Annotated in this window: 55 protein-coding genes, 2 tRNA genes and 1 pseudogene (1 of these 58 only partly in view); 34 read left to right on the top strand and 24 right to left on the bottom strand. The window is 65.1% G+C overall.

The annotated features are described in order from the left end of the window. Positions 1 to 11, top strand: partial view of a hypothetical protein gene (locus tag LPA44_RS10455; RefSeq protein ID WP_230889525.1) — the 3' portion only. The gene continues 160 nt to the left of window position 1, outside the view; 11 of the gene's 171 nt are visible here — the last part of the coding sequence; its start codon lies beyond the left edge, outside the window; it ends in the stop codon at positions 9 to 11. On the opposite strand, the gene pyrF is transcribed toward LPA44_RS10455, so the two are convergent. Then, a complete protein-coding gene (gene pyrF / locus LPA44_RS10450) occupies positions 12 to 815 on the bottom strand; it encodes an orotidine-5'-phosphate decarboxylase (RefSeq protein WP_230889524.1) in 804 nt (267 codons plus the stop codon). Positions 816 to 903: 88 nt separating this feature from the next. Here pyrF and LPA44_RS10445 point away from each other — a divergent pair, with 88 nt between their 5' ends. Then, positions 904 to 1,341: a hypothetical protein gene (locus tag LPA44_RS10445; protein WP_230889523.1), complete on the top strand. Its 438-nt coding sequence runs from the start codon at positions 904 to 906 to the stop codon at positions 1,339 to 1,341. Here LPA44_RS10445 and LPA44_RS10440 read toward each other — a convergent pair. Together LPA44_RS10440 and LPA44_RS10435 are read right to left on the bottom strand one after the other, a co-directional pair. Beyond that, positions 1,338 to 1,715 (bottom strand): hypothetical protein, encoded by a 378-nt coding sequence (locus LPA44_RS10440; protein ID WP_230889522.1) that lies wholly within the window; start codon positions 1,713 to 1,715, stop codon positions 1,338 to 1,340. The genes LPA44_RS10445 and LPA44_RS10440 overlap by 4 nt on opposite strands. Before the next feature lies 1 nt (position 1,716). Further along, positions 1,717 to 2,163, bottom strand: a complete 447-nt coding sequence (locus LPA44_RS10435; RefSeq protein WP_230889521.1) for a DUF2240 family protein — start codon at positions 2,161 to 2,163, stop codon at positions 1,717 to 1,719. Positions 2,164 to 2,690: 527 nt separating this feature from the next. Here LPA44_RS10435 and LPA44_RS10430 point away from each other — a divergent pair. The 3 genes and pseudogenes from LPA44_RS10430 to LPA44_RS10420 form a co-directional block, all read left to right on the top strand. Next, a pseudogene (locus tag LPA44_RS10430) lies at positions 2,691 to 2,954 on the top strand (RNA-guided endonuclease TnpB family protein); the annotation flags it as partial. Between the two features lie 109 nt (positions 2,955 to 3,063). Then, complete coding sequence (locus tag LPA44_RS10425) at positions 3,064 to 3,435, top strand: 30S ribosomal protein S8e (RefSeq protein ID WP_230889520.1); 372 nt, start codon at positions 3,064 to 3,066, stop codon at positions 3,433 to 3,435. A gap of 159 nt (positions 3,436 to 3,594) precedes the next feature. Next, positions 3,595 to 4,524 (top strand): DMT family transporter, encoded by a 930-nt coding sequence (locus tag LPA44_RS10420; RefSeq protein WP_230889519.1) that lies wholly within the window; start codon positions 3,595 to 3,597, stop codon positions 4,522 to 4,524. 479 nt (positions 4,525 to 5,003) lie between these two features. Here LPA44_RS10420 and LPA44_RS10415 read toward each other — a convergent pair whose 3' ends face one another. Together LPA44_RS10415 and LPA44_RS10410 are read right to left on the bottom strand one after the other, a co-directional pair. Then, a complete protein-coding gene (locus LPA44_RS10415; RefSeq protein WP_230889518.1) occupies positions 5,004 to 7,229 on the bottom strand; it encodes a CDC48 family AAA ATPase in 2,226 nt (741 codons plus the stop codon). A 175-nt stretch (positions 7,230 to 7,404) separates the two neighbouring features. Next, positions 7,405 to 8,127: a hypothetical protein gene (locus tag LPA44_RS10410; RefSeq protein ID WP_230889517.1), complete on the bottom strand. Its 723-nt coding sequence runs from the start codon at positions 8,125 to 8,127 to the stop codon at positions 7,405 to 7,407. Positions 8,128 to 8,228: 101 nt separating this feature from the next. Between LPA44_RS10410 and radB the strand changes: the two genes are divergently transcribed. Then, positions 8,229 to 8,936 carry a DNA repair and recombination protein RadB gene (gene radB / locus LPA44_RS10405; RefSeq protein WP_230889599.1) on the top strand — a complete coding sequence of 236 codons (708 nt, stop codon included), beginning with the start codon at positions 8,229 to 8,231 and terminating at the stop codon, positions 8,934 to 8,936. Positions 8,937 to 9,147: 211 nt separating this feature from the next. Here radB and LPA44_RS10400 read toward each other — a convergent pair whose 3' ends face one another. Further along, positions 9,148 to 10,290 carry a CBS domain-containing protein gene (locus tag LPA44_RS10400; protein ID WP_230889516.1) on the bottom strand — a complete coding sequence of 381 codons (1,143 nt, stop codon included), beginning with the start codon at positions 10,288 to 10,290 and terminating at the stop codon, positions 9,148 to 9,150. Between the two features lie 107 nt (positions 10,291 to 10,397). Between LPA44_RS10400 and LPA44_RS10395 the strand changes: the two genes are divergently transcribed. After that, positions 10,398 to 10,715: a lycopene cyclase domain-containing protein gene (locus tag LPA44_RS10395; protein ID WP_230889515.1), complete on the top strand. Its 318-nt coding sequence runs from the start codon at positions 10,398 to 10,400 to the stop codon at positions 10,713 to 10,715. 76 nt (positions 10,716 to 10,791) lie between these two features. Here the strand turns inward: LPA44_RS10395 and LPA44_RS10390 are convergent, their stop codons facing one another. Next, positions 10,792 to 12,048, bottom strand: coding sequence for an RNA-guided endonuclease InsQ/TnpB family protein (locus tag LPA44_RS10390; RefSeq protein WP_230889514.1), 1,257 nt, complete (start codon positions 12,046 to 12,048; stop codon positions 10,792 to 10,794). A gap of 195 nt (positions 12,049 to 12,243) precedes the next feature. On the opposite strand from LPA44_RS10390, the gene LPA44_RS18255 reads away from it, so the two are divergent. Continuing rightward, positions 12,244 to 12,345: a zinc-ribbon domain-containing protein gene (locus tag LPA44_RS18255; RefSeq protein ID WP_330166496.1), complete on the top strand. Its 102-nt coding sequence runs from the start codon at positions 12,244 to 12,246 to the stop codon at positions 12,343 to 12,345. Positions 12,346 to 12,354: 9 nt separating this feature from the next. On the opposite strand, the gene LPA44_RS10385 is transcribed toward LPA44_RS18255, so the two are convergent. After that, positions 12,355 to 12,699 (bottom strand): hypothetical protein, encoded by a 345-nt coding sequence (locus tag LPA44_RS10385; RefSeq protein ID WP_230889513.1) that lies wholly within the window; start codon positions 12,697 to 12,699, stop codon positions 12,355 to 12,357. Positions 12,700 to 12,834: 135 nt separating this feature from the next. Here LPA44_RS10385 and LPA44_RS10380 point away from each other — a divergent pair, with 135 nt between their 5' ends. Beyond that, entirely contained in the window at positions 12,835 to 14,052 is a 1,218-nt protein-coding gene (locus LPA44_RS10380) for a poly-gamma-glutamate biosynthesis protein PgsC/CapC (protein ID WP_230889512.1), read from the top strand. Continuing rightward, positions 14,049 to 15,191 carry a hypothetical protein gene (locus LPA44_RS10375; protein WP_230889511.1) on the top strand — a complete coding sequence of 381 codons (1,143 nt, stop codon included), beginning with the start codon at positions 14,049 to 14,051 and terminating at the stop codon, positions 15,189 to 15,191. The genes LPA44_RS10380 and LPA44_RS10375 overlap by 4 nt, the downstream gene beginning before the upstream one ends. On the opposite strand, the gene LPA44_RS10370 is transcribed toward LPA44_RS10375, so the two are convergent. The 4 genes from LPA44_RS10370 to glpK form a co-directional block, all read right to left on the bottom strand. Then, positions 15,192 to 15,671 (bottom strand): FKBP-type peptidyl-prolyl cis-trans isomerase, encoded by a 480-nt coding sequence (locus LPA44_RS10370; RefSeq protein WP_230889510.1) that lies wholly within the window; start codon positions 15,669 to 15,671, stop codon positions 15,192 to 15,194. It abuts the gene before it with no gap. Positions 15,672 to 15,677: 6 nt separating this feature from the next. Beyond that, on the bottom strand, positions 15,678 to 16,847 hold the full coding sequence (locus LPA44_RS10365; protein ID WP_230889509.1) for a Cdc6/Cdc18 family protein: 1,170 nt from the start codon (positions 16,845 to 16,847) through the stop codon (positions 15,678 to 15,680). 67 nt (positions 16,848 to 16,914) lie between these two features. Further along, positions 16,915 to 17,985, bottom strand: coding sequence for a hypothetical protein (locus tag LPA44_RS10360; RefSeq protein ID WP_230889508.1), 1,071 nt, complete (start codon positions 17,983 to 17,985; stop codon positions 16,915 to 16,917). A gap of 3 nt (positions 17,986 to 17,988) precedes the next feature. Then, positions 17,989 to 19,521, bottom strand: coding sequence for a glycerol kinase GlpK (glpK, locus tag LPA44_RS10355; protein WP_230889507.1), 1,533 nt, complete (start codon positions 19,519 to 19,521; stop codon positions 17,989 to 17,991). A gap of 298 nt (positions 19,522 to 19,819) precedes the next feature. Between glpK and glpA the strand changes: the two genes are divergently transcribed. From glpA to LPA44_RS10340, 3 genes are read left to right on the top strand one after another with little or no spacing between them, the layout of a single operon-like run. After that, positions 19,820 to 21,529 carry an anaerobic glycerol-3-phosphate dehydrogenase subunit GlpA gene (glpA, locus tag LPA44_RS10350; RefSeq protein WP_230889506.1) on the top strand — a complete coding sequence of 570 codons (1,710 nt, stop codon included), beginning with the start codon at positions 19,820 to 19,822 and terminating at the stop codon, positions 21,527 to 21,529. Then, a complete protein-coding gene (gene glpB / locus LPA44_RS10345) occupies positions 21,519 to 22,793 on the top strand; it encodes a glycerol-3-phosphate dehydrogenase subunit GlpB (RefSeq protein ID WP_230889505.1) in 1,275 nt (424 codons plus the stop codon). Before glpA ends, glpB begins: the two co-directional genes overlap by 11 nt. Continuing rightward, on the top strand, positions 22,790 to 24,157 hold the full coding sequence (locus LPA44_RS10340; protein ID WP_230889504.1) for an anaerobic glycerol-3-phosphate dehydrogenase subunit C: 1,368 nt from the start codon (positions 22,790 to 22,792) through the stop codon (positions 24,155 to 24,157). Before glpB ends, LPA44_RS10340 begins: the two co-directional genes overlap by 4 nt. Positions 24,158 to 24,190: 33 nt before the next feature. Here the strand turns inward: LPA44_RS10340 and LPA44_RS10335 are convergent, their stop codons facing one another. Further along, positions 24,191 to 25,681 (bottom strand): aldehyde dehydrogenase family protein, encoded by a 1,491-nt coding sequence (locus tag LPA44_RS10335; protein ID WP_230889503.1) that lies wholly within the window; start codon positions 25,679 to 25,681, stop codon positions 24,191 to 24,193. A 148-nt stretch (positions 25,682 to 25,829) separates the two neighbouring features. On the opposite strand from LPA44_RS10335, the gene LPA44_RS10330 reads away from it, so the two are divergent. Continuing rightward, positions 25,830 to 26,579 (top strand): pirin family protein, encoded by a 750-nt coding sequence (locus LPA44_RS10330; RefSeq protein WP_230889502.1) that lies wholly within the window; start codon positions 25,830 to 25,832, stop codon positions 26,577 to 26,579. A gap of 105 nt (positions 26,580 to 26,684) precedes the next feature. Beyond that, positions 26,685 to 27,248, top strand: coding sequence for an NAD(P)/FAD-dependent oxidoreductase (locus tag LPA44_RS10325; protein WP_230889501.1), 564 nt, complete (start codon positions 26,685 to 26,687; stop codon positions 27,246 to 27,248). A 107-nt stretch (positions 27,249 to 27,355) separates the two neighbouring features. Here LPA44_RS10325 and LPA44_RS10320 read toward each other — a convergent pair whose 3' ends face one another. The 3 genes from LPA44_RS10320 to LPA44_RS10310 form a co-directional block, all read right to left on the bottom strand. Next, a complete protein-coding gene (locus LPA44_RS10320) occupies positions 27,356 to 27,970 on the bottom strand; it encodes a TetR/AcrR family transcriptional regulator (protein ID WP_230889500.1) in 615 nt (204 codons plus the stop codon). Positions 27,971 to 28,027: 57 nt separating this feature from the next. After that, a complete protein-coding gene (locus LPA44_RS10315) occupies positions 28,028 to 28,348 on the bottom strand; it encodes an antibiotic biosynthesis monooxygenase family protein (protein WP_230889499.1) in 321 nt (106 codons plus the stop codon). Positions 28,349 to 28,605: 257 nt separating this feature from the next. Further along, a tRNA-Val gene (locus tag LPA44_RS10310) sits at positions 28,606 to 28,680 on the bottom strand. Between the two features lie 149 nt (positions 28,681 to 28,829). On the opposite strand from LPA44_RS10310, the gene trpD reads away from it, so the two are divergent. Genes trpD through trpG form a run of 4 tightly spaced genes read left to right on the top strand, consistent with a single transcriptional unit; the run spans position 28,830 to position 32,669 of the window. Continuing rightward, positions 28,830 to 29,840 (top strand): anthranilate phosphoribosyltransferase, encoded by a 1,011-nt coding sequence (gene trpD / locus LPA44_RS10305; RefSeq protein ID WP_230889498.1) that lies wholly within the window; start codon positions 28,830 to 28,832, stop codon positions 29,838 to 29,840. After that, on the top strand, positions 29,837 to 30,481 hold the full coding sequence (locus tag LPA44_RS10300; RefSeq protein WP_230889497.1) for a phosphoribosylanthranilate isomerase: 645 nt from the start codon (positions 29,837 to 29,839) through the stop codon (positions 30,479 to 30,481). Before trpD ends, LPA44_RS10300 begins: the two co-directional genes overlap by 4 nt. 26 nt (positions 30,482 to 30,507) lie before the next feature. Then, entirely contained in the window at positions 30,508 to 32,079 is a 1,572-nt protein-coding gene (gene trpE / locus LPA44_RS10295; protein ID WP_230889598.1) for an anthranilate synthase component I, read from the top strand. After that, the gene (gene trpG, locus LPA44_RS10290) at positions 32,076 to 32,669 is read left to right on the top strand and encodes an anthranilate synthase component II (protein ID WP_230889496.1); all 594 of its coding nucleotides are present in this window, start codon (positions 32,076 to 32,078) and stop codon (positions 32,667 to 32,669) included. Before trpE ends, trpG begins: the two co-directional genes overlap by 4 nt. On the opposite strand, the gene LPA44_RS10285 is transcribed toward trpG, so the two are convergent. Next, on the bottom strand, positions 32,666 to 32,857 hold the full coding sequence (locus LPA44_RS10285; RefSeq protein WP_230889495.1) for a hypothetical protein: 192 nt from the start codon (positions 32,855 to 32,857) through the stop codon (positions 32,666 to 32,668). The genes trpG and LPA44_RS10285 overlap by 4 nt on opposite strands. Before the next feature lie 351 nt (positions 32,858 to 33,208). Between LPA44_RS10285 and LPA44_RS10280 the strand changes: the two genes are divergently transcribed. Further along, the gene (locus LPA44_RS10280) at positions 33,209 to 36,349 is read left to right on the top strand and encodes an adenosylcobalamin-dependent ribonucleoside-diphosphate reductase (protein WP_230889494.1); all 3,141 of its coding nucleotides are present in this window, start codon (positions 33,209 to 33,211) and stop codon (positions 36,347 to 36,349) included. A 90-nt stretch (positions 36,350 to 36,439) separates the two neighbouring features. Next, entirely contained in the window at positions 36,440 to 36,580 is a 141-nt protein-coding gene (locus LPA44_RS10275; protein ID WP_230889601.1) for an HVO_2523 family zinc finger protein, read from the top strand. On the opposite strand, the gene LPA44_RS10270 is transcribed toward LPA44_RS10275, so the two are convergent. After that, entirely contained in the window at positions 36,581 to 37,207 is a 627-nt protein-coding gene (locus tag LPA44_RS10270) for a TVP38/TMEM64 family protein (RefSeq protein ID WP_230889493.1), read from the bottom strand. 86 nt (positions 37,208 to 37,293) lie between these two features. On the opposite strand from LPA44_RS10270, the gene LPA44_RS10265 reads away from it, so the two are divergent. Further along, positions 37,294 to 37,671 (top strand): DUF5830 family protein, encoded by a 378-nt coding sequence (locus tag LPA44_RS10265; RefSeq protein ID WP_230889492.1) that lies wholly within the window; start codon positions 37,294 to 37,296, stop codon positions 37,669 to 37,671. Here LPA44_RS10265 and LPA44_RS10260 read toward each other — a convergent pair whose 3' ends face one another. Beyond that, positions 37,672 to 38,754 (bottom strand): DUF7115 domain-containing protein, encoded by a 1,083-nt coding sequence (locus tag LPA44_RS10260; protein ID WP_230889491.1) that lies wholly within the window; start codon positions 38,752 to 38,754, stop codon positions 37,672 to 37,674. Positions 38,755 to 38,847: 93 nt separating this feature from the next. Here LPA44_RS10260 and LPA44_RS10255 point away from each other — a divergent pair. From LPA44_RS10255 to LPA44_RS10245, 3 genes are all read left to right on the top strand, one after another. Then, positions 38,848 to 39,006: transfer RNA gene (locus LPA44_RS10255), tRNA-Met, on the top strand. A gap of 316 nt (positions 39,007 to 39,322) precedes the next feature. Beyond that, the gene (locus LPA44_RS10250) at positions 39,323 to 39,568 is read left to right on the top strand and encodes a hypothetical protein (RefSeq protein ID WP_230889490.1); all 246 of its coding nucleotides are present in this window, start codon (positions 39,323 to 39,325) and stop codon (positions 39,566 to 39,568) included. A 48-nt stretch (positions 39,569 to 39,616) separates the two neighbouring features. Next, positions 39,617 to 40,585 carry an aldo/keto reductase gene (locus LPA44_RS10245; RefSeq protein ID WP_230889489.1) on the top strand — a complete coding sequence of 323 codons (969 nt, stop codon included), beginning with the start codon at positions 39,617 to 39,619 and terminating at the stop codon, positions 40,583 to 40,585. Here the strand turns inward: LPA44_RS10245 and LPA44_RS10240 are convergent, their stop codons facing one another. Continuing rightward, positions 40,586 to 41,503, bottom strand: a complete 918-nt coding sequence (locus LPA44_RS10240; RefSeq protein ID WP_230889488.1) for a DMT family transporter — start codon at positions 41,501 to 41,503, stop codon at positions 40,586 to 40,588. Positions 41,504 to 41,566: 63 nt separating this feature from the next. Further along, the gene (locus tag LPA44_RS10235) at positions 41,567 to 42,058 is read right to left on the bottom strand and encodes a CBS domain-containing protein (RefSeq protein WP_230889487.1); all 492 of its coding nucleotides are present in this window, start codon (positions 42,056 to 42,058) and stop codon (positions 41,567 to 41,569) included. Between the two features lie 90 nt (positions 42,059 to 42,148). Between LPA44_RS10235 and LPA44_RS10230 the strand changes: the two genes are divergently transcribed. Beyond that, on the top strand, positions 42,149 to 42,769 hold the full coding sequence (locus LPA44_RS10230; protein ID WP_230889486.1) for a ribonuclease H: 621 nt from the start codon (positions 42,149 to 42,151) through the stop codon (positions 42,767 to 42,769). A gap of 111 nt (positions 42,770 to 42,880) precedes the next feature. Beyond that, entirely contained in the window at positions 42,881 to 44,149 is a 1,269-nt protein-coding gene (locus LPA44_RS10225) for a hypothetical protein (protein WP_230889485.1), read from the top strand. Positions 44,150 to 44,164: 15 nt separating this feature from the next. Here LPA44_RS10225 and LPA44_RS10220 read toward each other — a convergent pair whose 3' ends face one another. Next, positions 44,165 to 46,414, bottom strand: coding sequence for an NADP-dependent malic enzyme (locus tag LPA44_RS10220; protein WP_230889484.1), 2,250 nt, complete (start codon positions 46,412 to 46,414; stop codon positions 44,165 to 44,167). Positions 46,415 to 46,683: 269 nt separating this feature from the next. On the opposite strand from LPA44_RS10220, the gene LPA44_RS10215 reads away from it, so the two are divergent. Genes LPA44_RS10215 through LPA44_RS10195 form a run of 5 tightly spaced genes read left to right on the top strand, consistent with a single transcriptional unit; the run spans position 46,684 to position 50,799 of the window. Next, positions 46,684 to 47,511 carry a COX15/CtaA family protein gene (locus tag LPA44_RS10215; protein ID WP_230889483.1) on the top strand — a complete coding sequence of 276 codons (828 nt, stop codon included), beginning with the start codon at positions 46,684 to 46,686 and terminating at the stop codon, positions 47,509 to 47,511. 57 nt (positions 47,512 to 47,568) lie between these two features. Continuing rightward, positions 47,569 to 48,420: a transporter substrate-binding domain-containing protein gene (locus LPA44_RS10210; protein WP_230889482.1), complete on the top strand. Its 852-nt coding sequence runs from the start codon at positions 47,569 to 47,571 to the stop codon at positions 48,418 to 48,420. Between the two features lie 5 nt (positions 48,421 to 48,425). Beyond that, the gene (locus LPA44_RS10205) at positions 48,426 to 49,112 is read left to right on the top strand and encodes an amino acid ABC transporter permease (RefSeq protein WP_230889481.1); all 687 of its coding nucleotides are present in this window, start codon (positions 48,426 to 48,428) and stop codon (positions 49,110 to 49,112) included. Continuing rightward, entirely contained in the window at positions 49,112 to 49,858 is a 747-nt protein-coding gene (locus tag LPA44_RS10200; protein ID WP_230889480.1) for an amino acid ABC transporter ATP-binding protein, read from the top strand. Before LPA44_RS10205 ends, LPA44_RS10200 begins: the two co-directional genes overlap by 1 nt. Next, positions 49,855 to 50,799, top strand: coding sequence for an amino acid ABC transporter permease (locus LPA44_RS10195; protein WP_230889479.1), 945 nt, complete (start codon positions 49,855 to 49,857; stop codon positions 50,797 to 50,799). Before LPA44_RS10200 ends, LPA44_RS10195 begins: the two co-directional genes overlap by 4 nt. Here the strand turns inward: LPA44_RS10195 and LPA44_RS10190 are convergent, their stop codons facing one another. After that, entirely contained in the window at positions 50,800 to 52,230 is a 1,431-nt protein-coding gene (locus tag LPA44_RS10190; protein ID WP_230889478.1) for a replication factor C large subunit, read from the bottom strand. Positions 52,231 to 52,692: 462 nt separating this feature from the next. Further along, positions 52,693 to 52,959 carry a winged helix-turn-helix transcriptional regulator gene (locus LPA44_RS10185; RefSeq protein WP_230889477.1) on the bottom strand — a complete coding sequence of 89 codons (267 nt, stop codon included), beginning with the start codon at positions 52,957 to 52,959 and terminating at the stop codon, positions 52,693 to 52,695. Between the two features lie 363 nt (positions 52,960 to 53,322). Here LPA44_RS10185 and LPA44_RS10180 point away from each other — a divergent pair, with 363 nt between their 5' ends. Continuing rightward, positions 53,323 to 53,739, top strand: a complete 417-nt coding sequence (locus tag LPA44_RS10180) for a hypothetical protein (RefSeq protein WP_230889476.1) — start codon at positions 53,323 to 53,325, stop codon at positions 53,737 to 53,739. 265 nt (positions 53,740 to 54,004) lie between these two features. Next, on the top strand, positions 54,005 to 54,835 hold the full coding sequence (locus LPA44_RS10175; protein WP_230889475.1) for a hypothetical protein: 831 nt from the start codon (positions 54,005 to 54,007) through the stop codon (positions 54,833 to 54,835). Positions 54,836 to 55,491: the final 656 nt, after the last annotated feature.

Below are 55,491 nucleotides of genomic sequence, written 5' to 3'. Positions count from 1 at the left end.
GACCGCGCTGACTATCGGTGCTCGTTCAGGCGTTTCTTCAGCCGGCGCGCCGCCTCGCCCGCAGCACGCGCCCACTCGGGCGAGTCTTCGCCGGCGAAGATGATGCCGCGCGTGGAGTTCACGAGCCCGACGCCCTCGTCGTTCAGCCCGTACTGGACCGCGGCCTCCGCGTCGCCGCCCTGCGCGCCCACGCCCGGCACGAGGAACGGGAGTTCGGGCACGCGGTCGCGTAGTTCCTCCAACTCTTCGGGCGCGGTCGCGCCGACGACGAGGCCGATGTTGTCGTACTCGTCGTTCCAGCCCGCGGCGCGCTCGGCGACGTGCTCGTAGAGCCGGCGGTCGTACGCCGCGAGTTCGAGGTGTTGGAAGTCCATCCCGCCCGGGTTCGACGTCCGGCAGAGCACGAACACGCCCGCCTCCTCCTGGGAGAGGAACGGCTGAAGCGCGTCCTCGCCGAGGTAGGGGTTGACCGTGATGGCGTCCGCGTACTCCAGCACGTCGGCGTACTGGCGGGCCGTATTCCCGATGTCAGCGCGCTTGGCGTCCAGCAGCACGGGGACGTCCTTCCCGTGGGCGTACGCGACCGTCTCGCGGAGCGCGCGCCAGCCGTCCGCGTCCTCGTAGAACGCCGCGTTCGGCTTGAACACGGCCGCGTGCTCGTGAGTCGCGTCGATGATGCGGCGGTTGAACGCCCACCGCGGCAGGTCATGGTCGCGCACCTCTTCAGGGAGCCGGTCGAGGTCCGGGTCGAGGCCGACGCTGACCACGGTGTCGGCGTCCTCGATACGCGCCGCGAGGTCGTCGAAGAAGTTCATACGTCGCCGTCCCGGCAGACCGGCAAAAGCGATTCGCTTTCCGGGAATCGTAACAAGACACTTGTCGGACCCCTCACAGGGTCTACGCGTGCCCTCCGCTCGCTCCGTCGTCCGCGTCCTCCTCGCGGTGCTCGGCGTCGCGCTCGTCGCGCTCGGCGTCGCCATCGGCGTGCCGGCGCTCGGCCAAGAGGGGTTCCCGGTCGGCCTCGCCATCGGGCTCGCAGTCCTCCTGTTCGCCATCGGTGGCGCCGCGCTCGGTGCCGCAGCGCTACTCTCCGGGCGCGGCCTCCGGACCGCACAGCGCGCCGGCCTCAAACTCGCGGGCGTGCTCGCCGTGCTCGCGTTCGTCCTGCCCGCGACCGGGATGTTCGTCGTCCCCGAACTCCTCTACGACCAGTTTGGTGTCGCCGCCCCCGCAGCCGCAGTGATGGGCTGGCTGTACCTCTCGCTGGGCGCGCTCGCCGTCGCGGTGCTCGTGGCGCTCTGGCGCGCCGCCGAACTCGCGTACGCCGCGGTGACCGACTAAGTCGCTCCCGCCGCCGCGCCAAGCACGTCCAGCGCGCGCTTGACTTCCGCACCCGTGGTCACGAACACGAGCAGCCGCGGCGGCTGCCCGCCGACCGGCCGCGCCCGCAGGTCGCCGTCCTCGGCCTTCCGCTCGGCGGCTTCGAGCCCATCGTACAACTCCACTCGCGCCCGGTCGGGCTGCACGTAGACGCTCGCCAGCCGCTCGCCGTCGCGTTCGACGTCGTAGGCGCGCACGCCGTCCGTCGTCGGCTCCACGTCCGGGTCCGCGTTCGTCACCGCGAGCGCGTCGTACGGCGCGTTCTCGTGACCGGTCACTTCACTCGACAACAGTTCCGCCAATCGTTTACCGTCAGTCTCGGTGTTCTCGACCATCTTAGCCCTCCAATTCGCTGCGTGCTTTCGCCGCCACGTCGTCCACGTCGACGCCCTGCCGACGCGCGTACACGACCGCCGCCGCGTCCGCCGTCACCCCGAGTTCCTGCTGGAGTTGGTTCACCGCGGCGACCGTCTCCTGTCGATCGTGACCCGCATCGACCACAGCGTCGAGCGCGCGCTCAAACGCCGACCGCTCCTGGAACAGCGATGCATCCGGTGCGAAGTTGTCGGGAATCTCGACGTCCTCGGGGTCAAACTGGGCGACGAGCTCGCCGTCCGCGTGTTTGACGAGGCCCTCGCCGGTCGCGACATCCAGCAGGAGCTTGGCCTGATCGGGACTCATCCAGTCGCGGTCCAGCGACAACGCCACCACGAACGCCTGTTCAGGTATCCTGCGCTTGCCCTTCTGTTTGAACGGCGCGGCGACCGCAACCCGGAGGCTCATGGGAACTGAGACGGCGGCGACGCGGGTAAAACCCGCTATCTTGGTACAACGAGAGAATCCCCGCCGTTTACGGCGGGCGTGAATCGCGTAAGCTCAGGTGAGAAACTACCACGTTACTGCTGGTCTTGAGTCTCCAACGCTTCTAGACCGGTTTCTAACACCTCTGTATAGGCTTCTGAAAGTTCCAGGTCGTTCACTTCTGCGTAATCTTTCAGACGACCGTGCAAGCCGTGCGAAATGTCTATAGCTGGCCTCATTGGTGCTCCCCGTATTTCTCATAACAATTCTCGGCGTGGTGTGGGTTTTCGTCCTCACACCCTGGACAGACGAACAGGTAGCTTTCCGGTTCTGTGTCATGCTTTTCTTTGAAACGTTCACGGGCCGCCTCTTGGTCCTCGAATAATCCAATCATATCAACTGTCATCCAGTCGTCGCTGGTCCGACCACAGATGTAGCAAGTCAATGGCGTTTCAGTCGTCATGTCTAATAAGACTTATTTGACTTACAGACGTAAAAAGAGCTGTGGCATGAAGCGTACCAACACGTTTGCCGTTCGACCGCTCTCTGACGACGGGGAGCAAGTGCTACGGGACCTGTTGGACGCTTCTGCCGCGCTCTGGAACGAGATCAATTACCAGCGCCTCATGCGCTACAACAACGAAGACGGCTTCGACGGCGACGTCTGGGACGCCGATACAGGCCGCCTCGAAGGCAAGTACAAAGGTGTTCTCGGCGCTTCGACCGCCCAAACTGTCCGGCGAACAAACACCGAAGCCTGGCGCGAATTCTTCAATCGGCATAGCCGAGACCCCACCGGGGAAACCGCGCCGTTCACGGCGCGGAGGATGTCATTCCCGTCCAACCGAGCCTTTCAAGTACGTCCTGCGCCACTTCCCGGGTATGCAATACCAAGGCCGCTCCAAGCGCTCGAAGACCGGCGCGCGACTCCGTCCCCAGAGCAAGAAGAAGAAGTCCAAGACCGGCCGCTCGCCCACGGAGACGACCGTCGGCGAACAGCGCTTCCGCACCGTCGACGCGCGCGGCGACAACGAGAAGGTCCGCGCACTCTCCACGAACGTCGCCAACGTCGCCACCGACGACGGTGCCGTCCGCGCCACCATCAAGGACGTCGTCGAGAACGGCGCGAACCCGAACTACGCCCGCCGGAACATCATCACGAAGGGCGCCATCATCGAGACGGACGCCGGCCGCGCCCGCGTCACCTCCCGTCCCGGCCAGGACGGTCAGGTCAACGCGGTCCTCGTCGAATAACGCCCGACTTCTCTCTCCGTCTTCTCGCACCGAGCAGCGGCTGCTGAACGTGACCGGGCCGGCGGCCCCGCGTGCCGTCGTTCCGGTTCAGCCGCACTTATCCTTGGCCGCGTCGTATCACGACCACACTCGAATGTCTGCCGCACGCACTCCGTCGCCATGAACGCCGCTCGCTACCTGCACGCGGGGCTGTTCGTCCTGCTCGCTATCCTGTGGGGGTTCTCGTTCGTCGCCATCAAGACCGGGCTGGACGCGCTCCCGCCGGTGTTCTTCGCCGCGCTCCGGTTCGACGTCGCCGTCCCCCTCCTGTTGGTGTTCATCGCGTGGCGCTACGACACGTGGGTCCCGCAGAGCCGCGCCGACTACGCCGGCATTACCGTCGGCGCGGTCGCGCTCATCGCCGGGAACAACGGCTTCCTCTTCCTCGGCCAGCAGGCGATAACGCCGGCCGCCGCCTCGGTGATGTACGGCCTGAACCCGCTGCTCGCACCCGCGTTCGCGTTCTTCCTCCTCGACCAGCGCCTCGACGCGGTCAGCCTCCTCGGCATCGCCGTCGGACTGGTCGGCGTCGCCATCATCGTCCAGCCGTCCCCGGAGACACTCACATCCGGGTCGACAATCGGCCAGCTGCTCGTGCTCGCCGCGGCGGCCTCGGTCGCGCTCGGCAGCGTGCTTCTGCGGCGCGTGGACGCCACTCTCGACAGCATTCCGCTGACCGCGTGGGCGATGGCGCTCGGCGCGTTCCTCCTCCACGTGGTGAGCGTCGGCATCGGCGAGTCGGCGGCCGCCGCCGTCATCACGACGCCAATCCTCTACGCGGTGCTCGTCTTGGGCGTCCTCTCAACGGCCGTCGCCTACCCCATCTTCTTCATCCTCATCCGGAGAATCGGCCCGGTCCGCACGAATCTTGTCGCGTACGCCGTCCCCATCTTCGCCGCCATCACGGCGTGGATTCTGTTCGGAGAAGGCGTCACCCCCTCGACTGCCGTCGGCTTCCTCGTCGTCGTCACTGGCGTCGCGGTGCTCGAACGACAGGTCGTCAGGGAGGAACTCGGCCGCGTCTACCAGCGGGTCAGCCACGCAGCGTAGCTGTGCCGCAGCTGGTGTGAAGCATACGTGCGGCTTCGCCGCACGTTTCCTTCGCGAGCGAACGAAGTGAGCGCAGGGAGTTTTTATCGTCCTTCCTCGCTCCGCTTGGAAGGGCTCGGGAGAGCTTCGCTTTTTAAGCAGAGGGAGAATCTGTCGGAGTATCAGGCGGATTTGAACGCAGCAGCGAACATAACCAATCGGCTAAATCCGTGGGGAGAGAGCCTGCCCGTGAAATTGGTGGGCGATGACTCGCCGTGGAGCGGGCGCCAGTGGCAGGCCCACGAAGACACGTTATCGAGTGAGGAACTCCCGTCTGAGAAGCGGGCTTCCGATGACAAGGGTTCATCTAGCCCGCCAACGGAGGGGGCGGGGGCGAACCCGGAGACCGGTGACGTGAACACGTCTTGAAACCTCAATCCCAGCCAATCTGGGTATTCCACCCGTGGTGGAAGCCCCGCCCTAAAGGGCGGGCGAGGATGTCACTGGAACCCGATGTGACCACCGCTCTCGCGGCGGGTTTCGGGGTTCTGACTGCCTTTGAATTGTTCTTCGACGCGGTCGTAGTAGTCCATGAGGTCTTCCGTGACGGTGGGGCGGACGTCCTCCATGCCGCGGCGGAAGTGACGCATCTCGACTTCTTCGGCGTCTTCGTCCTCGCGGAGCGCTTCGATGGCGGCTTCGCGGGTGATGTTCGCGAGGTCGCTGCCGACGTAGCCGTCAGTGACCTCGGCGAGTTCGCGGAGGCTGACGTCGGGTGCGAGCGGGATGTCCTGGGTGTGGATTTTCAGAATCTGCTCGCGGCCCTCGACGTCGGGCTGTCCGACTTGGACGAGGCGGTCGAAGCGCCCCGAGCGGATGAGCGCGGGGTCGATGATGTCGGGGCGGTTGGTCGCAGCGATGACCATCACCTCCTCCATCTCTTCGAGGCCGTCCAGTTCCGTGAGCAGTTGGTTGACGACACGCTCGGAGACGTTGTTTCCGACTTCCTGGCCGCGGCCGGGCGCGAGGCTGTCGAGCTCGTCGAAGAAGATGACCGTCGGGGAGACCTGGCGGGCCTTCCGGAACGTCTGTCGGATTGCCTTCTCGGACTCGCCGACCCACTTCGAGAGCAGCTGGGGGCCGCGGACGCTGATGAAGTTGGCGTTGGTCTCGTTGGCGACGGCTTTCGCCATCAGCGTCTTCCCGGTGCCCGGCGGCCCGTAGAGGAGCACGCCGGCGGGCGGGTCGATGCCCATGCGGGTGAACTTCTCGGGCTGGTTGAGCGGCCACTCGACGGCCTCCTTGATGTCGTTTTTCGCTTCGTCGAGGCCGCCGACGTCGTCCCACGAGAGCTTCGGGAGTTCGACGAGGACCTCCCGCATCGCGGAGGGTTCGACCTCGTTGAGCGCGCCCTTGAAGTCGTTGCGCTTGACGATCATGCGGTCGATGAGGCTCGGCGGGATGTCCTCCTCGTCGAGGTCGATTTCGGGGAGGTAGCGCCGGAGCGCGCGCATCGCGGCCTCCTTGGTGAGGCTCTCGATGTCCGCGCCGACGAAGCCGTGAGTGTCGTCGGCCAGCGACGAGAGGTTCACGTCGTCGCTGAGGGGCATGCCGCGGGTGTGAATCTTCAGAATCTCCTCGCGGCCGACCTCGTCGGGGACGCCGATTTCGATTTCGCGGTCGAAGCGGCCGGGGCGGCGGAGCGCGGGGTCGACGGCGTCGACGCGGTTGGTCGCCGCGATGACGATGACTTGGCCGCGGCCTTCGAGGCCGTCCATCATCGTCAGCAGTTGGGCGACGACGCGGCGCTCGACTTCGCCCGTGACGTCCTCGCGCTTGGGCGCGATAGAGTCCAGTTCGTCGATGAAGATAATCGACGGCGAGTCGTCTTTGGCGTCCTCGAATATCTCCCGGAGTTGCTGTTCGGACTCGCCGTAGTACTTGGAGATAATCTCGGGGCCGGCGATGGAGAAGAAACTCGCCGACGTCTCGTTGGCGACGGCCTTCGCGAGCAGCGTCTTCCCGGTGCCCGGCGGCCCGTGAAGCAACACCCCCTGTGGTGGCTCGATGCCGAGCTTCTGGAAAATCTGGGGATGTTTCATCGGGAGTTCGACCATCTCCCGGACGCGCTGAATCTCACTCTCGAGGCCGCCGATGTCTTCGTAGGTGATGCCGCCGCCCGTGCGCTCGAAGCCGCTGATGGGCTCCTCGCGGAGTTCGACGTCCGTGTCCTCTGTGATGAGGCAGACGCCCTCCGGCTCGGTCTCGACGGCGATGAGCGGGATGGCCTGCCCCGGCGAGCGCATGAACGGGTGGTTTGTGCTCGACATCACCGGCACGATGTCGCGGGAGACGACGGGGCGCTTGAGAATCTGGCGTTTGACCATGCCGGCGGCGTCGCTGCCGAACTGGACGCTGGCGTCCTCTGGCGGCGCGAGCACGAGCCGGTCGGCCTTCTGGGCGTCGGCCTTGCGGATCTTCACGCGTTCGCCGATGCCGACGTCGGCGTTCTGCCGAGTGAACCCGTCGATGCGGATGGTGTCGGTGTTCCAGTCCTGCCGGTCGGCGCGCCAGACCTTCGCGGCGGTCGTCTCGGCACCCTCGATCTCGATGATGTCTCCCGGACTGAGCTTCAGGTGCAGGAGCGTGTCGGGGTCGAGGCGAGCGATACCCCTGCCCGAGTCGTTCGGGTAGGCTTTCGCCACCTCAAGTTGGACTTCGTTCATGATTGGAGGCTACGGCGGATGTGTGCGAATCTGGCGTCGGAACGGAAGTACTTTCCGCCACACCCCACCGTGGCTGTCAACTACTAACATACGAGGGCAGAAAGGCGTGCTGTCTCCCGCCCGTTCTGCCGCGACCCCGACACTCGAAAAGCAGAGCCCGCGTCCCACCGGCTGCTCACTCCTCGCGGTGCGCCTCCAGCGCTTCCTCGAGCGTGAGTTTGCCCCGTGCGACCTTCCGTGCGAGTTCCTCCGTGATGGTCCGGTTCTGCTCGCTCTCCTCGCGCGACCGGCTCTTGATGACCTGAATCTCGCCCTCCGTGGGCTCGATGGTCCGTCCCTCGATTTCCTCGCCCGCCATCAGCGCGATGTTCGCCGCCGCGAGCACGTCGCCCATGCCCCGCGCGCCCGACCCGAGGAACGGCGTCGTCCCCGTCTCGTCGACGAGTTCCACGCGCACCTCGTCGAGGCCGTCGATAATGCGTGCGCCCTCCAGTCGCGCGCCGTCCCCCACGCGCACCACGGCGTCGTCCTCCCCGGCAACCTCCTCGCTCGCCACTTCGGCCGCCCGCTCGATTGGCACCTGGAACGCCGAGACGACCATCCCGCCGCGCAACACCGCGATACCGGGACGCGTCCCCGGGTCGACGCCGACGACGGTCCGGCCCTCGCCGCCCCGCAGGTAGACGAGCGCCTCCTCGACGGTCTGTCGGGCGCGCTCGGCGTCCGCGACCACGACCGGAACCGCCGCCTCGATGTCTTCCCCTGCGGTGATGACGACGTCCGTCGTCTCCGGCAGCGGCTCGCCCGGTTCGACCGTCGTGAACGCCACGTCGCGGTCCCGCAGCTCCTCGACGACCTCGTGGTACACTTCGAAGTCCGTCGTCGCGACGACTATCACGACCGCACGTGCGGCCGCCGACAGCAAAACGCTTGCCCGCAACGTGTCCCCGCGCAGCCGACACACCGGGGGTCTTTTGCCCGGGAACAACCAATCGAGGGATAGTGAGCGACGACACCCACATCTCAACGGGCTGTGCCGGCCTTGACGACCTGCTCGGCGGCGGCGTCGAACGCGGCACCGTCACGCAGGTCTACGGGCCCCCGGGTGCGGGCAAGACGAACGTCGCGCTCTCGACCGCCGTCGAAGTCGCCGCCGACGGCGGCACAGCCGTCTACATCGACACCGAGGGACTCTCCGTCGAGCGCTTCGACCAACTGCTGACCGCGCGCGCCGACGACCCCGAGGACGCCTCCAGTCGCATCATCCTCTCCGACGCCCACGACTTCGAAGAGCAGGCCGAAGCCGTCCGGGACGCCGCGGACTTCGCCGAACGCGCGGACCTCATCATTCTCGACTCCGCGACGGGCTTCTACCGCCTCGAACGCGACGCCGACGACGGCGGCGACGCGCTCCGCCGGGTCGCCGACCAGATTACGCACCTGCTCTCGCTGGCGCGCAAACACGACCTCGCCGTCGTCGTCACGAACCAGGTGTTCACGGACGTCGACAGCGACAGCGACCGCGTCCGCCCGCTCGGCGGCCACACGCTCAACCACTGGACGGGCGTCGTGATGCGCGTCGACCGCTTCCGCGGCGGCAACCGCCGCGCCACCCTCGAGAAACACCGCTCGAAGCCCGAGGGCGAGCACACGCGCTTCAAAATCACGGACACGGGCATCGAGGGCGTCGAAAGCGACCAGTACTGACCGTTCGACTTCCCCGTTCAAACGTCCCGTACAAGCATCGGCGAGCGAGCGGTCTGAAAGACCCAAGCGACGCCGTTCACGAGCGTGAACGCAGTGAGCGCTCGGGCCGACGACTGAGCGGAACGAAATGACGCGAAGGAGGAGTGCTTTTTCCGCAATTTTCTGCAAGCGACGGCACGCTACGCGCGCCGAGCGCAGCAAAAAGTGCGTCTCAGAGCTGATTGAGCTTCCGGAGGAGCTGGCCCTTGTACTCCTCGTCACGCTCGACGCCCTTGTGTTCGAGGACGTTGCGCTCGAGGAGGTCCAGCGCCATGTAGAAGGCGTTGTCCGCGCCGTAGCCCTCGCCGGTGCCCGCCATCTGGCCCTTGTTGGTCCGGAGGCGGAGCTGGCACATGATGAGCGGGGTGCCGCGGAGTTTCTCCTTGTGCTTGTGGAGGCGAACGTGCGCGTGGTGGACGTTCATGTCGCTGTACTTGTTCGCGACCTCCTGAATGCGCTCCTGAATCTCCTGGCGGGAGAGCGCGTCCAGCAGTTCGATGTTCGTAATCTGGACGTCCATGCGGTCCTCCTCGGTGTAGGAGAGCGCGCGCAGCACGTCCGTCTTGGTGAGCACGCCGCCGACGACGCGGTCGTCGTCAGCGGGCGTGACGACGAGTCCGGAGTAGTCGTTGTCGAGCATCGTCTCGACGGCGTCCTGGACGGAGTCCTCGACGGAGACCGTCTCGACGGGACTGGACATCACGTCGTAGACCGGGAGGTCGAGCATGCGTTCGACTTCCCCGCTGCGGTCGCCGCGCGTGGTCTTGGAGATGTCCCGAACCACGAAGTCGACGACGTCGTGGACGGTGACGACGCCCGTGAGAAAGCCGTCCTCGTCGACGACCGGCAGTCGCGAGATGCCGTGCTCGCGGAGGCGGTTGATGGCGGTGCCCATGTTGTCGTCTTCCTCGATGGTGATGACGTTCTCGCTGAATATTTGGCCGACCGTGAGCGCGTCGAGGCTGTCGAGGACGGCTTCGAGGATGGCGTCCTCCGTGATGATACCCCAGAGTTCGCCGGCCTCAAAGACGGGCGCGATTTTCGTGCCACCCTCGACGAGCATGCGCGCGGTGTCGCGGATGTCCTCGGTTCGGTCGATTTTCGGCGCGGGCATCGTGAGCCCGGAGATGCGCGTGTCGTCCTCGATGTGCGAGCCGAGTAGTTTGCGCTCCGTGAGGACGCCTTCGTACTGGCCGGCTTCGGTGACGATGATGCCTTTCGGGTTCTCCTCCTCGAAGATAGAGCGAGCCTTCCCCAACCGTTGTTCGGCTTCGACCTCGATGTAGTCGTTCGTAGCGATGTCAGAGATATCCATGGGCGTTCGAGTGGAACGTCACGGACCAACGCCTTCAACTTTGTTGCGGCTTCCAGAACCCCGGACTCCATCCCAGAGTTTTGGTGTTGGCACGCGTACTGTGCCCCGTGTTACCTGCTGGCGTCCCCGACGTCGGTGCCGTCTTCGGGCCGTACACGTACCTCGCGTCGGAGGTCGCGTTTGGCGCGCTCGCGTTCGCCCTCCTCTATCGAGCGGGCGCGCTCCGGCGTGCCGGCGTCACCGTCGCGGCGCTCTATCCAATCGCCTATCTCTGGGACTGGTACACCCTCACCATCGGCGTGTTCGCCATCCAACTCCGCACCGGCGTCGACGTCCTCGGCATCCCCGTCGAGGAACACATCTTCATGGTCGTCGTGCCCGCGCTCGTCGTCGCGTTCCACGAGACCATCCACGGGCAGGAGTAAACTACCCTACCCTACTCCCTCGGCGCTACGCGCCTCAGTTCGTTGAGGGTGGGGCTTTGATGTGGACTCCCGGCAATCAGTCGCCAGCAATCGGCTGGTGACCCTTGCCGTTCAACGTCCCACCATGTATACGCACGTCTACTGGTGCGTCTGCGCCCCCCGACGTGGGCGAGGAACGCAGGCTGTGGTGTCGCTTCCGCAGATACCGTAACGCGACGTTTTTCGCGCCGTTGTAATCCGCGTTGATTTCGTACCCGCACTTCAGACACTGGAACTGCTCGCCGTCGCGGTTGTCTTCGTGGGTGAACCCACAATCAGTCCGAGAACACCGCTGGCTCGTGTGGGCAGGCTCGACCTGTTCAACCGCCACCCCTCGTTGTGGTGCTTTGTATTTGACGTACTCGACGAGGCGGCGGAATGCCCAGATGTGATGCCAGTCCGCGTGAGGGAGTCGCTCTCGAATATCCGTCAACTCCTCAAACACGATCACATCGCAATCATGTTCGATCGCTTCGGCAACAAGCTCGTTGGCGACCGTGTGGATGTACTGTCTCCGCCATGCTCGCTCTCGCTTTCCAAGCCGAAGCAAAGCGTTGTGCGCGGCTTGTGTGCCACGCTGTTGCATTTCTGATCGACGGTTCTCGAACTCCTGGATCCAGTGGTCGTACTCATCACCACTCCAGAACGTCCCCGTGCTGGCGACGGCGAGACTGTTGACACCAAGGTCGATCCCGAGGACTGTCTGGTGCCCGGTATCGGCCGACCCCTCAATCTCAACAGCTTCCCCATCTTCGTCTACCTTCCGCGTTTTAACGTGAAAGTAGAACTCGTCGCTAGCTTGGTCGTACTGGAGTGTACTCGTTCGAAATTCGTACTCTTCCGAAAGAACATATTCCTCGTACGGGGTTGGACTGTCTGCTGGCAGCTCGAAATCACACTCAATACGCCCGTCCACCGTGGAGAGTGAGATTTTGTTCCGGTAGAACGTCGCACTGCGCTTGTCGTAGACCATACTCCAGGAGGTGAATTCCGGCTTGTTCGTCCGCTTGCCGTTTTTCCAGCGGTCAACACCGCTATCGACGGCGTGGACAGCACGCCGGATCGCTTCTTGGACGAGATTTGCCGTCAGCTCAGTCTCCTCGCGGAGCCGATCGTACAGCGCATCCCGGCCTTTCACGTTCGAGGTGACGCAATTCTCGTAGCTGGTGTTGTCCCAGCAGTAGTCACTGGCCTCGTTCGCACAGTAGAGGAATTGTTCGGCAGTTTCGTGGAGGTCATCACGGTACTCGTCGGGCACGACGAGTTTGACCGGCGCGGTACGCCTGACCTCCATACTTCAGATTCTGGTTCGACGGTACTTAATAATTCGGGAGTCGGGATGCTATTGGCTCGTGGGTTGTGTCGTGAGTGTCGGCTTCCTCCCCGGCCTACTCGCCTCGCGCTTCCGACCAGTCGGAAGCGCTCGCTCTTTGAGACCGGGGGCTCCGCCTCCGAACTGCTGAAGGCCGTGGCCGTGGTACGCGAGCCCATGGGAGACCGCGCGTGCTGGCTGGAGTTCTGTCCGCACTGCGACGCGCAGGTGACCGTCGTCGACGAGGAGTGTCCGGACTGCGGGGCGGTGCTGGACTGATTGGGCTCGTCAGTCGGCGCCGGCGTCGAGAATTGTGCGGAACCGCGCGTCGTCGAACGGCGTATTACTGTCCCGCGGGATGCGGACGCAGACTTCGCGGTCCCAGGGGTTGACGCGGCGCAGTTCGCGGACGATGCGACCCGGCACCGAGTACGAGCCCGCCGCGCTCTGCACTGTAACTGTCACGTCCGCGTCCGCGGGCGGCCCGTCTAGGTCGACGCTCCGGGATTCGTAGACTGCGCCGTACGCCGCCGCATCCACTGAGAGCAGCCGCTCGACGTCGAACGAACTCGTCGTGTCCGTGCCGTGCTGGTGGCTGACTTTCAGGACGGTCCCGGCCGCCTCGATGCCCATATCGCGAGGTCGCCCGCGAGCACGATAAGCGATGCGCCGTGTGTCGCGCTATCAGCCGACGACTCGGCCGGTGGCCGGTAGATTGACGTGTGGAACTCGCAATCCGCGTAGTGAGAGCCGTCACACGGGTCGCCGATGCTCGCTGCAATCGCCATCATGGTCCTCGGTATCTGCGTGACCGCTGCCGTCTCCCAGTCCAGCGGCTACCGACTCGGCGGCGTCATGGTGTTGCCGCTGCTGGTCGTCTACACGTTCCGCGAACCGATTTCGCCGGTCGTGTTCGTCGTCGCGACCGCTGCCGCGTGGGGCTCGCTCTGGCTGCTGCGCGAGTACACGCTCAATCACGGTCGGCGCGTGTTCCTCGTCGGCGTCGTCGTCGGGGCGCTCGTCTCCATCGTAACTACCGCCGTCCTCACGTTTCTCGTCTCCGACGTCACCTACTACGACGCGGAAATCGTCGGGAGCATCTTCCCCGGCATCGCCGCGTACAACCTGATGCGCCTCGACCCCCGCGACCGCCGCGCGGACCTGCTTGGCATGCTCGCCGTGTACGTGGGCCTCGTCGCGTTCGGGCTCGCCGTCGTCTACGCGCTCGGCATCTTCCACCCGCGTGTCCCGCCCGTCCTGTTGTTGCCGACCAGCGAAGCCGCCTCGTGGCTCGGCCTGACGCCCGTCGGCGAGCCCACGCCGCACGTCGTTCCCCGCTGGCTGGCCATCTCAGTCCTGATTACGGATGTCGTCGTCTACGAGGTACTCCGGGCGCGCTACGACCTCCGGCTCGCGGGCGTCATCCTCGTGCCGCTGCTGGCGGTGTTCACCGTCCGGTACGCCGACGCCGTAATCGTGTACGCCCTCGGCGCGACGGCCGTCTTCTTCGTCGTCTCGCTCGTCCACTGGTCGTCGCTTCTGTACGGCCGGAACCTCCTCGCGGTCGGCCTCGTCACAGGGCTGGTGTACGTGGCGGCAATCGGCGTGGCGCAGCCCGTTCCCGCGCCGGGCATCACGCTGTTCTTCGTCGGCCTGTTCACTGGTATCGGCGCGTACAACCTCCACCGCGTCGCGCCGAAGAACCGCGCCGCCAGCATCCGCCTTTCCGCGGCGCTGTTCGTCGTCTTCTACGCCGTCCTCCTGGTGTTCGTGGAGGTACCCGCGAGCGGGCTCGACCCGCTCGGTGTCGGCTACGCTGCCATCGCCGTTATCCTGATCGTGCTCGCCGTCCGGGACGTCCTCGGACTCGAACGCTCGACACCCGACTCGGCGACGTTCGCCCGCGAGTCCGTGTTCGCCGACGCGCAGGTGGACGCGGACGTCAGTGACTCCCCGTTGGTCGCCACGGAGGACGAAGACCGATGAGCGACCGAGAGGGACTCGCTGGTCGCGTCGCCGGCACCGCGCGACGAGCCGTCGACCTCGTGACCCGCGGCCGCTCGCACTTCGAGCGCGTCGAGGACGTCCCGTGCCGGGTGACCGTCTCGGGCGTCCGCGGGAAGTCGACGGTCGTCCGGTGGCTCAACGAGGCGCTGGTCGCCCGCGGCCTCGAGACGTACGCGAAGGTCACGGGTAACGAGCACATCTCCTATCACAACCTCGAACCCAGCGAGTTCGAGCGCGACGGCGTTGTCCGCCTCTACGAGAACGAGCGCGAACTCCGCGAGTTCTGGCCCGTCGACGCCGTCGTCGCGGAGAACCAGGGCATCCGCGAGTACACCACGCGGCTCGCCAACGAGCTGTTCGACCCGCACGTCGTCGTGCTGGTGAACGTCCGCCGCGACCACCAGTCCACGCTCGGCGCGACGCTCCCCGACATCGCCCGCGCGTTCACCCGCACCGTCCCGGAGGGCGCGCACGTCGTCAGCGGCGACCGCAACGACGCCATCAACGACTACCTCCGCCACGAGTTCAGCGAGCAGAACGTCGACTTCACCGTCGCAGAACCCCGGACCGAGCACCCCTTCGGGGACGTCTTCGGCGCGCGCTCGGCGTTCGTCGTCGACGAGACGCTGCGCGTGCTCGGCCTTGACCCGCTCGACGCCGGCCAACTGGAGTCGTACATCACCGACCTCCGCGGCGGCTGGTCGTGGACGCGCCTCGAAGGCGGCGGCCTCGTCTGCAACGGCGCGATGATGAACGACATCGAGTCCACGGAACTGCTCCGCCAGCACCTCGTCGAGCGCCTCGCCAACCCCACAATTACCCCGTTCGTCTTCCTGCGCCGCGACCGCGCTGGCCGCACCGCGGCGTTCGTCCACTACGTAAATTGGCTCGCGGACAACGACTTCGTCGACCGCGTCCACGTCGCGGGCACGCACGCCAAGATGTTCGCGCGGCGAACGACCGCCGACGTCATCTATCACGACCACGAGACCGCCGCTCCCGAGTCGGTGCTCGACGCGTGCCTCGACCACGGCCACCCCGTCTACCTGATGGGGAACACCGTCCACCCGTTCATGCGCGCGCTTGACGCGGAAATCGAGCGCCGCGCCGTCGAGTAATCAGTCGACGGCGAGCACGCGCACGTCGAAAATCAGCGTCTTCCCCGCGAGTTCGTGGTTGAAGTCGACCGCGACGTGCTCGCCGGTGACGGCGGTCACGTCCCCGTGGAGGCCGTTCTCGGCTTCGACGTGGAGCCCGACTTCCGGCAACTGCCCGACCATCCCCTCGAACGTCTCGGGGTCGTACTCGCGCACGCGTTCGGGGTCGTGTTCGCCGTACGCCGCCTCCGGGGGAACCGTCACTTCGGCTTCCTCGTCGGCGCCCATCCCGACGACGGCGTCGTCGAGCCCCTCGATGACGTCCCCGCGGCCGACGGTGAACGACAGCGGCTCGAACTCCTCGCGTTCCTTGCCCTGTGCCTCCAGTAGTCCGTGTTCGGCGGCGACCTCGGGGTCCGAGGTCGCGAACACGCTCCCGTTCTCGTAGCAGCCGACGTACGCGAGGCGCACGCGGTCGCCTGGTTCGATGGGTCCTGTCATCGTGTACTACTGCCGGAGGTCGTACAGCCGGCGGAACGCGGTCGGCGGGAACCGCAGTTCCACGCGGCTCGGCGGTCGTCCTTTCCCCGCGCGCTGCTCGGCCTGCACGCGCTCGACGATGCCGCTCTCGGCCAACTCGTAGAGGTAGCGCTTGACTGTCCCCGCCGAGAGGTCGACGGCGGCGCTGATTGCGTCCGTCGTCGTGGTTACGGAGTCTCGGTCGTCGGCGTCGAGGTCGACCAGCTCCCGGAGCACGAGTTGCTTGTTCTCGGGGAGCGCGAGCACGCGCCCCAGCGAGACCGACGGCTCGGGCACTTCGGCTATCGCCGCGTCGATGTCTTCGGGCATGACCCGGTCGTGGTCGGCGCGGTTCGCACGGTCGGTGGCGACGAACAGCGCAGCGAGCGCGTCGTGGGCGTTCCCGTCGGCCCAGTCCGCGATGCGGCGCGCGAGGTCGTGCGTGAGCGCCTGCTGGGCGAGCCCCTCCGACGCGCGCGTCATCAACACGTCCACGAGCACTTGGCGTCGATAGGGTTCCACTCGAATCGTCGTCGCCGTGTACTCCGCGAGCTCCGTCTCCTCGGGCGGTTGTCGACCGATTACGAGCCAACTCGCGTTGCTCGGCAGCCCCGCAAACAACTGGACGAGGCGGTCGGTGTCGGTGCTATCCGGCGCGCCCACGTGGTCGACGCCAACGACGACGCCGCCCCGCGACTGCCCGACGCGGTCGTGGAGGCGGTCGCGAATCTCCTCGGTGCCGATGCCGTGCTCGGGGACGCGCTCGTCGACGAGCGCGTCGAGCACGTGGTGGTAGAACGCGAACTCGCTGCTCGTCTCGCGGGCGTCGACGTAGACGAATCCCGGCGCGGTAGGCGAGCCCGCGCGAGTGCTCGTGTAGATGACCGACTGGGTCTGCGTGGACAGCCGTTCGAGGTGGCCGAACAGCGCAGTGACGATTGCGGTCTTCCCGGAGCCGCACGGCCCGTGGACGTACGCGTTCGGCGGCAGGCGGCTGTCGAACACCGGGTCGAGGTGGTCCAGCAGCCGTTCGAGCACGGGACCACGGTCCGACGGCTCGTCGAGGTGCGTGACCGGCGCCAGCGCCTCGTAGTCCTGCACGAGGCGGGGGCCGTCGTTCCGGCGTTGTCGCCGTTTTATTCGCGCGTCGATGTCCATGGCGTAGGGGAGTGTTCGTTATCCACGGTACCAACCACGTAGTAAAAAGGACCGGGGTTGGTGTGGTTCAGAGGCCGAGGTACCCCGCGTTCGGGACGACGCCCAGCAGGTAGAGGACGCCGACGACCAACATCACGACAGCGATGGCTATCGCGGGCGGGTCAACGTGGGTGCCCGAGTGCGAGTAGAACACGCGCTGGGCGACCTCTCCAACGAGCCCACTGCCCGCGCCGAGTGCGCCGGCGGCGAGTATCGCGGCGGCCTCGCTGCCGAACACGGGCAGCGCGACGACCGCGCCGACCGCTCCCATCAGCGTGATGTGGTGGGTGACCGGAATCTTCTCGACGCCCAACTGGAGGAAGAGGAGACTCATCGCGGAGATGCCGTACCCCATGAAGATGCTCCCGGTCTGCAGCCAGATGTAGCCCGCGAGCACGCCGCCGACGAGCCCGATCGCGGTGACGCCCGACCAGCGGTACTGGTGGGGGAGCCACGGCTCGGTCGCCAGCCGCGCGCTCGCGGTCCCGCCGTCGGTCGCGGCGCGCTTCTCCTCGCGCTCGAACGGCGTCATGTCGAGGAAGCCCGACCCCGCGGGGCGGCCGAGGAGCGGGTAGCCGAAGACGACGCGCGCGACCAGCGCGGTCAGCACGACCGACACCGCGATGCCGTCGGTCGGCGCGCCGAGGCCGCCGAGGACGCGCGCGACGAGCATCCCGAGCGCGCCGAACACCGCGCCGACCGCGAGGATGTCGGGTTTCGTGCCGAACGCGTACGAGATGTTCTTCCCGAAGTGGTAGTCCCAGCCGTCGGGCGCCATCTCGGGATACTTCTTGCCCGCGTACGCCGACGCCGCGACGCCGCCCGCGAACGCGATGTGCGGGCCCGTGATGGCACCGAACCCGATGACGCCCGTGAGCCCGGTCGCAATCTCGCCCTGCGGGACCGCCTCGATGGTGCCGATTTGCCGTTCGAGAATCGCGATACCTTCCCCGAGGAAGACGACGAAACCCGTGAAGATGAACGACGGGAGCGCGCCCAGCGCCGCACCGAACGCGCCACCCGCCAGCGCCGTAATCAGGAGGACGACGAACGGCTCGACTGCCATCCCGACGACCGGAATCTGGAGAATCCCGTACATGGGTTAGTCCTCCTGCGCCCAGTCCAGCGAGCGGTCGACGGCGTCGTCCCACCGGCCGTACATCTTGTCGGCCTTCGGTTCGTCCATCTCGGGCTCGAACTGCCGGTTGACTTGCCAGTTCGAGCGCAGTTCGTCGACATCGTCCCAGTAGCCGACCGCGAGGCCGGCGGCGTACGCCGACCCGAGCGCAGTGGTCTCGTCGACCTCCGGCCGCACGATGTTGGTCTGGATGATGTCCGACTGGAGCTGGCAGAGGAAGTTGTTCTTCACCGCGCCGCCGTCCACGCGCAGCGACGTGGTCTCGACGCCCGAGTCGGCCTCCATCGCTTCCGCGATGTCGCGGGTCTGGTAGGCGATGGATTCGAGGGTCGCGCGGACGATGTGCTTCTTCTCGGTGCCGCGGGTCATCCCGACGATAGTCCCGCGAGCACGCCCGTCCCAGTGGGGTGCGCCGAGCCCCGTGAACGCCGGGACCATGTAGACGCCGTCAGTCGATTCCGCCGAGCGCGCGAGCTCCGCGGTCTGGGCGGCGTTGTTGATGAGGTCGACGTCCTCGAGCCACTCGATGGCGGCCCCCGTTACGAAGATGGACCCCTCCAGCGCGTACTGGACGGGTTCGCCCGAGCGCTGGAAGCCGATGGTGGTGAGGAGGCCGTGGTCGGACTCGACGGCCTCGTTGCCGGTGTTCATGAGGTAGAACGAGCCGGTGCCGTAGGTGTTCTTGGCGTCGCCCTCGTCGAAGCACGTCTGCCCGAACAGCGCGGCCTGCTGGTCGCCGAGCGCGCCCGCGACGGGGACCTCGGCCCCGAGGAAACCGTGCGGGTCGGTGTGGCCGTAGAGGCCCTCGTCTGAGGACGGCCGGACCTCGGGCAGCATCTCGGCGGGGACGTCGAACTCCGCGAGCAGGTCGTCGTCCCACTCCAGGTCTCGGATGTTGTACAGCATCGTCCGGGAGGCGTTCGAGACGTCCGTGATGTGGTTCCCGGTCAGGTTGTAAATGAGCCACGCGTCGATGGTGCCCATCAAGAGTTCGCCTTCGCGAGCGCGGTCGCGGAGGTTCTGGGTGCGAGAGGTCTGGAGTTTTAGCGGTTCGGCGTTGTCCAGAATCCACTCGGTCTTCGTCGCGGAGAAGTACGCGTCGGCTTCAAGGCCGGTCTTCTCGCGAATCTCCTCGACGGTGCCGTTCGCTTCGAGCTCCTCGACGCGGTCGGTGGTGCGGCGGTCCTGCCAGACGAGCGCGTTGTGGACGGGTTTGCCGCTGGCGGCGTCCCACACGACGGTCGTCTCGCGCTGGTTCGTGATGCCCAGCGCTTCCAACTGCGAGGCATCGAGGCCGGCGGCGTCGAGGCCCTCGGTCACGGCCGCCTTCGTGTTCTCCCAGATTTCGACGGGGTCGTGTTCGACCCAGCCGGGTTCGGGGTAGATCTGTTCGTGCTGTTCGTAGGCGTTCGCGACGACCTGCCCGCTGTGGTCGAAGACCATGAAGCGGGTTCCGGTCGTCCCCTGGTCTATCGAGCCGACGTAGGTGTCTGGCATGGGTTGGTTGCTCCGTGTGGCGGCCGATTAGTTTACCGACACCGCCGCTCTGACAGTAAATAAGAATGGATTATAATAAATGTTACTGTGGATCTGGAATTCGAGGTAAAGATAGTTCGCGCGGCCGCGAGCGGCGTCTCCTCCGGCTTGACCCTGGTTCCTTGTCCGGTGGGATTTGGGGATTTACGCTCGCGACTGCGTGCTCACACGCCGAGAACCGACCCGAACGCGCCTAAATTTACTGTGAAGTCGGATTCTACGATAAAATAAAGTGTGTGGGTGTCGAACCCGAGCACAGATGGCATCGGTACCACACATCGCCGTCGTCGGCGGCGGGTCGACGGGCACCGGCGTCGCTCGCGACCTCGCGATGCGGGGCTTCGACGTGACGCTCGTCGAACAGGGCAACCTCACGCACGGCACGACCGGCCGGATGCACGGCCTCCTCCACAGCGGCGGCCGGTACGCCGTCGCTGACCAGGCGAGCGCGCGGGAGTGCATCGCGGAGAACCGCGTGCTCCGGGACATCGCGAGCCACTGCGTCGAGGAGACCGGCGGCCTCTTCGTCAAGCGCCCTGAGGACTCCGAGCAGTACTTTCAGGAGAAACTTCGCGGCTGCGAAGCCTGCGACATCCCCGCGGACGTCATCTCCGGCGAACAAGCCCGCGAGATGGAGCCCCACCTCGCGAAGGACGTCGAGAAGGCGATTGTCGTGCCGGACGGCGCAGTCGACCCGTTCCGGCTAGTGGTAGCGAACGCCGCCAGCGCGCAGGAACACGGCGCGCGCATCGAGACGCACTCCACGGTCACGGACGTGCTAGTCGAGGGCGGCGAGGTCGTCGGCCTCGAAGTCGAACACGACTCCGGCCCCGGCAAGCACGTCCACGGGACGGAAGGCGGTATCGAGGAGATTCGCGCGGACCATGTGGTCAACGCGACGGGCGCGTGGGCGGGCCGCATCGGCGACATGGCGGGCGTGGACGTCGCCGTCCGCCCCTCGAAGGGCGTGATGACCGTGACGAACGTCCGGCAGGTCGACACCGTCGTCAACCGCTGCCGGCCGAAGGGCGACGCCGACATCGTCGTCCCGCACGAGACGACGGCCATCCTCGGCACGACCGACGTGGAGGTCGACGACCCCGAGGACTACCCCGAGGAGCAGTGGGAGGTCGACGAACTCGTCGACACGCTCGCCGAGCTCGTGCCGATGCTCGCGGAGGCTCGGACGATTCGCTCGTTCTGGGGCGTTCGGCCGCTGTACGAGCCCCCGGACGTGGCCAGCGACGACCCGACGGACATCACGCGGGACTTCTTCCTGCTGGACCACGTCGACCGCGACGACCTCCCCGGGATGACGACGGTCGTCGGCGGAAAATTCACGACCTACCGCATGATGGCGGAGTCGGTCGTCGACCACGTCTGCGAGCGGTTCGGCGTCGACGCCGAGTGCCGGACTGCGGACGTCCCCCTCCCGGGCAGCGAGGAGTTCTCCGTGCTCCGCGACTACATGGACGAGTTCGGCTTGCGCTCGCCAATCGGCCGGCGTAGCGTCGAACGCCTCGGCTCGCGCGCCGACGACGTGCTCGCCACCGAGGAGCCGAATCCAGTCGTCTGCGAGTGCGAGGGCGTCACGCGCGCCGAACTCCAGGACGCCATCGGGCAGTCCGGCTCTGACCTCAACGCCGTCCGCATCCGCACACGAGCGTCAATGGGGAACTGTCAGGGCGGCTTCTGCGCGCACCGCATGGCGAGCGAACTCCACGGCGACGGCGGCTACGACGAAGCGACCGCCCGCCGCGCGTGGGACGATCTCCTACAGGAGCGCTGGAAGGGCCAGCGCCACGCACTCTGGGGCGAACAGCTCTCGCAGGCGATGCTGAACTACGCGCTGCACGCGACCACGCAGAACCGCGACAACGACCCCGTGGACGGCGACGACGTGGACTTCGCCGCCTTCGACGGCGGTCCCGAAGCAGTGCGAACGGACGGGGACAACCGTGGCAATTGAGTCCGACGTGCTCGTCGTCGGCGGCGGGCTCGCGGGCCTCACGAGCGCGCTCGCCGCGGCACGCGCCGGCGCTGACACCCGGCTGGTCTCCTACAAGCAGAGCACGCTCCGGCACGCCTCCGGGCTCGTGGACGTGCTCGGCTACACGCCCGACGGGGACGGTCCGCTCGTCGACCCCTTCGACGCGATTCCCGACCTCCCGGAATCACACCCCTACCGGACCGTCGGCGTGGAGACGGTCCGTGAGGCGCTGGAACTGTTCGACGACGCCGCGCCCCACTACCGGGGGTCGCACACGGACGCTAACGCACTGCTGCCGACCCACGGCGGGACCGTCAAGCCGACCGCGCGCTACCCGGCAGGCGCGAGCGCCGGTGTCGCCAGCGACGACCGCGACACGCTCCTAGTGGGGTTCGAGGCGATGCCGGACTTCGACGCGCCGCAGGCGACCGCGCACCTCGACGCCGCCGGCGTCCCGTTCGGCGTACGCGGCGCGACGATTCGGTTCCCAGGCGACCTCCGTGCGGACGCGAAAATCACCCGGTACGCCAAACTCCTCGACACGGACGGCACGGTGACCGTCGACGGCCGCGACCGGCCAGTTCGAGAAGCGCTCGCGGAGCGCGTGAAGGCCGAACTCGACGGCGAGGAGCGCGTGGGCTTCCCGGCGATTCTCGGCGACGACGACGCGGCCGGCGTCCGTGACGCGCTCGCGAACGACCTCGGTGCGGCCGTCTTCGAGGTGCCGATGGGCCCGCCCTCGCTGCCGGGGCTCCGATTGGAGGACGCGCTGTTCGACGCCCTCGACGACGCGGGCGTCAGCATCGAGACCGGGAACCCGGTCGTCGATTACGACGGCGACGACCGCGTCGAACAGGTGTACGTCGAGAAGAACGGCGCGCGCATCCCGAACGCCGCCGAACAGTACGTGCTCGCGACCGGCGGCCTCGTCGGGAAGGGCGTCGAGTCCGACCGCGAGGGCGTCTACGAACCGATTTTCGACTGCCACGTCGCACACGCCGACGACCGCTACGACTGGTTCGCGGACGACGTGTTCGGCGACCACCAGTTCGCGCGGTTCGGTGTCGCGACTGACGACAGTCTGCGACCTGAGGCAGCCGACGGGAGCACCGAATTCGAGAACCTGCGGGCCGCCGGGAGCGTGCTCGGCGGCTACGACTTCGCCGCCGAAAAGTCCGGCGGCGGCGTCTCGATTGCGACGGGCTACGCGGCCGGCCGGCGCGCCGCGGAGGAGACACAATGAGTGACAGTCAGAACCACCAGTTCGACCCAGCAGCACCGAACACCGGCGAGGACTTCGAGCCCGTCGACGTCTTCGACGATAGCGACGACTTCGACCTGCGCCCGGGCGCGGACTCCTGCTACAAGTGCTCGACGTGCGACACCAACTGTCCGGTCGCGGAGGTTGACGACGACTTCCCCGGCCCGAAGTTCCAGGGCCCCGAGCAGTGGCGACTCAAACGCCGCGACGACGACCACAGCGTGGACGATTCGGTGATGGACTGTTCGAACTGCATGCGTTGCGACAACGCGTGTCCGTCGGGCGTGGAGCTCTCCCAGATGCACAACACCGCGCGCGGCGAGTACGTCAGCGAGGAGATGAGTGTCTTCTCCGTAGAGTACGTCCGGAATCGGCTGCTCGCGAACTACCGGACGTCGGCGTGGCTCGCGAGCAAGGTGCCGCGGCTCGCGAACGCCGCGGCGAACTTCGGGCCGGCGCGCTGGCTCGGCGAGAAACTGCTCGGCGTCACCGACGAGCGCGAGTTCCCCGACTTCGCGACGGAGACGTTCACGGAGTGGTGGGCCGCGCAGGGCGGGGCCGCCGGGTCGAAGGAGCGCGCCCGCGAGGCCCGCGAGCGCCGCGGCGAACCCGTGGACGCCGACAAGCAGGTCGCGTACTTCCATGGCTGCTACGCCGAGTACAACACCCCCGAGGTGGCGAAGGCGCTCGTGCGCGTCTACGAGCACTTCGGCTACGAAATCGTCGTCCCGGAGCAGGGCTGCTCGGGCACGCCAATGTTCGCCAACGGCATGCTCGACGACGCGCGCCGCGACGCCGAAGTCAACGTCTCCTCGTTCGCGGACCTCGTCGACGAGGGATACGACGCTATCGCCTCCTGTACGTCGTGCTCGATGGCGATTCGCCAGGAGTACCCCGAACTGTTCGACATCGACGGCATCGACGACGTCGCCGCGAACACCTTCGAGTCCGTGGAGTACCTCCGCATCCACGAGGACCTCGAGGACGAACTCACCGACGCCGACGTCGGCGACGACCTCGCCGCGGAGTTCGCGTACCACGCACCCTGCCACGCTCGCAATCAGGGCCTAGACCGGCAGGCCGTCGAACTGTTCGGCGACCTGGAGGGCGTGGGCGTCGAAGACGTCGGGGACTCCTGCTCGGGCATCTCCGGGACGTACGGCTGGAAGGCCGAGAAGTACGAGACCTCCATGAAAATCGGCGACGAGATGTTCGACCACATGGAGACCGCCGACGGCGAGACCGGGATGACGGAGTGTCCGACCTGCGCGATGCAGATGGAGCACGGCACAGGCTACGACGTCCGCCACCCACTGGAACTGCTTGAAGCCGCGGTGGTCGAGTGACGATTCGCTGCTGCGACGGTTCGACGCCCGCGCTTACAGCGGGTAGTCGCGCGGTTCGTGCTGGACGGAAATCCACTTCGTCTCCGTGATTTCGTGGAGGAACGCGTCGCTGTTGTACGTTCCCATGCCGGACGCGCCGATGCCGCTGAACGGCACGTGGGCTTCGTCGTTGATGGGCTGGTCGTTGATGTGGACGTTCCCGGTCTCCATGCGGCCGGCGATGTCCTTCGCGACCGAGAGGTCGCCGGCGTGCACGGCACCGGAGAGGCCGTACTTCGTGTCGTTGGCGAGTTCGACCGCCTCGTCGACGTCCGAGAACGGGATGACCGGCGCGATGGGGCCGAAGTGCTCGTTACTTGCGGCCGCCATGTCGTTGGTCACGTCGGAGAGCACAGTCGGCTTCACAACTAGCGAGTCCTCGACGCCGTCGATGTCGGCGGTCTCACCGCCGGTTTCGAGGGTCGCGCCGGCGTCGACGGTCTGCTCGACGTATTCGAGCATCTCGTCGCGCTGGGACTCGTCGATGATGGGGCCGACCACGGTGTCGGGCTCGTGGGCGCTGCCGACCGCGAGTTCTTCGGCGCGCTCCGTGAGCTTCCGGACGTACTCGTCGTAGACGTCTTCGTGGACGATGTGGCGGTTGATGGAGATGCAGACCTGGCCCTGGTGGACGAACGAGCCGAACGTCGCGCCGTCGATGGCGCGGTCGACGTCGGCGTCGCTGGTGACGACGAACGCGTTGTTGCCGCCGAGTTCCATCGCGGGAACGGCGAGGTTCTCGCCAGCGAGTCCCGCGACGTGCTGGCCGACCTCGGTGGAGCCGGTGAAGGAGACGACGTCGCTCTCGGGGTGACTGGCGACGCGGTCACCGATTTCGGAGCCGCGCCCGGTAACGACGTTCAGCACGCCCTCGGGCAGGTCGGTCTGCTCGAAGAGTTTGGCGAACAGCAGCCCGCCCGTAATCGGGGAGTTCGTCGAGGGCTTGAGGACGACGCTGTTCCCGGCGGCGATGGCGGGCAGGACCGCCCGCGCGCTCAGGTTCAGAGGGAAGTTCCACGGCGAGATGACCGTGACGACGCCCTTCGGCCCGCGCTCGACGATGTTCTCCTTCCCGGGAATGTTCGAGTCGGCGTGCTCGCCCTTCATCCGCCGCGGCAGGGTCGCGGCTTCGCCGGCGTGGTCGGAGGCAATCTGGATAGACGTCTCGCCCATAATCTGGGAGCCGCCGACCTCGTGGGCGAGCAGGTCGACGACTGCCTCGGAGTGCTCCTGTAGCGCTTGCAGGAACTGCTGGACGACGGCCGCACGCTGCGCGGGCGGCGCTTCTGCCCACTCTGTCTGCGCTTCGGCAGCGGCCTCGTAGGCGGCGTTCACGTCGCCCTCGGTCGCAGCGGGGACGTGTGCGACCGTCTCGCGCGTCGAGGGGTCCTCGACGGCGATGGTCTCTTCGCTCTCGGCGGCGACCCACTCGCCGTCGATGTACTGCTCGGTCCAGTCGGCGTCGATGGACAGGTCGGTAGTCATCTACGTTTTACCAGACGGTAGAATAGCGTAAAAGCGGGCGGGATGGAGTGACGTCCGCCGATTCACAGCCAGCGAACAGGTCCGCGCGGAGTGGGAGAACGACGCCCCCACCGGACCTGTTTTACTGCTTGGTAAACAAAGGAGAGCCATGAACGCCAACGACGGCCAGCAGCTGCCCGACGGCCCCGTTCCCGGCGAACGAGTCCGACACGGCACGGGCGTGAATTCGAATCGCGCGTTCCCGACGAACAACCACCCCGCGAACCTCGACCCGTTCGTGCTCTTCGAGCGGTTCTACATCGACCCCGACCAGGGGTTCCCGATGCATCCCCACCGCGGCTTCGAAATCGTCTCCTACATGGTCGACGGCGGGATGGACCACGAGGACTCGCTAGGCGTCAGCAACGTCGCCGAGGAGGGCGACGCGATGCGTATCACGACCGGGAGCGGCATCCGCCACTCCGAGTTCCCGGCCGGGAATCGCGGCTGCAACGGTCTCCAACTCTGGGTGAACCTCCCGCGCGCGAAGAAGGAGGCTGACCCGGACTACGTCGACGCCACGCAGGCCGACCTGCCCACCGAGGAGTACGAGGGCGCGACGGTGACGACCGTCGTCGGCGACGGGTCGCCGCTCTCACTCCACACGCCGATGGAATATTTGGACGTCCGCGTGTCGGACGCGTGGGAGTGGACGATTCCCGAGGACTGGACGGGCTTCGTCTACGGCGTCTCCGGCACGGGGACGGTCGCCGGCAGCGAGTTTGAGGAGGGCAACGTCTTCACGGTCACCGACGAAACCACGGTCGAACTCCGTAACGAGTCCGACCTCCGCGTGGTCGCCGTCGCCGGCCAACCCCACGACGAGCCGATTCAGCAGCGCGGCCCGTTCGTACTCTGAAGGCGGGAGCGTCGGTTTTGCGGCCTCGCTGACCGTTACTCGGCAACCCTCGCCGGGTTTTACCAGATGGTAAACTACTTCCTCCGGCAGCACCGACACACGCCCATGGTAGACGTAGCAGTCGTCGGCGGCGGTCCCGCCGGCCTGTCCGCAGCACAGTTCGCCGCGAAGAACGACCTCGACACCGTCGTCTTCGACACCGACGAGACGTGGATGCACAAGGCCCACCTCTTCAACTACCCGGGCGTCCGCTCCATCGACGGGATGACGTTCGTCGAAATCGCGCAGAAGCAGGCGAAGGCCCGCGGCGCCGACCTCCACGAGGACGAGGAAGTTACCGCCGTCGAGCAGTCCGGTGACGGCTTCGCCCTCACGACCGCGGACGGCGAGTACGAGGCCGACTACGTCGTCCTCGCGACCGGCGGCAACCGCGACCTCGCCGAGGATCTCGGCTGCGACTTCACCGACGAGGAGGTCGTCGACGTGAACGTTGACATGCAGACGTCCGTCGACGGCGTCTACGCGACCGGCGCGATGGGCCGCGACACGAAGTGGCAGGCCGCCATCGCCGTCGGCGACGGCGCGGCCGCCGTGCTCGACATTCTCTCGAAGGAGAAGGGCGAGTACTACCACGACTTCGACATGCCGTCGGACGTCCCCGAACTGTAACGCGGGTCGATTCTCACCGATATTTTCGAGCGAGTACGTAGCGCTCAGCGACTGGTATCTCGCTCTCGGACACGGCGCTCAGTAGAGAAGTAGCGGCGCTCGGCTGCTTAGTTGTCGCGTTCGAGCGAGTCCAGCACGAACTCGTCGATGGCCGCGCGGGCTTCCTCGGGCGCGTCGTCGTGCCCGAGTGAGATGCGGCGCTCGCGGGCCGCGTGAATGACGTCCGTAATTAGTTGCCCCATCCGTTCGGCGTTCACGTCGCGGAAGACCCCCTGCTCGATGCCGTCCTCAATGACGTCGACGATGCTGCCGCGGAGCCGCGCGTAGTGCTCCTCAAAGAGTTCGCGGTGCTCGTCGTCGTTCTGCGCGTGTGCGTACAGTTCGTGGTACACCTTCATGCGGTCCCAGTGCGTGAATTCGTCGAACTCCGGCCCGAACAGACACTGGTCGATGCGCGCGTCCAACTCCGACCGCGGGTCCATGTCGTCGGCGACCTCGACGCTGCCCTCGTACTGGTCGATGATGTACTCCAGGAACGACGACAGCAGGTCGTACTTCCCGTCGAAGTGGTAGTGGATGACCTGCCGCGACAGCTCCATCTCCTCGCCGATGTCCCGGACCCGGAGGTCCTTGTACCCGTGCTCGCTGAGTGCCCGGAAGGTCGCTTCCATAATCTCCTCGCGGGTGTCGTTTGGCTCGACGATTCCGTCTGCGTCGCTCATTACTGTTCTCTTGGGACGGTAGACTCATATCCGTTTCCTCGTCGCCCGACAGCTTGACTACTCGGGCGGGTCTGCGTCGTCCCCGAATCCGCTCCCGTAGCTATCCAGCACTTCCGTGACGGTGACTTCGTAGGCGTCGTACCACTCCGTCCACCGTCCTTTCGCTCGTTCGTGGTAGTCGACGGCGCCGAACTCGTCAAGCCCGTCCAGCGACTCCCAGTAGTAGACGACGAGCATCTCGTCGCTCTCCGGGTTGTTCCACGTGCGCTTGCCGCGATACCCGTCCGTGTCTTCGGCGGCTGCCTGTATCCGGTCGTTGAGCTCGTGGAACTCGTCGTCGTACTCCCCGGGGTCGAGGCGGAAGGTGACGAGGTACATCGATACCTCTGCAATCGCCTACGGGAACAAGAGGCTTCCCCGGGATTTGTTATACGACGAGACTCGCACACGCTACGCGGTGCTCGTCGGCGTGCGCGTCGGAGGATGGGTTCGGGCGGATTGTGAATTGGAGCAAGACGGTCACTCGACATCGCTCGCGCTGCGTCTTGCAGAAGTTCAAATCCGCCAACGCCATTCACACGAGCACTTCACGCGAAGCGACAGAGCAGTCGCTTCGCGGTGAAGGTTTCAGAGTATGGGTTGGGGCGGATTTGAACCGCCGACCTCCTCCATGTCAAGGAGGTGTCATAGCCTGACTAGACCACCAACCCGCAGCGGTCTTCGAACGCATTCCAGCGTAGTCCGGGGGTATAGTTGAAGGTTTCGAATCGGTACCTGCGTGGGGGTGCGTGCCCCGGCAGAGTTAAGTCGCTGTACAAAGTTGTACACTATAACGCGAAGAAGTACACTGGTGTCCATAATGGAGGAATACATCGAGAGCGTCACCGCCGGCGAGGACCTCACCCTCGACAAAGCGCGTGACGCCGTCACCCGACTGTTCGAGGACGCGACAGACGCGGAAATCGGCGCGCTGCTCGCCGCGCTCCGCGCGAAAGGCGAGACCGAGACCGAAATCGCGGGGTTCGCGCAGGGGATGCGCGACGCCGCCCACACTATCGACCCGGACCGCGAACCGCTCGTCGACACCTGCGGGACCGGCGGCGACGACTACGACACCATCAACGTCTCCACGACGTCGACGATGGTGGTCGCTGGCGCCGGCGTCCCCGTCGCGAAACACGGCAACTACTCCGTCTCCTCGTCGTCGGGGAGTTCGGACGTGCTCGAAGAGGTGGGCGTCGACCTCGACGCCAGCCCGGAGGCGGTCGAGGAGACCATCGAGGAGCACGGCATCGGCTACATGCACGCACCCGCGTTCCACCCCGCGATGAAGGCGGTCATCGGGCCGCGCCGCGAACTCGGCATCCGCACTATCTTCAACGTGCTCGGCCCGCTCACGAACCCCGCGGGCGCGGACGCACAGGTCGTGGGCGTCTACGACCCAGACCTCGTGCCCGTGCTCGCTCGCGCGCTCTCGCACATGGGCGTCGACCGCGCGCTCGTCGTCCACGGCGACGGTCTCGACGAGTTCGCGCTCCACGGCGAGTCCGTCGTCGCCGAACTCGACGACGGCGACATCGAGGAGTACACCGTCACGCCCGCGGACTTCGGATTGGAGGAGGCGCCCATCGAGGAAGTCTCCGGCGGGACCCCCGAAGAGAACGCACGCGACCTCCGCGGCATCGTCACCGGCGACGTGACCGGGCCGAAGCGCGACATCATTCTCGCGAACGCGGGCGCGGCCATCTACGTCGCCGGCGAAGCCGACTCGCTGGAGGAAGGCGCGGAGCGCGCCGCCGAAGCCATCGACTCCGGCGCCGCCGGGGAGACGCTGGAGACGCTCCGCAACCCCGCGACGGCGACGCGATGACGCGCGCGAAAATCTGCGGGCTGACGAACGAGCGCGACCGCCGCGCGGCCGTCGACGCCGGCGCGGACGCGCTCGGGTTCATCGTCGACGTGCCCGTGGACACCCCCCGCGAGGTGAGCGTCGAGCGAGCAGCCGACCTCGTCGCCGCCGCGCCGCCGTTCGTCACTACCGTGCTCGTGACGATGCCCGAATCCCCCGAGCGCGCGGTCGAACTCGTCGACCGCGTGAACCCGGACGCCGTCCAACTCCACGGCGACGGTCCCGTGAGCGACGTCGCGTACGTCGCGGCGAACACCTCGGCAGCCGTGCTGAAGACCGTCGACTCTGCCGACCCCGAGGGCGCGCGCTACGACGACGTCGCCGACGCGCTGCTCGTGGACTCCGTGGACGAGGAAGGTGCGGGCGGCACAGGCCGCACGCACGACTGGGACGCGACCCGCGAGTTCGCCGACAGCGTGGACTCACCGGTCGTGCTCGCGGGCGGACTCACGCCCGAGAACGTCGCCGAGGCCGTCGCGACCGTCGAGCCGTTCGCGGTCGACGTCGCCTCCGGCGTCGAGCGGACGGGCGGCGAGAAGGACCACGACGCAGTCCGGCGGTTCGTCGCGAACGCGACCGGACAGCGCGAGGTGGAAGCGTGACCGACGCCGACGAGGCCTCCACGGGACTGGACACCACCCGCGACGAGTTCGCCGACCTCGCGGCCGACGGTCCCGCCGTGGTCCGCGTCGCCGCCGAACTCGACGTCGGCGTTTCGCCGCTGTCGGCGTACGCCACGCTGACCGACGGCGACTATGGCTTCGTGCTGGAGAGCGCCGAGAAGACGTCGGCGAGCGACCCGGACGGCGCGTTCCGGCCGTCGGACGCGACCGAGGACCGCCACGCGCGCTACTCGTTCGTCGGCTACGACCCCGCCGCCGTCGTCACCGCTCACCCCGACGGGACCGAAGTGCAGGCGCTCCGTGACGACCGCGTGACGGAGTTCCTGGACGCTGACGACGGTGACGTGCTCGACCAGCTCCGGGGCGCGCTCCCGGACGTCGAACGCCGCGGGTTCCCGGACGAGGACCGCCAGTTGCTCGACGGCGGGCTCGTCGGCTTCCTCGCGTACGACGCCGTCTACGACCTCTGGTTGGAGGAGGTCGGCGTCGAGCGCCCCGACACGCCGCTGCCCGACGCCGAGTTCGTGCTGACGACGCGCACGCTCGTCTTCGACCGCGCGACCGACACCGTCTCGCTGGTGTTCACGCCGCTCGTGGGTGACGAGGACGACCCCGACGCCGTCTACGACGGCCTCGTTGCCGAAGCCGAGCGCGTGCAGCGCGACCTCTCCGAAGCCGCCGAGCCCGAGTTCGGTGGCTTCCGCGTCACCGATGAGCGAGCGGGTGCCCGCGGCGAGTACGAGGACAGCGTCGCGAAAGCGAAGGAGGCAGTGCTGGACGGCGAAGTGTACCAGGCGGTCGTCTCTCGCACGCGCGAACTCGACGGCGACGTTGACCCCCGCGGTCTCTACGCTGCGCTCCGGGACGTCAACCCATCGCCGTACATGTTCTTGCTGTCGCACGACGACCGCACGGTCGTCGGGGCCAGTCCGGAGACGCTGGTCGCGGTCCACGACGACACCGTGCTCAACAACCCAATCGCGGGCACCTGTCCGCGGGGGTCGAGTCCCGTTGAGGATCGGCGGCTCGCCGGCGAGATGCTCGCCGACGAGAAGGAGCGCGCCGAGCACACGATGCTTGTCGACCTCGCGCGCAACGACGTGCGCCGCGTCAGCGAGCCCGGGAGCGTGCGCGTCCCCGAATTCATGCGTGTGCTCAAGTACAGTCACGTCCAGCACATCGAGTCCACGGTGACGGGTACACTGCAGGACGGCCGGGACGCCTTCGATGCGACCCGCGCGTCGTTCCCCGCCGGTACGCTCTCTGGCGCGCCGAAGGTGCGCGCGATGGAGCACATCCACGCGCTCGAAGCGTCGCCGCGGGGCATCTACGGCGGCGGCGTCGGCTACTTCTCGTGGAACGGGGACGCCGAGTTCGCCATTACGATTCGGTCCGCGACAATTGGGCATACTGGTGACGTGGACACCCTCCGCGTGCGCGCTGGCGCGGGTATCGTCGCGGACAGCGACCCCGCCGCGGAGTTCGACGAGACGGAGGCGAAGATGGACGGCGTGCTCGCGGCCGTCGAGCGCATTCGTGAGGACGAGGAGTCGGAGACGCCGGAGGTGGAGGGATGAACGTCCTCTTCGTGGACAACTTCGACTCGTTCACGTACAACCTCGTGGAGTACGTCTCCGAGCAGCACGTCGACGGAGAGCGCCCCGAGACGACCGTCCTGAAGAACACTGCGAGCCTGGAGGAGGTGCGCGATGCGGACCCAGGCGCAATTGTCATCAGTCCGGGGCCGGGCCATCCGAAGAACGAGCGCGACGTCGGCGTCACCGCGCCCGTGCTCCGCGAGGTCAGTGCGGAGGTGCCGACGCTCGGCGTCTGCCTCGGGATGGAGGCCGCGGTCTACGAGTACGGCGGGACGGTCGACCGCGCGCCCGAGCCGATGCACGGGAAGACCAGTCCCGTCGAGCACGACGGTCGCGGCGTCTTCGACGGTATCGAGCAGGGATTCCCGGCGGCGCGCTACCACTCGCTGGCCTGCGGCGAGATTCCGGACTGCTTCGAGGTCTCGGCGCGCACCGACCACGACGGCACCGAACTCGCGATGGCGGTGCGCCACGAAGAACACCCGATTGCGTGCGTGCAGTTCCACCCGGAGAGCGTGCTCACGGCTGCCGGGCACGACCTCGTGGAGAACTTCCTCGCGTCCGTCTAGCCCAGCATCGTCGTCACGACCCACGCCGCGCCGACCAGTATCGTCGCGACCACGAGCAGTTTCCACGCGACGCTGAGCACGAAGCGACCGACGAGGACGATGACTGTGATGGCGACGAGCGCGACCAACAGTGTGCCCAGCGGGGAGGACGTCAGGCCGCCGAGCGCGAGCACGAGTGCAGCGAGCATGCTCAAGTCCACGCAGACCACCGACTTAAGCGAGGGGGCAGTCGGGCCGGGTCGCATGCCCCCTTCGGTTCCACTGGACGGCCGAAACTGAAACCGGGTCCACGTCGGGGGTTTCGGCCGATCACAGTCGACCACTTTCACCGCGCTTTGGGTACCATTATATCGGTCCCAGCCCAACGGTTCAGCCACGCAGATTCGGGCCGCTTTGGGGACCGCCAGCACGGGGGGCCGGAAACGCAACTACTAACCTCCCGTGCCCGGTACCTTGTCGTCCCCATCGACACCCGGAAGTAGACCATACATGATACACCAACAACCCACCACACGGACTGTACTGAGGAGTGAGTGTCAATGAGCACGCCGAACGTCTCCGCGGACGAAGTCGATCTGCCCATCAAGCGGACCACCGGCGACTCGCTCGAGGAGCGCCTCACCGCGAACGCCTACCACAACATCCTGCCGGCGCGCTACCTCCGCAAGAACGCCGACGGCGAACACGTCGAAGAACAGGAGGACCTCTTCGAGCGCGTCGCGAAGAACATCGCGCTCGCGGAAGTCGTCTATGAGAGCGACGAGCCGGTTACGGTTACGCCCGACCAGCTCAAACCCGACCACCCGCGCCGCGATGAGCTCACCGCCGAAGTCTTCGGTGAGGGTGTCTCCCCCGAGGACGACGTTGAGCTTGAACTCACCGAGAGCAACGTCAACAAGTTCGCGTACGACACGATTGTCCCCGAACTCGACGACGGTGACGTGCGTAGCCACGTCGAAGCGCAACGCGAGGAGTTCCAGCAGCTAATGGAGGACCTCTCGTTCATGCCGAACTCGCCGACGCTGATGAACGCCGGCGATGAGCTCCAGCAGCTCTCGGCGTGCTTCGTTGACTCTCCGGACGACGACATCACGGACATCCATCAGACCGCCAAGGAAGCGGCGGAAGTCTTCCAGTCTGGCGGCGGTATGGGGTATGCATTCTGGAAGCTTCGGCCGTACGGCGACACCGTCGGCTCCACCGGCGGTATCGCGTCCGGCCCGCTGACGTTCATGGAGACGTTCGACCAGATGTGTGAGACCATCGCGCAGGGCGGCGCACGCCGCGGCGCACAGATGGCCGTGATGCGTATCAGCCACCCGGACGTCATCGAGTTCATCCACGCGAAGAACAAGGACGTCAGCCTCGCGCAGACGCTCAAACTCAACGACCCCGACGACTACACGTACACGGAGTTCTCGGAAGCCCTCGAAGAGGCCCGCGAACTCATCGACGAGGACGGCCGCGTCCCTGAACACCTCCGCAACGCCGTGGAGGGCCACCTCTCGAACTTCAACATCTCCGTGGGCGTCACGGACGGCTTCATGGAGGCCCTCGAGAACGGCGAGGAGTACACGTTCACGAACCCACGCACCGAGGAACCCCACATCGCCACCGAGGAGACCAAGGAGATGTACTCCCGGTACGGGCTCGGCGAGTACGTCACGCCCGGCGAGGAGCTCACGCTGCCCGCGGAACTGGTCTGGGAGCGCATCGTTGAGGGTGCCCACGAGAACGGCGAACCCGGAGTCATCTACCTCGAACGCGTCAACAAGCAGCACTCCTTCGACGTCGAAGAACACCCCGACCACCGCATTCTCGCGACGAACCCCTGCGGCGAACAGCCCCTCGAAGAGTACGAGGCGTGTAACCTCGGCCACATCAATCTCTCGACGCTCGCCGCCCAGGACGCCCCCGACTGGCGCGTCTGGAGCGAGGAGCACGACTTCGACACCCTCGAAGAGGGCGTCGACCGCTTCCTCAAGGACGCACTCGACAACGAGGAGTTCGACCACCGCATCGAGATGGGGACGCGCTTCCTGGAGAACGTCGTCACCATGTCGGACTTCCCGGTCGAAGAAATCGAAGAGAAGGTCGCCGAGATGCGGAAGGTCGGCCTCGGCGTCATGGGTCTCGCGCAGCTGTATATCCAGCTCGGCGTGAAGTACGGCAGCGAGGAGGGCAACGAGATTGCCCGGCAGGTCATGCGCCACATCGACCACGGGTCGAAGGCCGCGTCCCACGATCTCGCCACGGAGCGCGGGAGCTTCGACGAGTGGGACAAGTCCAAGTACGCGAACCCAACCGACTACCCCGAGTGGTTCGAGCACCACACGGGCGAGGACCCCACGGACTGGGAGGACGGCTTCCCGATTCGCAACCACAACACGACGACCATCGCACCGACCGGCACCACGTCGATGGTCGGGAACACCACGGGCGGCTGTGAGCCCATCTACAACGTCGCCTACTACAAGAACGTCAGCGACGACGTGCAGGGCGACGAGATGCTCGTGGAGTTCGACGACTACTTCCTCCGCACGCTGGAGGAGAACGGCATCGACGTCGAGGCCGTCAAGGAGGAAGCCCAGGAGCAGATGTCGAACAACGAGTTCGACGGCGTCGAAGGGCTGGAGACGGTTCCGGACCCCATCGGCGAACTGTTCGTCGTAACCTCCGACCTCTCCGGGAAGGACCACGCGGCGGTCCAGACGGCCTGCCAGCAGGGCGTCGACTCCGCCATCTCGAAGACGTGTAACTTCCCGAACGACGCGTCCGTCGAGGACATGGACGAGGTCTACCGCTACATCTACGACAACGGCGGGAAGGGCGTCACCGTCTACCGCGACGGCACCCGCAGCAAGCAGGTGTTGACGACGCGCGCGGACAACACCGAATTCTCCCAGATGGACGAGGACGAGGCCGCCGAGGCCATCGTCGAGACCATCCAGGAGACATTCGGCGGCATCGAGGGCTTCCTCGACAACGAGGACGTCCAGGCCGCATTCGGCGAGGACCTCCGCGACATCTTCGCGGGCGAGGAGGACGCCTTCGACGGCGAGTTCGCCGAGAAACAGGCTCGCCCCGACCTCCTCCACGGCGTCACCCAGCGCATCGATACGGGCTACGGGAAGCTCTACGTCACCATCAACGAGGACCCCGAGCGCGAGCGGCCGTTCGAGCTGTTCGCGAACACTGGGAACAGTGGCGGCTTCACGGGCTCGTTCACGGAAGCGCTCGCGAAGACCATCTCCGTGGCGCTGCGATCGGGCGTCGACCCCGTGGAAATCGCGGACAAACTGCAGGGCATCCGCTCGCCGAAGGTCGCCTGGGACAAGGGCGAACAGGTCAACTCCATCCCGGACGCGTTCGGCACCGCGCTGCGGCGTTACCTCGACGGTGACGTCGACCGCGCCGCCTACCCCCAGCAGCAGCGTCTCGGCGAAGTTACCGACGACGCGGCGACGCCCGAGACTGACGGCGGCGCTGCCTCCGAGCCGGCTGTCGGCGGCCCGCAGGGTCCCTCCGGCGCTGGTGGCGACGGCCAACAGACTGAGGACGCCACGCAGTCGCTCATCGACGCGGGCGAGAGCCCCGAATGCCCGGACTGTGGCTCGATGACGCTGTACTACAGCGAAGGCTGCAAAACCTGCGAGTCCTGTGGCTGGAGCGAGTGCTGAACTGAGCGACTAACGCACACTTCTACGGTTTTCTCCCGTTCTCGACACGCGAGGGATACGCCTATGCTCGTCGCGCACGCAGCCGTGAGTATGAGCGAGCAGTCGATGGACGCCGAACGCGGCGGCAGCCGCTGTCCGATGTGCGACGCGGCGATGTTCAAGCGCCACTGCAAGTACGTCTGCCCGCAGCACGGCGTCATCGCTGACTGCGCCGACCCCTTCAAATTCTGACTACGCGCGCTGCTGCCACGCACGGTACGCGACGGGGCTCAACAGCACAGCCGCCGCGAGCACGCCGCCTGCGACGACAATCGGATTCACGTCAGTCGCGGCCATCGTGAACGCGTCGAGGCCGCTGCCGAGTGCAACGGTCGCGAAGACCCACGGGAGTTCACCGACGAGCGTGCCGGCCGCGAACGACCGGAGGCTGACGTTGCCTGCACCTGCCGCGGCCGAAATCGGTTCTGCTGGTGTCGGGGCGAACCGCGCGGCGACGAGGCCGCGGACGTCGCCCGTGGCGGCGAAGAAGCGCTGGCTGCCGTCCGAGAACCGGCCGAATAGCCGGCCGTCGGCGGGCGCATAGCGGCCCGCGGTGTACGCCGGGAGGCTCGTGACGACCGCGCCCGCGAGCGCGACCGGCATGCCCACGACGAGCCCGTACTGGAAGCCCACGAGCGCGGAGAGTACGCTGATGGGCCAGCCGAGCAGCGGGCGGACCACGTACAGGCCGACCAGCAAGACGGGGAACCACGGGCTCGCGAGCGCGGTTCGAAGCGCGTCGAGCGCGTCAGCCGGTCGCGCCACGACGGCGAGCACGAGCACCGCCGTGAGCGCGGCGCCGGCCGCGTACCGTTTCATCGCCGCCTGCTACCCGAGCGGCGGGTTTAGCGTTGTCCCTTCGGCGTCGCGCAAGCGTTAAGCGCGCGCTCGCCCCACGACGACACATGACTGACGGCGACGCTGGGGACGTTGAGGACCCGGTTGAACTCGGGGTGGAGCTACTCGCGAACCTCGAATTCGAGTCGTTGTCCGTCGCGGCCGCCATCGACCGCCTCGAAACTGTGACGACGCATCCGCGGACCACTCGCGAGATTCTTGAAGCGGCTGAGCGCCGCGGTGTCGTTGAACGCGAGGGCGGGGAAGTTCAGCCGCAGGGCGGCAGCTATGTCTCCTTCCAATCCGACGTCATTACGAAAGAAGGCGAATTCTCGTGTCGGCGCTGTGGTGCGTCCATCGAGACGGGCTACTTCATCAACTTCGAGCACGGGGAACTCGGCGCGTTCGGGTCGTCGTGTATCCGGAAAGTCACCGGCCGCGAGTAACTACTCTTCGTCAACAAGGTCGCGTAGCGCTACGAGCCGGTCGCGTTGGGCTTCGATAACCGTCTGTTGGGCATCGAGCGCTTCGCGTTGGCGCTCGGCGAGTTCGCGCTGTTCGGCCAGCACGTCAGCTAACTCCTCGATGGTGTCTTCGAGATCGGCGAGCTCCGCGTTGAGTTCTTCGGGGTCGACTGGCGGTTCAACCTGCGTTGCAGCCGTCTGGAAGCCACTGGACGCGAACTCGTCGTCGTCCACGTCGGGGCGCTCGGCTGGTTCCTGGGTTGCACTTGCCGCGCTACCTGCTCCCCTGCCTGTCTCGGCCCTTACTTCCGTATTCGCCTCGGGCTTGTTCGTGGCCGCTTCGTCGTCTTCGCCGACGCCGCTCGTGTCGATTGGTTCGACGCCACTTTCGAACGACACTTCCTTCGTGGCTGTGCCTGCGTCCTCGTCGACGTTCATGCGCTCGAATTCGTCGGCGTTAGCCGCGTTATGGAATGCGTAGACCGCGTTTTCGACTGTTTCGCGGACGTCCCGAAATTGCTCGTTGGGTGCTTTGATGCGCTGGGTACGAGCGGTTGTCTCGAGGACGAGCTGGCTGGAGACGTTTCCTTCCTCGATGTCGATGCCAGTCACCGAGTCGTAGTCGATTTCTTCGTAGTCGGGGCCCCAGATGGCCGCGCCGACGTGTTTCACGACGCGATCGCTGGTCACAACGAGTGTGAGTTCGCTGAACTGGTACGTACGCTTGACCGTCTCCCCAGGCTGGGTGACGTCAGCGGCGTTCAGCACGCCCGCGATAATCGGGTGGAGTACGTCGTCGAGTTTCCCCGATGGTACCGAGAACGATTCCTCGCCGTCCAGCCCGTAGTCCAGCGTGATCTTTGATTTTCGTCGTCCTTCGCTAACTTTGATGCCTTCTGCGTCGTGTGGGAATTCATCAACGGTCTCGTCGCTTAGCAGGCCGTCGGCTGTGTAGACAAGCGTCCGCGTCGGCGTGACGAACACCGCGTCCTCCCCCTTCAGCGGCACGTGCGCGGCGACGTCCTCGTCCCCAAGTGAGGACTGGACAAGCGCAGGTACGTTCATATACGCTCGAAGCAACCGCCTCGGCTTAAACCCGGCGGGTCCGTCGATTGAGATGAGAACCTTCAAGAGCAACCTCCCCCTAGCCGGAAGCGAGCCCGGGTGGCTTAGCTGGTCATAGCGCCGCACTCATAGGGTTCCGAGCTTCGGTGCGGCATCCCACTCGCCACGTGGATGCTCAGCATGTCCGCGAGGCCCGCCGAGCCTCGAACCTGGGACATGCGGAGATCGAGGGTTCAAAACCCTCCCCGGGCACTTTCTACAACTTCGACCGTCAAGTGGCGGTATTGGACGCCCAACGAAGCCTCCGAATTCCGAATGACGGCTCCGGAGCGCTCGGGAGGACTCACGAGTCGTCGAATCGCCGCCAATAACGGTTATGGCTGGCCGAATCACTGATTTCCCGAAACGCCCTTAGAATTGGCTATAAACTGTCTTACCGATTCTAAGATCATCGTAAAACGTCCCGAAATCGGGGTGACTCGCGGTGAAACGTACTGAAATCCGGGCAACGGTCGACCCCCTATATGGGGTCGGCGCCAGTAGGGTGGAGTAGACGAGGTGAGACCCAATGTCTACCCCCTCCCGCTCCGCACTGGCCGAGGTCGCATCGGACGCCGTGAACACGCCCGCGTCCGCCACCCTCCTGAAGCCCTTCGAGGTCGCTGGCTTCTGGGCGGCGGTCGCCCTTCCGTTCCTGTACACGCCGCTCGTGCTCGCTGGTCCCGACACGACGGCCCAACAGACCGCGCTCGCCGCGATGGTCGCCCTCCACGTCGTCGCGCTCGTGCTCGGTCACCGCCACAACACGAACTAACGGCTCGAAGACGCGCCGCTTAACACCGCCGCCCATCTCGGTCCCCACATGGGTCTCGACGCTGTTTCGCTCGGCCGCACCGGCCTCCGCGTCTCCGAAGTCGCGTTCGGGACGTGGCGGTTCGGCCGCGAGAACGACGCTGGCGAGATTGAAGTTGGTCGCGAGCGCGCACTTGAACTTCTTGACACGTACGCCGACGCTGGCGGCCGTTTCATCGACACTGCAGATATGTACGGCAGCGGCCGCGCCGAACAGTACATTGGCGAGTGGCTCAACAGCCGCGACCGCGACGAGTATGTCATCGCCTCCAAGATCTACTGGCCGACTCGCGAGGGCCCAAACGGCCGCGGGCTCAATCGCAAACACCTCCGGAACAACGTCGACGCGATTCTTGACCGCCTCAATACCGACTATCTCGACGTCCTCTACATCCATCGGTGGGATGATCGGACGCCCGCCCGCGAGTTTATGCGTACGCTCGATGAGTTCGTCCGCGACGGCAAGGTCCACTACCTCGGTGCGTCGACGTTCGAGCCGAACGCGTGGAAGGTCGCGAAGGCCAACGAAATCGCGCGCCGCGAGGGCTACGAGCCGTTTACGGTCGTTCAGCCGCGGTATAACGCTGTCAACCGCGAGATCGAGGCGACGTACCTCGACATGTGCCGGGACTACGATCTCGGCGTCGTACCGTGGTCGCCGCTGGCTGGTGGGTTCCTCACGGGGAAGTACACGCGCGGGGAGGCGCCACCGGAGGGAACGCGAGGCGCGACCGACCAGCAGTTCGTGGATTCGTATCTCACACCGGAGAACTTTGACGCGCTTGAGGAAGTCGAGGCTGTCGCCGAGGAAGTCGGTGCGACGCCTGCGCAGGTGTCGTTGGCATGGTTGCTTCACCACGAGCAGGTCGTCGCGCCGATTACCGGTGCTCGCACGCCCGACCAGCTCCGCGAGAACCTCGCCGCTGCAGACCTCACGCTGAGTACCGACCAATTTGACCGCATCGCCCGCGCGAAGTAGTTAGCCCCAGGCGGCGCGGACATTCCGCAGTTCGGCGGCGAGCGCGCGTCGCTTCAGCAGGCAGAATCCCGCGAAGATGATAGCGAAGCCGACAACTGTGTGTACGGTGATCGGTTCGGCGAGCACGACCAGCCCGACGACCGCGGCGAAGACGGGCGCGACGTAGCTCACGAGGTTGATTTCGATAGGACCGAGTCGTTCAAGCAGTTCGAAGTAGACGAGGAAGCCGGCAGCGCTGGCGGCCAGCGAGAGGTATGCGATGGCGAACAGCGCGTCCGTATTTTGGGGAATTGTCTGCGTCTCGCCGCGGGCGAGACTGGCGACGTGCATGAGGAGTGCGCCGAGCAGCATCGCCCACGCTTCCATCGTTTCGATGTCGAGGTCATCGTCGACACGCTGGGTGAGCACGCTCCCAAGCGCGAAACACGTCGACGCCGCGAGCACCAGGAGGATCCCGACGGTGCTCCCGCCGAGGAGGTTCGACGGGTCGGGGTTCGAGAGCACGACGACACCGACGAGGCCGAGCAGCAGGCCTGCGATACCGCCAAGCGAGAGGCGCTCGGAGGGAAGGAACGCCCGCGCAAACCCCGTTGTGAGCACGGGGCTGAGGCTGACAACGACGGCGGCGACGGCGCTCGTGGTCTGCTGTTCGCCAACGAAGAGGAAGGCATGATAGGCAGCGATAAGGAAGACTGCAGCGATGCCAACGACGGTCCAGTCAGCGCGCGACTGCGGCAGCCAGTTATCGGCGGCGTACGCCGCGTACGCGAGCATCAGTACGCCCGCGACGTCGTAGCGAATGGCCGCGAACAGCACGGGCTCGAACCCGGCGTCAAGGCCAGCCTTGATGGCGGCGAACGCCGACCCCCAGACCGCTGCAAGCGCCAGAAACAGTACGGCATTCCGGTAGTTGGTCACGTCGAATCTCCGAGCGGGGTGACGTTTACGCTTTCGGAGACGTACCCGTTTTGCCGCCGCTGGCTACAGGTTGCGCTCCTCGTGGAGTGCGCGCAGCATGTCCTGTCGGGTGATGATGCCGACTACGACGTCGTCCTTGACGACGGGGACGCGGTTGACGTCGCGCTCGTCGGCCGCAAGGATGGCGAGCACGTCGTCGACGTCCGCGTCGGGGCCGACCGTGAGCACATTTGTCGTCATGATTTTCTTCACCGGCTTCCCGGCGTTCTTCGCGAGGTCCAGTTCGGTCTCCAGTTCGTTCCACGAGAGGTCAATGCCGTAATCGAGGGTCTCGAGGAATGGCGGCAGCCCGATGGGGATCCAGACGGTGTGGTCTTTGGGTTGGAACAGCTCCACGAAATCGCGCTGGGTGATGACGCCGACGAGTCGGTCGTCGTCGTCCACGACGGGGAACCCCGTGAATTCGCGCCGGGCGAGCTGCTGGAGGACGTCGCTGACCTCGTCGTCCTCGTGGACGGTTTCGACGTCTTCGGTCATCAGGTCGCGTGCCTGCATATGGGAGTCGTCGCGGCCACGCCACGTATCGCTTTGGATGCGGGCCGCGACCGGCGGACCGCTTAAGTTCCAGCGCTCGCTACCTAGCATATGGCCATCGTGGGCCGGTCGAAACTCCGAGACCTGTTCGACGACTCGCCGACGCCACACATCGCCCACCCTCCCCAGTCTCACCGACGGGACTTCTATGTCGCGACCGACGGCTCGTACTCGCGCGACGGGAGCGGGCTCGGCGTCATCGTCGAAACCCGGGACGGCGAGCGGGTTGCCCGCTTCGCGGTGCCTGATGAAGCCCCGAATAACAACGTCGCCGAGTATCGCGCACTCCATCTCGGCTTGGATGTGCTCGCGTCGCGCGCCCCACGCGATGCGCGCATCGGCGTGCTCGTCGACCACAACGATCTCGCGGGTGACGTCAATACCGCGGCCCTCGCCGCGCGCGCCCACGACTATCGCCCGATCAAGGAATTCTCGCCGCCCGCGACCGCCGACCACCACTGGCGCGGTATCCGCGCTCGCGTCGTCGGCTTTGAGGAGGTCCGTGCGGCGCAGTTAGATAGCAATTCCAATCCCGCACACGTGCTCGCGAACGAGCCCGAGCAGTACGGGCACGTCAACGACGAGCCCGCGCGCTGTCTGCTCCCCGAACGCAACACTGGTGACACCCAGGTGCCGCCGCCCTCGCGTAGCGACCGCCGCGCCAGCGACTGACCCCTTCTCGATTCTTGTCGGCGTACTAATTGTTAGTAGACGGCCACAATACTCAATTCCAAGTATCGGCCACACCGCCGTATGTCCGTACGGCGCCGGGGGGACGCGTGAGTGGCGTCCGTCTCGTCCACCCATCTCGTGTTGTTCATCGCCGCCATCCTCGTCGCCGCATCCGTCGCGGGGACCGTTACCGAAGGCGCAACCCGACTCGGCGGCGCACTCGGTGACCAGAGCCAGCAACACGCCGAAGATATTGACGCCGAAATCAAAATCGTCAGCGACGCCGGCAGTCCCAAATCCATCTACGATCACAGCTCCGAGACGCTCACGCTCTACGTGAAGAACGTCGGCGGGTCAACACTATCCACCGACCCAGACACCATCTCAGTGCTCGTGAATGGTGAGTACCAGGCCGACATCGAAACGACTGTCCTCGACGCCGATTCATGGGGCACCGGAAATCTCCTGCGCGTTCGCACGGCCATCTCGCTGCAGTCGCGCGCAGACACCCGAGTCGTCGTCTCGCCAACCGGCGCCCGCGACGTGTTCAAGTTTCGGACGCCCCGCGGGAACGCAACCCGGGACGAGAACGAACTTGTGTTTGCCACCCAGAGCGGGGGTCTCCGCTCCATCAATACAAGTGGTGACATCACGCAGTACGACGCAACGGCAGCAGCTATCGGTCCGAAGGAAATTGATTTCGATAGCGACGGCCATCAGGAAATCCCGTACGTGAACGAGAGTAACGCACTGAAACTCGCCGACGTAGACGGGACCACTACGCTCGTCGACAGCGACGTCGAGATACAATCGACGCTACTGGCTGTTGGCGAGTGGAAGGAGTTGACGACCGCCTACGTCTACTACGTGAACAGGTCCGATGACTACATCTACCGAGTTCGGCCGGGAGAATCACCGTCCTTGGTGACGACCGACAGCGGCGGTGTCCTGGCGGATGCAGTCGCTGGCGTTGACGACGTGAATGGGGACGGCGATGACGACCTCGTGTACGCTGGTCCGTCTCAGGAAATCCGCTACATCGATGGTGACCAGATGCACGACACTGGTTCGGGCGTCGGGCAGGACAACGGAATTGGTATCGGTGCGCCACGTGAGTTCGATGGAACCTCGCCGGCACGAATCCCGGGCGTGGACGGGAGCGGGAACCTCGCACTCTGGGACGACGATGGGAGTAAGTCGCTGTGGACTAGCGACGATGGCCATCCAGAGGCACCGGTCGCCGGCTTCGACTGGCGTGACAACGGCGAACTACAGATGCTATTCGTGGAAAACGGCGACATCAAGTACGTCACGTCTAGTGGGACCATCGAAACAGTCGCGGCGAACGTCAGCGCAAGCGCTGAAACAGGAGTCGCGTGACGGAACGCGGCGCGTTTAGCCGCCGTTCTGTTGGGCGTCGACGACTGCGACGGCTGCGAGGTTTACGATGTCTTTGACTTCGTCGCCGCGCTGGAGGACGTGGACCGGTTCGTCCATGCCGACTAGCATCGGGCCGATGGCGTCGGCGCCGCCGAGGCGCTGGAGGAGCTTGTAGCCGATGTTCCCGGCTTCGAGGTTCGGGAAGATTAGCACGTTTGCGGGGTCGTCTAGCTCGGAGAACTCGTAGGTGCCTTCGAGGATGTCCTCGACGACCGCGCTGTCGGCCTGCATCTCGCCGTCAACGGGGAACTCGACGTCGGAGTTCTCGCGGAGCATGCGTGCGGCGTCGCGGGGCTTGCGCGTGCCCTCGTTGTCGACGCTGCCGAAGTTCGAGTACGACAGCATTGCGACGCGTGGGTCGACGTTGAATCGGCGTGCGAGTTCGGCGGTGTGTTCGGCGACTTCCGCGAGCACGTCCGCGTCGGGGTTCTGGTTGACTGTGGTGTCAGCGCAGAAGATGACGCGATTCTTGAACGTCAGCATGTAGACGCCAGCGACGTAGTCGGCGTCCGGCGCGGTGCCGACGACCTGCAGCGGCGGCTTCAGCGCCGATGGGTAGTGGTGGGTGAGACCGGTGAGGAGCGCATCGGCGTCACCGGCTTCGACCATCGTCGATCCAAGGTAGTTCGGGTCGCGCTTCACGAGCGACTTGGCCTCGCTGCGTGTGACACCCTTGCGCTGGCGGAGTTCGTAGAGGCGTTCGGCGTACGCTTCGTGGCTGCCTTCGTCAGGGTCGACGATTTCAGGTTCGAAGTCGAGACCAAGCGCGGAGACGACACCGTCGATGGTGTCGCGGTCGCCGATGAGCACGGGTTCGGCGATGCCTTCCTCCTGCATCTGGTAGGCCGCGCGAATCATCTTCTCGTCGTCGCCCTCGCCAAGCGCGACGCGCTTGGGATCGCTTTTGGCCTTGTTGAGGATGATGCGCATCATCTCCCGGCTCTTCCCGAGGCGGGCTTCCAGTTCCTCGCGGTACTCCTCGAGGTCGAGGTCGCGGCGTGCGACCCCGGAGTCGATGGCGGCCTCCGCGATGGTGGGCGCAACCTCAAAGAGCACGCGCGGGTCCAGCGGCTTCGGGATGATGTACTCGGATCCGAACTGCAGCGGCTGGTCGCCGTACGCCTTCACAACAGCGTCCGGGACGTCCTGCTTGGCCAGGTCTGCAAGTGCTTCCGCGCACGCGACCTTCATTTCCTCGTTGATGTCGGTGGCGCGAACGTCGAGCGCGCCGCGGAAGATGAACGGGAACCCGAGCACGTTGTTCACCTGGTTAGGGTAGTCCGAGCGCCCGGTCGCCATGATGACCGTGTCGTCGCGGGCGGCCTTGGCTTCCTCGTAGCCGATTTCGGGGTCGGGGTTCGCCATCGCGAACACGATGGGGTTGTCCGCCATCGAACGAACCATATCCTGGCTGACGATGCCGCCCACGGAGAGGCCGACGAAGACGTCCGCGCCCTCCATGGCATCTTCGAGGTCGCCGCCCTCGCCGGGGCTGGCGAACTCTTGTTTGAACTCGTTGACGTCGCGGTCCTCGGTGATGATGCCCGAGGAGTCACACATCGTGATGTTCTCGCGCTGGACACCCAGCGAGACGTAGAATTTCGCGGAGGCGATGGCTGAGGCGCCCGCTCCGGAGAAGACAACCTCGAGGTCTTCGATGTCCTTGCCCGCGATTTCGGCGGCGTTCAGGAGTGCCGCGCCGGAGATGATGGCGGTGCCGTGCTGGTCGTCGTGGAATACGGGGATGTCCATCTCCTCGCGGAGCCGTGTCTCAATTTCGAAACATTCCGGCGCCTTGATGTCTTCAAGGTTAATGCCACCGAACGTCGGCTCCATTGCTGCCACCGACTCGATGATATCGTCGGCGCTTTCTTGGTCGAGTTCGATGTCGAAGACGTCGATGTCGGCGAAGCGCTTGAACAGCACGCCCTTCCCCTCCATGACGGGCTTGGATGCCTGCGCGCCGATGTCACCGAGCCCGAGCACGGCGGAGCCGTTCGAGACGACGCCGACCATGTTCCCCTTCGCGGTGTACTTGAACGCGTCCTCGGGGTCGTCGTCGATGTGCCGGCACGGCGCTGCGACGCCCGGCGAGTACGCAAGCGAGAGATCCCGCTGTGTGTTCGTTGGCTTTGTTGTCGAAATCTCGATTTTTCCCGGCGGGTCGCTGGCGTGGTAGTCCAGAGAGTCCTCGTCTAATCCCATGTCGTTGTCTGCCGCACCGACGGGCAAAAACCTATCCCAATGCGTCGAATGTTGTTACGTCATCCGTCGAAGCAAGTGTGTGAAGAATCACGATTGGCGCCCTGCTCGACGGTCGCTGTGCTCGCGACTCTCGCTGGTCGCCGCTTGTCGTACTAGGCTCTCTTGTCGATCGCTGCGCTCCCCGTTCGCATTCACCTGGAGTCCTCGCGGTCGGCCGTGCCCACGCCCAATACGACACGCCTACGTACGCTCGTCCAAAAATCCGAGGTATGGACCGCCGCTCCTACCAGCTCGCGGCCGTGACGAGTGTGTTGACGTTCGCGCTCATCCTCGTCGGCGAGTATACCGCCGTCTCCGGGTCAGGTGCAACCTGTGGGCTGCAGTGGCCCACCTGTAACGGCCAACTCCTCCCGCTGGGCCTCCGGATTCATGACTTCATCGAGCAGTTCCACCGCGGATTCGCGATGGTTGTCGGTTTCTTCATCCTCGGTACCGGCGCCGTCGCGTGGCGTAACTTCGACCAGCGCGACGTCAAAATCGGCGGCGTGCTTGCCGTTGTCCTGCTGCCGATTCAGGTGATTCTCGGCGGCACAACTGTGACGTTCAGCGGTCTCATTCCGTGGGGGTACATGCCCATCACACAAGCCGTCCACCACCTCGCCGCGCTCGCTATCTTCGGGACGCTCGTCTACACAACACTCAGAATGCGTGAACTCGTTGGTATCGGGCTCGGGAGCATTCGCACTGCTTCGCTGGCTGGACTTGCGGTGATTCCGGTGGCGCTGGTGTTCTCCCGGAACACCGTCTTTGCGGTGTACGGGACGCGCGTCCAACTAATTCACCACGCGCTTGAACTGCTCGTGTTCACTGCCGCGCTCGCCGCGCTCGTGTGGGCGCACCGCCGTGACAACCGCCGTGCCGTGCAAGCGATGGTGGCTACGATTGCCGTTGTCACCGTCCAGATTCTCATCGGGACTGGCGTCGTGCATTTCTCTGCTGCGGTTCAACTTACGTACTACGCGCTCACCGCCGTTGTCGTCGCGCTGTTCATTCTTGCTGCACGTTCCACTGAGACGAGCACGACTGCCCCCCTGTAGCGTGGACGTCGGTCAGGTTCGGTTGTATTTAAGTCCCTCCCCGTGCATCGATTTTGTATGTCTGAATTCAACCGGCGTACGTTCCTGAAGAGTGTAGGCGGTACCGGCGTTGCACTGACCGTTGCTGGCTGCACTGGCGGCGACGGAGACGGCTCGACCACCGCTGGGACGACCGCCAGCGGTGACGGCACGACCACCGACACCACGACGGCCAACGAAGTCACGACCATCACGCCTGGGACCGCCTCCGGCTTCCCGCCGTTCGAATTCGTCAACGACTCCGGCGACCTCGTTGGCTTCGACGTCGACCTGCTGTCGGCGGTCGTCGAGCAGACCGATAACTACGAACTCGGAAGCTGGGAGGACCTTGAGTTCAACCAGCTTATCGTTGCGCTCGACAACGGCAACATCGACGTCGCCGCCGCCGCGATGACGATCAACGACGAACGCGACCAGACCATCGACTTCAGCAATCCCTACTACGACGCCAACCAGGCAGTCCTCGTTCGTGAGGGCGGTAGCTTCCGGCCCGGGAGCAAGGACGACCTCGCTGACCGCCCCATTGGCGCGCAATCTGGTACGACCGGCCAGGACCAGATGGACTCGCTCGTCGAGAACGGCACCATCAGCAGTTCGCAGGCAAACACCTACGGGAATTACGTGCTCGCCGTTCAGGACCTCGCCAACGGCAACATCGACGCCGTGATCGTCGACACGCCGGTCGCAGAGACGTTCGTCGCGAACCGCAACGTCGTCATCTCGTTCACCATCGAGACCGGTGAACAGTACGGATTCGGTGTTCGCGAGAATGCCAGCGACCTGCAGAGCGCCCTCAACGAGGGGCTGCAGGCCGTGCGGGACAACGGCACGTACGCGGACCTCACCGAAGAGTGGTTCGCTAGCGAATAACTGCGATGGACCCGACGTCCCTCGTGCTGCAGACCGGGCTCGGCGACTGGGAATTCGTCTGGCGCCAGCGGCAGTTCTTCGTCAATGGGACGATACTCGCTGTCAAACTGACGTTCTTCAGCATGGTGCTGGGGTTTGCGCTCGGGCTGCCCGCGGGCGTCGTTGAGGCGTACGGCGGCAAGTACTCGAAGGGCGTTGTGCGGCCGCTTGGCGTCGTCGTCCGCGGTACGCCTATCCTCGTCATCATCTCGCTGACGTACTTTGCGGGCGGTATTTCACCAGCATTTACCGCCGCGACTATCGCGCTCGGTGTACGGTCGGCGGCCTACCAGAGCCAAATCTTCCGTGGCGCCATCGAGAGCGTCGAGAGCGGGCAAATGGAGGCTGCACGTGCGGTCGGCCTCTCGAAGCTGGGCGCCATCCGCCACGTCGTGTTGCCGCAGGCGCTACGTCGCTCTGTGCCCGGGTTCCAGAATGAGTTCACTATCGTTCTCAAGGACACCAGCATCGCGTACGCCATCGGCGTCGCAGAGCTGTTGAAGCGCAGTTACGACCTCTTCTCCATCCAGACGACTGCTGCCCTCGAAGTGTTCTTGGCGGCGTCGCTAATCTACTTTGTGTTGACGTTCACCGTCAACCGCGGTATCGAGCAGCTCCATGACTACGTCGCGATTCCCGGAGGTAACCACTGATGACAGACCCACTACTCGACGTCGACGACGTCTACCAGAGTTACGGTGAGGAAAGCGTCCTCGAAGGGATTTCCTTCGAGATGGAGCGACAGGACGTCAAGGTGCTTGTTGGCCCTTCCGGCTCCGGGAAGTCCACGATGCTCCGCTGTATCAACCGCCTCACCGACATCGACGACGGCGACATCCGCCTCGACGGTAACTCCATTTTCGAGATGGACGCCAACGATCTCCGCCGACAGGTCGGAATGGTGTTCCAGGACTTCAACCTGTTCGCGCACCTCACCGCCCTCGAGAACGTCACGCTCGGTCTCAAGCGCGTGCTTGATATGGGCGAGCGGAAGGCCGTCGAGAAAGCCGCGTGGCAACTCGAACAGGTTGGCCTCCGCGAGCAAGCGAACTCCTATCCTGCCGAACTGTCGGGCGGCCAGAAGCAACGCGTCGGCATTGCTCGCGCGCTCGCGATGGACCCAAAGCTAATGCTGTTCGACGAGCCGACATCTGCGCTTGACCCCGAACTTATCGGGGAGGTGTTGTCCGTGATGCGTGAACTCGCCGAGGAGGGTATGACGATGCTCGTGGTCACCCACGAGATGGGGTTCGCGAAGCAGGCTGCGACTGACGTGTTGTTCCTCGATGAGGGCAAACTCGTCGAACAAGGCCCGCCCGAACAGATCTTTGAGAACCCCGAACACGACCGCACTGCGGCGTTCCTCAGCCGCCTCACCCAACTCCACGGCGGCCAATGAGCCGGAGTACGCAGCGGCTCGTCCGGGACGGAATCCTCGCCGCCTTCTGGGTGTGGTTCTCTGCGCGCTTGCTCAACGACTGGTTCGGCGGCGTGTTCGTCCCCGCCGGCCAGCCGTTCTTCGACCCGCAACCGGTCGCAGACGCCGCCTCCGTCATCGGCGACACCGCGGCTAGTCTGGGAATCGTCGGCGTGCCGGTCGGCTGGGTTGCAAGCGCGCTCGATTCCATCTCGTTTGCGATGACGTACCTCCCCGATCTCGCCGCTGGCGCGTGGCTCACCGTTGTGCTCACGACGCTGGGCATCGTGTTCGGGATTGTGCTCGCGGTGCCGCTGGCCGCCGCCCGCGTGTACGGCCGCATTACCCGCTGGATATCGCTTGGGTTCATCGAACTCATTCGCGGGACGCCACTGCTCGCGCAGCTGTTCGTGCTGTACTACGCACTCCCACTCTCCGGGTGGATCAATGCCATCCCCTTCGTCGGCAGCGGCATCGTCCCCGCGCAAGCGGTATGGGTCGCCATCATCGGGTTCACCATTAACAGTGCCGCCTACCAGGCCGAGTACATCCGTGGGTCTATCGAGGGCGTCGACCCTGGCCAGCTAACGGCTGCACGCGCAATCGGCCTCTCCCAACTGCAGGGCATTCGCTACGTCGTGTTGCCCCAGGCGCTCCGGTTCGCAATTCCGTCGTGGACCAACGAGCTTGTCTACCTCGTGAAGTACTCCTCGCTGGCGTCGTTCATCACGGTGGCCGAACTCTACCACGCCGCCGAGAGCGCCGCCTACGACAACTACCGCTTCCTCGACTTGTTCCTGCTGGCAGCCGTCGTCTACGTCCTGCTCGTGCTGTCGGCGACCACGACAATGGAATGGGTTCGCAAGCGCGTCGCAATTCCCGGCGTTGGCGGCTCCGCAGGTGGGCGCACCTCAACGGAGTAGTCAGAAGAAGTCATCCAAGCCCGCCTGATCGTCGTCGCTCTCCTCGCTGCCGGATTTGTCTTCATACTCTTCGTCCTCGGTGGCTTCCTCGCTAGATTCGTCCGCTTCGTCGAAGCTTGCTTCACCCTCGAAGGCGCCGCCGGAGTGCTCGACGGCGCGCTCTGAGCGCAGCTGTTCGGCGTCCTCGACGATGGACTGGACCTTGTTCGTCGTCTCCCCGGACCCCGTGACGAACGAGACGTGTTCGGCGTCAAGGTCGTACGCCGCAGTCATCGCCACCGTCAACTCACGATTCTTGCAGTGATGGGTCATTGTCGCGAGGAACGGCACGATTTTGCGGCGCGCCGTCGACATGCTGGTGCCACTGACTTCCGCGACGTTACGAGCGACGTAATCACGTTTCTCACGGGTCGCCCGCGAGGACCCGAGCTTCCGCCAATACGACGGCGGGCCATAGCGCGTCCAGCCGCCATGGTCGTGCTGGCGGGCGGCCGCCACACCTGCCGCGATGTTGTCGGTGGCGTACCGCCAGTACGAGTAGTTCTGCGTCGCACGCACCCGCCCCAGCCAGACGTCCGCATTCGAGAGGAACTCATAGGCGTCCGCGAGCTCGTCACCATAGTAGTCCTTGGGCGCGTTGTCCTCTACCCAGTTGATGAGGTCATCGGGCGTCTCATCGACATCGTAGGCGGCTTCCAGCGCCTCCTGCGCGCCCAAGTTCTTAATCAGGTCATCGAGGAAATCGAAGATACCCTCTGTGCGGTCGCGCTCACCCATCACCACGTCATCGGTGGTGAGCGTCTCCTCGGTCTCCGCAAGCGCCTGCAAGTCATTGACCGCCGACCGCAGATCCCCAGAGTTCTGCTCGGCGATGGCTTCCAGGGCCTCCTCGTCGTAGTCGATGCCCTCGCGCCGGCAGATGTCCCGGAGCACGGGGACGATGGAGCGCTTGGAGACGTCCCGGAATTCGATGTCCTGACACGCGTTTCGCAGGCTGTTGCTCATGTCGTAGTACTCGTTGACGATGAGCACGATGGGCTGCGTGGACTCCTTCACGAGGTCCGTGATGGCCGCGGAGCCGCCGCGGTCGACGTTCCCGTGGAGGTTGTCCGCCTCGTCCATTACGACGAGTTTGCGGCCCCCGGTCCCGCCCGCCAGCGTCCCGGACTTCGCGGCCTCGCCGGCGACCCGCTCGACGACCGAGGCGGTGCGCTGGTCCGAGGCGTTTAACTCCACGACGTCCCAGCCCTCGTCGGCCGCCAGCGCGTGCGCTGCCGACGTCTTCCCGACGCCCGGACTCCCATAGAGGATGACGGCCTCCCGGTGGTCCTCCCACGTGTCCGCCCACTCCCGGAGCGCGTCGCGGGCCTTGTTGTTCCCGCGGACCTCCGACAGCGACGACGGGCGGTACTTCTCCGTCCAATCTACCATTTCATCGAACTAGGTGAGAACCGCGTTTAGTGGTTGCGGACGGGCCGTTCGAACAGTTACCGAATCACGCAGTTGAGGTCCGTGTCGGGGAGCAGACGCCCGACCGGGACCAACAGAAAGGCAAGTCCACGTATGGCGTCCGTGGACGGCTACGTTCGTCGGGTTACACATGGACGATGCCTCAGCCACCGACGGCGTCATCGGACGCCCCACCTACCCAATCGCGTAACTGGGTGGTGGATCTCGATTCAAACTGTGGGTTCCTCACTATTAGTTAGCTCTCGCTTTCATCCGCGAAGTTATAGAAGTCCTCGGCTGTTACATCTGAACCAGGGAGGTATATCTGCCCTTTCTCGCCTCAATTCTGGTAACCGCCTTGCTCTGGATTTGTTCGATTACTACGAGTTCGAGGAGTTGTAGCTGACGTCTAGGAATTACAGGGTGGGAAACATCTTGCCCGTATTAATTCTTGAGGTCGGTAGCAAAGTCGGCGTCCGTATCTTCGAGGAAGTGCTGTCCGTCGTCTGTGAGCCACCATGCTTTCGAGTCGCCAATCATTTTAGAGCGTAAAAGTCCCTCTTCACCGAGCTGCTGGAGCCGTTTGTAGGTCCCACCTTGACTGTAGGATAGTGTATTGGCAACTTCTGTAGTAGAGAGAACGGGCTCGTCTGTATCGGCGAAGATGGAGAGAATTTCTCTGTCGGTTGTATCAGGTGGCCGTCCGCCCATACCAGTTCTCTCGCCGACTACATCTTAAATTATCAGGTGTCTGGAATTTAGCAGAACATGGATACTAGGAATTAGCAAAGAATTAAGTTCCTGCTGAATACTAACTTTGATGACGAGGCAAGCTGCGGACCCGTCACTACACGGTGGGTCCCTTTGGAGAAGTCGCGGACCCCGCTGCTGCCACAGCGGGCCCGCATGGAGCCTCGTAGGATGGTACGAAGCCCATGACGAATTCCATCTCACATATACAAGAGCGTTCCGACGACGCACAGAATTCGACTAACCAAACTGCATCGATGAGACGCAGCGATGTCCACATCGGGGCAGTCGGGACCATCGTCGCCAAGATGGTGGAGGTAACTAATGCAGTCTAATTTCACTCCGCGATCTCCTGAACGAACACGTCTTCTCTTCACGGAAGAATTCATTCACGGGCCGCGTAATTACACCCGAGACGAAATCGCTCTCGGTATCCACAACTCCTCACCTGCGGAGGAGCGGTATTATGCAGTTCAGCGCGGCGACGCCTACACGACCAACTCCGAGGAGCATCAGCCGCGGATTCACGTCGCGTACGTTTCCGGGGATGCAACCCGGTACGCAATCCGCTCCTATCCTGGAGTCGAAGTTCGAGATGGCGCTGATTGGCATGCCTTCAAGGGTGGCTTCCCGGTCACCATCCATCCTCGGACAGAACCCGCCTCAACACCACCCGAAACCAGAGAGATACTCCGCCAGCTCGTCACCGAACTCCACACACTCGACGGTGGTGATGAGTGATGGCCTCCCCCAGTCTCAAAGACAAGTCAGGCGGCCACACGAGGCTCACGACCACAACCACACTCGCTATCCATGGCACTGAGGCGTGGTTGTTCGACGCTGACCACGAGCCTTCGTTCGTCGCGCACACTAGTGACCAAGCAGACCACAGGCCAACTCCCGACACCGCCATAGACACAGTCCTCCGACCTCCCAACTGGACGACCACGCACTCGCCTCAGCCTCGTATCGCTGATTCAGTCGATTCCTGCTTTCTAAGCCACCGATGAGTACTACTGAGACGCCGACTACTGTCACGGAAGCCCAACGCCAGTTCCAGAACGACGAGGTAGCAGCCGCGTTCGAAACGCTCACTGAGGAAGTTCAACGCCTCCACGCCGAGAATCAACGCCTTGACGAACGCGTGAGGGAACTCGAGCAATCACACGTACCAGAGACCACCCAAGACCAGAAACCCGATGACGAGGAACTTGAGGAGCGCGTAACCGACCTCGAACGCGACCTCAAGGCCCAGCCGGAGATCGAGTGGGAGGGACCGGATCCGAAGGACCTCGCGATCACTGCAACTGAAGCCGGGAATACGGTCAAACCCTACAAGGCGATCCGCGATCGCGTGGAAGCCGACCAGTTCGACCACCTAGAGGAACGCGTTCGCGACCTTGAAGACGGCAACGTCGACGTCATCGTCCGCGGCGAATTCGATGGCGAGGAACTGCCGATCGAACGCAAGATCGCCGAACGAACGGCTGGTGGGGACCTCACAGCAAACAAAGCCCGAGCCACACTCGTCTTCCCAAAATTCGGCACCCACGCCCAGACACATGGCGGCTCACAACTTGTCCTAGCCTCCTCGGACGTCCGCACCATCCTTCAGGAGACGACTGACCGCGCAGAGTGGCCAAATGAGACGATCAAGCGAGTGATGCAGTGGACCGCGAAACTCACCTCCCGCCACGACAACACCGAAGACTGGTGGCCACGCGACGACCAAAACCTACTCACGCTCCGCAGTGGCCGAAACGGCGAACTAGAACTCGTCGCAGACCTCAACGACTACCAACAGTACTACGACCAACTCGAGGACGCCCAACCATGACCACAAACGAATAGGACCGGAGAAGACTCCGGCGTCACGGTGTTGTGACGTCGGCTCCCCGAAAGGGTGTGACGGTGAGTATCGGCGACGAATTCGTCGATATGAGTTCCACCTACTCCGACCCTGTAAACTGTGTTTGCCTACCGCATGGTGTACCTACAGCCCGAACCAACAGCCCTTCTTCTAGGACTTCTTCGCGGTCGAGAAGAGCAGGCTTCGCGTCACACTCACTCCAGCCCCAGCATCACAACAGTGTGACGCAGGATGCGTTGCGATTGGTCTAAATCCCGGCCAGTCATCTAAAATCAGCACGGATGAAAACGACGAGCAGTGCCGGCTTCAACCGTACTAGCGTTCTGCTGTAACTCTGTGGTCAGCGAGAGGCATTACAGTAGAACGCTAGTGTGGTCGAAGGCACTGGCGGGGTGGTCGGCGTGATGTCGACGAGTTACCCTGCTTCGCATCACACCGATCCCGGGGTCACAACACTGTGCTGCCGGAGTGCCCCAGCAATCAGAACGACGATGATCCCCGCCTCACTTACCAACGGTCGCCTTTGCGCACAGTATTACCAGAATTCGAATAACTCAACCACAATCGCTCGCCCGACTAGAATGATTTCCGACGGGGTATCCCCCGTATATACTAGTCGGACT

Source organism: Halobacterium sp. KA-4 (assembly GCF_021028995.1).
In the GTDB taxonomy this organism is placed as follows: Archaea; Halobacteriota; Halobacteria; order Halobacteriales; family Halobacteriaceae; genus Halobacterium.
The sequence above is the reverse complement of the archived record's forward strand: the minus strand, read 5'-3'. Positions and strand labels throughout refer to the sequence as shown.

Excerpts from the sequence above, each read along its gene's own strand:
- pyrF (WP_230889524.1), bottom strand. The coding sequence starts at position 815 with ATGAACTTCTTCGACGACCTCGCGGCGCGTATCGAGGACGCCGACACC.
- LPA44_RS10440 (WP_230889522.1), bottom strand. The coding sequence starts at position 1,715 with ATGGTCGAGAACACCGAGACTGACGGTAAACGATTGGCGGAACTGTTG.
- LPA44_RS10435 (WP_230889521.1), bottom strand. The coding sequence starts at position 2,163 with ATGAGCCTCCGGGTTGCGGTCGCCGCGCCGTTCAAACAGAAGGGCAAG.
- LPA44_RS10425 (WP_230889520.1), top strand. The coding sequence starts at position 3,064 with ATGCAATACCAAGGCCGCTCCAAGCGCTCGAAGACCGGCGCGCGACTC.
- LPA44_RS10420 (WP_230889519.1), top strand. The coding sequence starts at position 3,595 with ATGAACGCCGCTCGCTACCTGCACGCGGGGCTGTTCGTCCTGCTCGCT.
- LPA44_RS10415 (WP_230889518.1), bottom strand. The coding sequence starts at position 7,229 with ATGAACGAAGTCCAACTTGAGGTGGCGAAAGCCTACCCGAACGACTCG.
- LPA44_RS10400 (WP_230889516.1), bottom strand. The coding sequence starts at position 10,290 with ATGGATATCTCTGACATCGCTACGAACGACTACATCGAGGTCGAAGCC.
- LPA44_RS10390 (WP_230889514.1), bottom strand. The coding sequence starts at position 12,048 with ATGGAGGTCAGGCGTACCGCGCCGGTCAAACTCGTCGTGCCCGACGAG.
- LPA44_RS18255 (WP_330166496.1), top strand. The coding sequence starts at position 12,244 with ATGGGAGACCGCGCGTGCTGGCTGGAGTTCTGTCCGCACTGCGACGCG.
- LPA44_RS10385 (WP_230889513.1), bottom strand. The coding sequence starts at position 12,699 with ATGGGCATCGAGGCGGCCGGGACCGTCCTGAAAGTCAGCCACCAGCAC.
- LPA44_RS10380 (WP_230889512.1), top strand. The coding sequence starts at position 12,835 with ATGCTCGCTGCAATCGCCATCATGGTCCTCGGTATCTGCGTGACCGCT.
- LPA44_RS10375 (WP_230889511.1), top strand. The coding sequence starts at position 14,049 with ATGAGCGACCGAGAGGGACTCGCTGGTCGCGTCGCCGGCACCGCGCGA.
- LPA44_RS10370 (WP_230889510.1), bottom strand. The coding sequence starts at position 15,671 with ATGACAGGACCCATCGAACCAGGCGACCGCGTGCGCCTCGCGTACGTC.
- LPA44_RS10365 (WP_230889509.1), bottom strand. The coding sequence starts at position 16,847 with ATGGACATCGACGCGCGAATAAAACGGCGACAACGCCGGAACGACGGC.
- LPA44_RS10360 (WP_230889508.1), bottom strand. The coding sequence starts at position 17,985 with ATGTACGGGATTCTCCAGATTCCGGTCGTCGGGATGGCAGTCGAGCCG.
- glpK (WP_230889507.1), bottom strand. The coding sequence starts at position 19,521 with ATGCCAGACACCTACGTCGGCTCGATAGACCAGGGGACGACCGGAACC.
- glpA (WP_230889506.1), top strand. The coding sequence starts at position 19,820 with ATGGCATCGGTACCACACATCGCCGTCGTCGGCGGCGGGTCGACGGGC.
- LPA44_RS10340 (WP_230889504.1), top strand. The coding sequence starts at position 22,790 with ATGAGTGACAGTCAGAACCACCAGTTCGACCCAGCAGCACCGAACACC.
- LPA44_RS10335 (WP_230889503.1), bottom strand. The coding sequence starts at position 25,681 with ATGACTACCGACCTGTCCATCGACGCCGACTGGACCGAGCAGTACATC.
- LPA44_RS10330 (WP_230889502.1), top strand. The coding sequence starts at position 25,830 with ATGAACGCCAACGACGGCCAGCAGCTGCCCGACGGCCCCGTTCCCGGC.
- LPA44_RS10325 (WP_230889501.1), top strand. The coding sequence starts at position 26,685 with ATGGTAGACGTAGCAGTCGTCGGCGGCGGTCCCGCCGGCCTGTCCGCA.
- LPA44_RS10320 (WP_230889500.1), bottom strand. The coding sequence starts at position 27,970 with ATGAGCGACGCAGACGGAATCGTCGAGCCAAACGACACCCGCGAGGAG.
- LPA44_RS10315 (WP_230889499.1), bottom strand. The coding sequence starts at position 28,348 with ATGTACCTCGTCACCTTCCGCCTCGACCCCGGGGAGTACGACGACGAG.
- trpD (WP_230889498.1), top strand. The coding sequence starts at position 28,830 with ATGGAGGAATACATCGAGAGCGTCACCGCCGGCGAGGACCTCACCCTC.
- LPA44_RS10300 (WP_230889497.1), top strand. The coding sequence starts at position 29,837 with ATGACGCGCGCGAAAATCTGCGGGCTGACGAACGAGCGCGACCGCCGC.
- trpG (WP_230889496.1), top strand. The coding sequence starts at position 32,076 with ATGAACGTCCTCTTCGTGGACAACTTCGACTCGTTCACGTACAACCTC.
- LPA44_RS10285 (WP_230889495.1), bottom strand. The coding sequence starts at position 32,857 with ATGCTCGCTGCACTCGTGCTCGCGCTCGGCGGCCTGACGTCCTCCCCG.
- LPA44_RS10280 (WP_230889494.1), top strand. The coding sequence starts at position 33,209 with ATGAGCACGCCGAACGTCTCCGCGGACGAAGTCGATCTGCCCATCAAG.
- LPA44_RS10275 (WP_230889601.1), top strand. The coding sequence starts at position 36,440 with ATGAGCGAGCAGTCGATGGACGCCGAACGCGGCGGCAGCCGCTGTCCG.
- LPA44_RS10270 (WP_230889493.1), bottom strand. The coding sequence starts at position 37,207 with ATGAAACGGTACGCGGCCGGCGCCGCGCTCACGGCGGTGCTCGTGCTC.
- LPA44_RS10265 (WP_230889492.1), top strand. The coding sequence starts at position 37,294 with ATGACTGACGGCGACGCTGGGGACGTTGAGGACCCGGTTGAACTCGGG.
- LPA44_RS10260 (WP_230889491.1), bottom strand. The coding sequence starts at position 38,754 with ATGAACGTACCTGCGCTTGTCCAGTCCTCACTTGGGGACGAGGACGTC.
- LPA44_RS10250 (WP_230889490.1), top strand. The coding sequence starts at position 39,323 with ATGTCTACCCCCTCCCGCTCCGCACTGGCCGAGGTCGCATCGGACGCC.
- LPA44_RS10245 (WP_230889489.1), top strand. The coding sequence starts at position 39,617 with ATGGGTCTCGACGCTGTTTCGCTCGGCCGCACCGGCCTCCGCGTCTCC.
- LPA44_RS10235 (WP_230889487.1), bottom strand. The coding sequence starts at position 42,058 with ATGCAGGCACGCGACCTGATGACCGAAGACGTCGAAACCGTCCACGAG.
- LPA44_RS10230 (WP_230889486.1), top strand. The coding sequence starts at position 42,149 with ATGGCCATCGTGGGCCGGTCGAAACTCCGAGACCTGTTCGACGACTCG.
- LPA44_RS10220 (WP_230889484.1), bottom strand. The coding sequence starts at position 46,414 with ATGGGATTAGACGAGGACTCTCTGGACTACCACGCCAGCGACCCGCCG.
- LPA44_RS10215 (WP_230889483.1), top strand. The coding sequence starts at position 46,684 with ATGGACCGCCGCTCCTACCAGCTCGCGGCCGTGACGAGTGTGTTGACG.
- LPA44_RS10210 (WP_230889482.1), top strand. The coding sequence starts at position 47,569 with ATGTCTGAATTCAACCGGCGTACGTTCCTGAAGAGTGTAGGCGGTACC.
- LPA44_RS10205 (WP_230889481.1), top strand. The coding sequence starts at position 48,426 with ATGGACCCGACGTCCCTCGTGCTGCAGACCGGGCTCGGCGACTGGGAA.
- LPA44_RS10200 (WP_230889480.1), top strand. The coding sequence starts at position 49,112 with ATGACAGACCCACTACTCGACGTCGACGACGTCTACCAGAGTTACGGT.
- LPA44_RS10195 (WP_230889479.1), top strand. The coding sequence starts at position 49,855 with ATGAGCCGGAGTACGCAGCGGCTCGTCCGGGACGGAATCCTCGCCGCC.
- LPA44_RS10190 (WP_230889478.1), bottom strand. The coding sequence starts at position 52,230 with ATGGTAGATTGGACGGAGAAGTACCGCCCGTCGTCGCTGTCGGAGGTC.
- LPA44_RS10185 (WP_230889477.1), bottom strand. The coding sequence starts at position 52,959 with ATGGGCGGACGGCCACCTGATACAACCGACAGAGAAATTCTCTCCATC.
- LPA44_RS10180 (WP_230889476.1), top strand. The coding sequence starts at position 53,323 with ATGCAGTCTAATTTCACTCCGCGATCTCCTGAACGAACACGTCTTCTC.
- LPA44_RS10175 (WP_230889475.1), top strand. The coding sequence starts at position 54,005 with ATGAGTACTACTGAGACGCCGACTACTGTCACGGAAGCCCAACGCCAG.